General features: G+C 55.3%; 47 protein-coding genes and 1 pseudogene (1 of these 48 cut by a window edge). 23 read left to right on the plus strand and 25 right to left on the minus strand.

The window, feature by feature from the left end; translation table 11 throughout:
- Positions 1-168: 168 nt before the first annotated feature.
- A complete protein-coding gene (locus C1Y41_RS14325) occupies positions 169-3,897 on the plus strand; it encodes an FAD-dependent oxidoreductase (protein ID WP_104085684.1) in 3,729 nt (1,242 codons plus the stop codon).
- Positions 3,898-3,932: 35 nt separating this feature from the next.
- Here C1Y41_RS14325 and C1Y41_RS14330 read toward each other — a convergent pair whose 3' ends face one another.
- Complete coding sequence (locus C1Y41_RS14330; RefSeq protein WP_233207431.1) at positions 3,933-5,126, minus strand: glycoside hydrolase family 5 protein; 1,194 nt, start codon at positions 5,124-5,126, stop codon at positions 3,933-3,935.
- A gap of 103 nt (positions 5,127-5,229) precedes the next feature.
- Positions 5,230-6,117 (minus strand): MurR/RpiR family transcriptional regulator, encoded by an 888-nt coding sequence (locus tag C1Y41_RS14335; RefSeq protein WP_104085686.1) that lies wholly within the window; start codon positions 6,115-6,117, stop codon positions 5,230-5,232.
- 364 nt (positions 6,118-6,481) lie between these two features.
- Here C1Y41_RS14335 and C1Y41_RS14340 point away from each other — a divergent pair, with 364 nt between their 5' ends.
- Positions 6,482-8,605 carry a TonB-dependent siderophore receptor gene (locus C1Y41_RS14340; RefSeq protein ID WP_104085825.1) on the plus strand — a complete coding sequence of 708 codons (2,124 nt, stop codon included), beginning with the start codon at positions 6,482-6,484 and terminating at the stop codon, positions 8,603-8,605.
- Entirely contained in the window at positions 8,595-9,722 is a 1,128-nt protein-coding gene (locus tag C1Y41_RS14345; protein ID WP_233207432.1) for an ABC transporter substrate-binding protein, read from the plus strand. The genes C1Y41_RS14340 and C1Y41_RS14345 overlap by 11 nt, the downstream gene beginning before the upstream one ends.
- Before the next feature lie 2 nt (positions 9,723-9,724).
- Here C1Y41_RS14345 and C1Y41_RS14350 read toward each other — a convergent pair whose 3' ends face one another.
- From C1Y41_RS14350 to fdhF, 4 genes are read right to left on the minus strand one after another with little or no spacing between them, the layout of a single operon-like run.
- Positions 9,725-10,672, minus strand: a complete 948-nt coding sequence (locus C1Y41_RS14350; RefSeq protein ID WP_158249872.1) for a cytochrome d ubiquinol oxidase subunit II — start codon at positions 10,670-10,672, stop codon at positions 9,725-9,727.
- A 7-nt stretch (positions 10,673-10,679) separates the two neighbouring features.
- A complete protein-coding gene (locus tag C1Y41_RS14355) occupies positions 10,680-12,047 on the minus strand; it encodes a cytochrome ubiquinol oxidase subunit I (protein WP_071668299.1) in 1,368 nt (455 codons plus the stop codon).
- Positions 12,040-12,525 (minus strand): DUF1641 domain-containing protein, encoded by a 486-nt coding sequence (locus C1Y41_RS14360; RefSeq protein WP_040113859.1) that lies wholly within the window; start codon positions 12,523-12,525, stop codon positions 12,040-12,042. Before C1Y41_RS14360 ends, C1Y41_RS14355 begins: the two co-directional genes overlap by 8 nt.
- Positions 12,525-15,497, minus strand: coding sequence for a formate dehydrogenase subunit alpha (gene fdhF, locus C1Y41_RS14365; protein WP_094110888.1), 2,973 nt, complete (start codon positions 15,495-15,497; stop codon positions 12,525-12,527). The genes C1Y41_RS14360 and fdhF overlap by 1 nt, the downstream gene beginning before the upstream one ends.
- Before the next feature lie 303 nt (positions 15,498-15,800).
- Between fdhF and C1Y41_RS14370 the strand changes: the two genes are divergently transcribed.
- Both C1Y41_RS14370 and C1Y41_RS14375 read left to right on the plus strand, forming a co-directional pair.
- On the plus strand, positions 15,801-16,694 hold the full coding sequence (locus C1Y41_RS14370; protein ID WP_040113858.1) for an SDR family oxidoreductase: 894 nt from the start codon (positions 15,801-15,803) through the stop codon (positions 16,692-16,694).
- A 76-nt stretch (positions 16,695-16,770) separates the two neighbouring features.
- The gene (locus tag C1Y41_RS14375; RefSeq protein WP_071668298.1) at positions 16,771-18,585 is read left to right on the plus strand and encodes a glycoside hydrolase family 15 protein; all 1,815 of its coding nucleotides are present in this window, start codon (positions 16,771-16,773) and stop codon (positions 18,583-18,585) included.
- A 55-nt stretch (positions 18,586-18,640) separates the two neighbouring features.
- On the opposite strand, the gene C1Y41_RS14380 is transcribed toward C1Y41_RS14375, so the two are convergent.
- On the minus strand, positions 18,641-19,273 hold the full coding sequence (locus C1Y41_RS14380; RefSeq protein ID WP_040113851.1) for a serine-tRNA(Ala) deacylase AlaX: 633 nt from the start codon (positions 19,271-19,273) through the stop codon (positions 18,641-18,643).
- 113 nt (positions 19,274-19,386) lie between these two features.
- Entirely contained in the window at positions 19,387-20,094 is a 708-nt protein-coding gene (locus C1Y41_RS14385) for an OBAP family protein (RefSeq protein WP_104085688.1), read from the minus strand.
- A 236-nt stretch (positions 20,095-20,330) separates the two neighbouring features.
- Here C1Y41_RS14385 and C1Y41_RS14390 point away from each other — a divergent pair, with 236 nt between their 5' ends.
- The 3 genes from C1Y41_RS14390 (at position 20,331) to C1Y41_RS14400 (ending at position 24,451) form a co-directional block, all read left to right on the plus strand.
- A complete protein-coding gene (locus C1Y41_RS14390; protein WP_104085689.1) occupies positions 20,331-21,221 on the plus strand; it encodes an oxidoreductase in 891 nt (296 codons plus the stop codon).
- Between the two features lie 378 nt (positions 21,222-21,599).
- A complete protein-coding gene (proP, locus tag C1Y41_RS14395) occupies positions 21,600-23,033 on the plus strand; it encodes a glycine betaine/L-proline transporter ProP (RefSeq protein WP_071668296.1) in 1,434 nt (477 codons plus the stop codon).
- A gap of 140 nt (positions 23,034-23,173) precedes the next feature.
- Positions 23,174-24,451, plus strand: coding sequence for an MFS transporter (locus C1Y41_RS14400; RefSeq protein WP_104085690.1), 1,278 nt, complete (start codon positions 23,174-23,176; stop codon positions 24,449-24,451).
- A gap of 115 nt (positions 24,452-24,566) precedes the next feature.
- On the opposite strand, the gene C1Y41_RS14405 is transcribed toward C1Y41_RS14400, so the two are convergent.
- Complete coding sequence (locus C1Y41_RS14405) at positions 24,567-24,776, minus strand: CsbD family protein (RefSeq protein WP_040113843.1); 210 nt, start codon at positions 24,774-24,776, stop codon at positions 24,567-24,569.
- 325 nt (positions 24,777-25,101) lie between these two features.
- On the opposite strand from C1Y41_RS14405, the gene treZ reads away from it, so the two are divergent.
- The 5 genes from treZ to C1Y41_RS14430 all read left to right on the plus strand — a co-directional run bounded on the left by treZ (position 25,102) and on the right by C1Y41_RS14430 (position 34,150).
- Positions 25,102-26,886, plus strand: a complete 1,785-nt coding sequence (treZ, locus tag C1Y41_RS14410) for a malto-oligosyltrehalose trehalohydrolase (RefSeq protein WP_104085691.1) — start codon at positions 25,102-25,104, stop codon at positions 26,884-26,886.
- A complete protein-coding gene (gene treY / locus C1Y41_RS14415; protein ID WP_104085692.1) occupies positions 26,883-29,378 on the plus strand; it encodes a malto-oligosyltrehalose synthase in 2,496 nt (831 codons plus the stop codon). Before treZ ends, treY begins: the two co-directional genes overlap by 4 nt.
- 60 nt (positions 29,379-29,438) lie before the next feature.
- Positions 29,439-31,514, plus strand: a complete 2,076-nt coding sequence (glgX, locus tag C1Y41_RS14420; protein WP_104085693.1) for a glycogen debranching protein GlgX — start codon at positions 29,439-29,441, stop codon at positions 31,512-31,514.
- A 176-nt stretch (positions 31,515-31,690) separates the two neighbouring features.
- Positions 31,691-33,298, plus strand: coding sequence for a methyl-accepting chemotaxis protein (locus C1Y41_RS14425; RefSeq protein ID WP_104085694.1), 1,608 nt, complete (start codon positions 31,691-31,693; stop codon positions 33,296-33,298).
- Positions 33,299-33,805: 507 nt separating this feature from the next.
- Positions 33,806-34,150 carry a hypothetical protein gene (locus C1Y41_RS14430; RefSeq protein WP_071668292.1) on the plus strand — a complete coding sequence of 115 codons (345 nt, stop codon included), beginning with the start codon at positions 33,806-33,808 and terminating at the stop codon, positions 34,148-34,150.
- Positions 34,151-34,184: 34 nt separating this feature from the next.
- On the opposite strand, the gene C1Y41_RS14435 is transcribed toward C1Y41_RS14430, so the two are convergent.
- Complete coding sequence (locus C1Y41_RS14435; protein ID WP_071668291.1) at positions 34,185-34,391, minus strand: type II toxin-antitoxin system MqsA family antitoxin; 207 nt, start codon at positions 34,389-34,391, stop codon at positions 34,185-34,187.
- Positions 34,392-34,708: 317 nt separating this feature from the next.
- Between C1Y41_RS14435 and C1Y41_RS14440 the strand changes: the two genes are divergently transcribed.
- Positions 34,709-35,317 (plus strand): NAD(P)-dependent oxidoreductase, encoded by a 609-nt coding sequence (locus C1Y41_RS14440; protein WP_104085695.1) that lies wholly within the window; start codon positions 34,709-34,711, stop codon positions 35,315-35,317.
- A 23-nt stretch (positions 35,318-35,340) separates the two neighbouring features.
- On the opposite strand, the gene C1Y41_RS14445 is transcribed toward C1Y41_RS14440, so the two are convergent.
- The gene (locus C1Y41_RS14445) at positions 35,341-36,222 is read right to left on the minus strand and encodes a LysR family transcriptional regulator (protein WP_104085696.1); all 882 of its coding nucleotides are present in this window, start codon (positions 36,220-36,222) and stop codon (positions 35,341-35,343) included.
- Between the two features lie 137 nt (positions 36,223-36,359).
- Between C1Y41_RS14445 and C1Y41_RS14450 the strand changes: the two genes are divergently transcribed.
- Positions 36,360-36,836, plus strand: coding sequence for a glutathione peroxidase (locus C1Y41_RS14450; RefSeq protein WP_104085697.1), 477 nt, complete (start codon positions 36,360-36,362; stop codon positions 36,834-36,836).
- 106 nt (positions 36,837-36,942) lie between these two features.
- Here C1Y41_RS14450 and fhuE read toward each other — a convergent pair whose 3' ends face one another.
- Both fhuE and C1Y41_RS14460 read right to left on the minus strand, forming a co-directional pair.
- Positions 36,943-39,138, minus strand: a complete 2,196-nt coding sequence (gene fhuE, locus C1Y41_RS14455) for a ferric-rhodotorulic acid/ferric-coprogen receptor FhuE (RefSeq protein WP_369826814.1) — start codon at positions 39,136-39,138, stop codon at positions 36,943-36,945.
- A gap of 330 nt (positions 39,139-39,468) precedes the next feature.
- On the minus strand, positions 39,469-40,209 hold the full coding sequence (locus C1Y41_RS14460; protein WP_104085698.1) for a sulfite exporter TauE/SafE family protein: 741 nt from the start codon (positions 40,207-40,209) through the stop codon (positions 39,469-39,471).
- A gap of 112 nt (positions 40,210-40,321) precedes the next feature.
- Between C1Y41_RS14460 and C1Y41_RS14465 the strand changes: the two genes are divergently transcribed.
- On the plus strand, positions 40,322-41,212 hold the full coding sequence (locus tag C1Y41_RS14465; RefSeq protein ID WP_104085699.1) for a LysR family transcriptional regulator: 891 nt from the start codon (positions 40,322-40,324) through the stop codon (positions 41,210-41,212).
- A gap of 19 nt (positions 41,213-41,231) precedes the next feature.
- On the plus strand, positions 41,232-41,693 hold the full coding sequence (locus tag C1Y41_RS14470; RefSeq protein WP_233207433.1) for a hypothetical protein: 462 nt from the start codon (positions 41,232-41,234) through the stop codon (positions 41,691-41,693).
- Positions 41,694-41,927: 234 nt separating this feature from the next.
- Here the strand turns inward: C1Y41_RS14470 and C1Y41_RS14475 are convergent, their stop codons facing one another.
- Positions 41,928-42,308, minus strand: a complete 381-nt coding sequence (locus C1Y41_RS14475; protein ID WP_104085700.1) for a helix-turn-helix domain-containing protein — start codon at positions 42,306-42,308, stop codon at positions 41,928-41,930.
- 211 nt (positions 42,309-42,519) lie between these two features.
- Between C1Y41_RS14475 and C1Y41_RS14480 the strand changes: the two genes are divergently transcribed.
- Positions 42,520-42,945 carry an ester cyclase gene (locus C1Y41_RS14480; RefSeq protein WP_369826822.1) on the plus strand — a complete coding sequence of 142 codons (426 nt, stop codon included), beginning with the start codon at positions 42,520-42,522 and terminating at the stop codon, positions 42,943-42,945.
- A 120-nt stretch (positions 42,946-43,065) separates the two neighbouring features.
- Here the strand turns inward: C1Y41_RS14480 and C1Y41_RS14485 are convergent, their stop codons facing one another.
- Entirely contained in the window at positions 43,066-44,298 is a 1,233-nt protein-coding gene (locus C1Y41_RS14485) for an MFS transporter (protein ID WP_104085829.1), read from the minus strand.
- A 135-nt stretch (positions 44,299-44,433) separates the two neighbouring features.
- Between C1Y41_RS14485 and C1Y41_RS14490 the strand changes: the two genes are divergently transcribed.
- Positions 44,434-45,207, plus strand: coding sequence for a helix-turn-helix domain-containing protein (locus tag C1Y41_RS14490; RefSeq protein WP_104085702.1), 774 nt, complete (start codon positions 44,434-44,436; stop codon positions 45,205-45,207).
- 37 nt (positions 45,208-45,244) lie between these two features.
- Here the strand turns inward: C1Y41_RS14490 and C1Y41_RS14495 are convergent, their stop codons facing one another.
- The gene (locus tag C1Y41_RS14495; RefSeq protein ID WP_104085703.1) at positions 45,245-46,174 is read right to left on the minus strand and encodes a LysR family transcriptional regulator; all 930 of its coding nucleotides are present in this window, start codon (positions 46,172-46,174) and stop codon (positions 45,245-45,247) included.
- A gap of 66 nt (positions 46,175-46,240) precedes the next feature.
- On the opposite strand from C1Y41_RS14495, the gene C1Y41_RS14500 reads away from it, so the two are divergent.
- Positions 46,241-46,858: a LysE family translocator gene (locus C1Y41_RS14500; RefSeq protein WP_104085704.1), complete on the plus strand. Its 618-nt coding sequence runs from the start codon at positions 46,241-46,243 to the stop codon at positions 46,856-46,858.
- A gap of 153 nt (positions 46,859-47,011) precedes the next feature.
- Here C1Y41_RS14500 and C1Y41_RS14505 read toward each other — a convergent pair whose 3' ends face one another.
- The 6 genes and pseudogenes from C1Y41_RS14505 to C1Y41_RS14525 all read right to left on the minus strand — a co-directional run bounded on the left by C1Y41_RS14505 (position 47,012) and on the right by C1Y41_RS14525 (position 52,079).
- Positions 47,012-47,266: an NIPSNAP family protein gene (locus C1Y41_RS14505; RefSeq protein ID WP_369826815.1), complete on the minus strand. Its 255-nt coding sequence runs from the start codon at positions 47,264-47,266 to the stop codon at positions 47,012-47,014.
- Positions 47,267-47,568: 302 nt separating this feature from the next.
- Positions 47,569-47,907: pseudogene (locus C1Y41_RS20235) on the minus strand (cupin domain-containing protein); the annotation flags it as partial.
- Positions 47,882-48,091, minus strand: a complete 210-nt coding sequence (locus tag C1Y41_RS20240; RefSeq protein WP_233207434.1) for a hypothetical protein — start codon at positions 48,089-48,091, stop codon at positions 47,882-47,884. The gene C1Y41_RS20240 and the pseudogene C1Y41_RS20235, both read right to left, overlap by 26 nt.
- A 574-nt stretch (positions 48,092-48,665) precedes the next feature.
- Positions 48,666-49,547, minus strand: coding sequence for a permease (locus C1Y41_RS14515; protein WP_104085705.1), 882 nt, complete (start codon positions 49,545-49,547; stop codon positions 48,666-48,668).
- On the minus strand, positions 49,544-50,992 hold the full coding sequence (locus C1Y41_RS14520) for an FAD/NAD(P)-binding protein (RefSeq protein ID WP_104085706.1): 1,449 nt from the start codon (positions 50,990-50,992) through the stop codon (positions 49,544-49,546). Before C1Y41_RS14520 ends, C1Y41_RS14515 begins: the two co-directional genes overlap by 4 nt.
- A gap of 241 nt (positions 50,993-51,233) precedes the next feature.
- Positions 51,234-52,079, minus strand: coding sequence for an MBL fold metallo-hydrolase (locus tag C1Y41_RS14525; RefSeq protein WP_104085707.1), 846 nt, complete (start codon positions 52,077-52,079; stop codon positions 51,234-51,236).
- 154 nt (positions 52,080-52,233) lie between these two features.
- Here C1Y41_RS14525 and C1Y41_RS14530 point away from each other — a divergent pair, with 154 nt between their 5' ends.
- Entirely contained in the window at positions 52,234-53,124 is an 891-nt protein-coding gene (locus C1Y41_RS14530) for a LysR substrate-binding domain-containing protein (RefSeq protein WP_104085708.1), read from the plus strand.
- Between the two features lie 189 nt (positions 53,125-53,313).
- Here C1Y41_RS14530 and arsC read toward each other — a convergent pair whose 3' ends face one another.
- The 3 genes from arsC to C1Y41_RS14545 form a co-directional block, all read right to left on the minus strand.
- Positions 53,314-53,742 carry a glutaredoxin-dependent arsenate reductase gene (gene arsC / locus C1Y41_RS14535; protein ID WP_104085709.1) on the minus strand — a complete coding sequence of 143 codons (429 nt, stop codon included), beginning with the start codon at positions 53,740-53,742 and terminating at the stop codon, positions 53,314-53,316.
- A 47-nt stretch (positions 53,743-53,789) separates the two neighbouring features.
- Complete coding sequence (locus tag C1Y41_RS14540) at positions 53,790-55,073, minus strand: arsenic transporter (RefSeq protein ID WP_104085710.1); 1,284 nt, start codon at positions 55,071-55,073, stop codon at positions 53,790-53,792.
- An 82-nt stretch (positions 55,074-55,155) separates the two neighbouring features.
- A complete protein-coding gene (locus C1Y41_RS14545; RefSeq protein WP_065647628.1) occupies positions 55,156-55,509 on the minus strand; it encodes a metalloregulator ArsR/SmtB family transcription factor in 354 nt (117 codons plus the stop codon).
- A gap of 482 nt (positions 55,510-55,991) precedes the next feature.
- On the opposite strand from C1Y41_RS14545, the gene C1Y41_RS14550 reads away from it, so the two are divergent.
- Positions 55,992-57,470, plus strand: a complete 1,479-nt coding sequence (locus C1Y41_RS14550; RefSeq protein ID WP_084798731.1) for a SulP family inorganic anion transporter — start codon at positions 55,992-55,994, stop codon at positions 57,468-57,470.
- A gap of 18 nt (positions 57,471-57,488) precedes the next feature.
- Positions 57,489-57,671, plus strand: partial view of a universal stress protein gene (locus C1Y41_RS14555; protein WP_104085711.1) — the 5' portion only. It continues 645 nt past the right edge of the window; the window shows 183 of its 828 coding nt (coding positions 1-183); the start codon lies at positions 57,489-57,491; the stop codon falls past the right edge of the window.

The following is a 57,671-nucleotide window of genomic DNA, read 5'->3' on the forward strand; positions in this document are numbered from 1 at the left end:
TTCCTCAAACAACCTTTATAAATTTTTACCGCTGTCCTGACGTTGTCGTGTAACCCGCTGGCAGCCTTTTTATTTATCCAGTCACAGCCCTGATAAATTTCAACTAAAGCTGGTCCTGTAATTTACTTTACAGGGCTGCTGTTTTGTCCTGTTTTCCAGGAGAATTAAATGTTGCCATTTTCCAGCTTCTGGCAGGCCGGTTTTGAGGGTGCCGATCATATTAATCCCGCCGGGATTGCACTTGATATGAATGTAATCAATGCACACGACGTGCATATTGCAACGGATTATGCCGCGCTCGCTGCATTTAATATTCGGTCAGTGCGTGAAAGCGTGGGCTGGCGGCTGGCTGAAGCCGATCCACAGCGTACCTTTGCCCGGCTGACCCGCTGCATGCAGTCGGCCAGCGAGCAGGGTATTCAGGTGAACTGGACGCTGAGCCACTATGGCTGGCCGGACGATCTCACCCTGTTCTCGCCTGAATTTGTGCCGCGTTTTGCGCGGTTCTGCCATCAGGTTGCGACCTGTCTGGCCGGATTTTACCGTGACGTGCCCCCGGTTTACTCACCGGTTAACGAGCTCTCTTTTTTCGCCTGGGGTATTTCAGTAGGACTCTTTGGTAACAACGCCGATAGCGATCCCGATGCCATTAAGCGGCAGCTGGTACGCGCTGCCCTGGCGGGCTGTGATGCCATTCTGGCCGTCGATCCGCGCGCACGTTTTTTGCACTGCGATCCCATTATTCATGTGGTGCCGGAGGATGAAAGCGAGCACGCACAACAGCACGCCGCCGCTCTGACGGCCGCGCAGTATCAGGCGTGGGATATGCTGGCAGGGCTGCGTGAACCGGAGCTGGGCGGGTCGCCGCGCTATCTGGATCTGATCGGAGCCAACTATTATCACGGTAACCAGTGGCTGGCGCAGACCGGCCAGCGGCTGGAGTGGCATCTGGATGATGCCCGGCGCATTCCGTTATCCGACATGCTTGCCCGTCTCTCGGCGCGCTATCAGCGCCCCCTGCTGCTGGCAGAAACCAGCCACGTCGGCAGCGGCCGCGCGGCCTGGATAACCCATATTACCGACCAGGTCGCGCAGGCGCAGCTGGCAGGCTGCGATATTCGCGGCATTTGCCTCTACCCGATTATCGATCGGCCTCTCTGGGAAGATATTACGCACTGGCCGCATAGCGGTCTGTGGGATAGCGATTCGCAAAACGTTCGCCTGCTTAACCACGCTTATGCTGCCGCGCTGCGGCAATCACAACGCGCACTCGCGCGTTTTCAGGGGTTTCTCACACCGGCCGCTGGGCCAAAGGAGTTCGTCATGAATCAATCTGTACTGGTGGTATTTAGTCATCTGCGCTGGGGATTTGTGTTTCAGCGGCCGCAGCATGTGCTCTCACGCCTTGCACAGCACCACCGGATTATTTTTATTGAAGAGCCGGTTTATCAGGCGGGTGAAGCGGGATTGCGCACCTCGCAGCCGGCGGCCAATGTCACCGTGGTCGAGCCGCATACGCCGATACACGCCCCCGGTTTTCATGACGACCAGATTGCGCTACTGCAGCCGCTGCTCAGCAACCTGCTGGAGCCTGGCATTGAACCGCTGGTCTGGTTCTACACCCCAATGGCGCTGCCGCTGCTTAGCGCGTTTAACAGCCGCGGGATCATTTATGACTGTATGGATGAACTCTCCGCGTTTGACCAGGCGCCGCGTCAGCTGCAGCAGCGCGAATCGGCTCTTCTGAGCCGCGCTGACCTGGTCTTTACCGGCGGACGCAGCCTGTATGAAGCGAAAAAAGATCGTCACTCGCGCGTTCACTGTTTTCCCAGCAGCGTGGATGCCGGGCACTTTGCACAGGCGCTCGACCGCAGCAACGGCCATCCGCTGCAGCAGTTTCTGCCTAAACCGCGCCTCGGTTACTACGGTGTGATTGATGAGCGCATGGATCTGCCGCTGGTCACCGCGCTGGCTGACGCGCACCCTGACTGGCAGATCATCATGGTGGGACCGGTGGTCAAGATCGATCCTGCGACGCTGCCGCAGCGTAAAAACCTGCACTGGTTCGGACAGCAGCCTTATGCCGCCCTGCCGCAGTTTCTGGCGGGCTGGGATGTCTGCCTGATGCCGTTTGCGCTCAATGCCTCCACGCGCTTTATCAGCCCGACAAAGGTTCTGGAGTACATGGCCGCGCAGCTGCCGATTGTCAGCACAGCGATCGCTGACGTAGCGCGCCAGTATGCTGACGTCGTGACAATAGCCGATTCGCAGGAAGCCTTTATTCAGGGCTGCGAACACGCTCTGCGCCAGACAGCTGAACGGCGTCATATGCAGGCTGAAGCGATGGCTGCCGTAGTCGCCGCGACGTCCTGGGATAATACGGTGGCGCAGATGCAGCAGCACCTCAGCGCCATTAAACGTCAGCCCGCCCGGCCTGCGACGCAGGCCGCTGCACCCGCTGAACGCACGCAGCCGGTCACGCTGCATCCGGTTGAATGTCTTATCCTCGGCGCAGGGCCTACCGGCCTGAGTGCCGGTTATCATTACGGTAAAGGGGCCGTCGTACTGGAGAAAAATGAGTCGCCAGGCGGCTGGTGCCGGTCAATCGAAGATAAGGGTTTTACCTTCGACTATGCCGGTCACATCATGTTCTCCAACGATCCCTACGTGCTGGAGCTCTACGATCTGCTGCTGGGTGAGAATCAGCACTGGCAGATGCGCGAAGCCTGGGTCTATAGCCACGATGTCTATACGCGCTACCCGTTCCAGTCAGCGCTGCACGGCCTGCCGGCGGAGGTGATTAGTGAATGTGTGCTGGGCGCGATTGAAGCGCGCTACGGCGCGGCAGAAAACGATACCGCCATACTGCCTGGCGCAGACGCATCGCGCGACTGCTGCGCCGACGGCGTGGTAGCGGATGAGGGCTGCATCACTGAACAGCGCGACAGTGAAGATTTTGAACATTTTATCTATCGCGTCTGGGGCAAAGGCATCGCCCGTCATTTTGCCGTTCCCTATAACCGTAAACTATGGAAAACGCCGCTGGCCAGCATGGAGACCTCGTGGCTGGGCGGTCGCGTACCCCTGCCGGATCTGGCGCAGATCGTCAGCGGTGCGCTTGCGCCGCTGGAGAAACCGGTCGGGCCCAACGCGCGCTTCGGCTATCCGCTGCGCGGCGGCTTTCAGGCGCTGATGAACGGTTTCCTGCCTCACCTTAGCTGTACGCTGGAGACCGGAACGGCGGTAGCCGAGATTCAGCCGCAGTCGCGCAGCGTCACGCTCAGCGACGGCAGGCATCTGCAGTATGACCAGCTCATCAGCACGCTGCCCTTACCGGAACTGGTGCGCCTGATGGGCGCCCGCGCGCCGCAGGCGGTACAGCAGGCGGCTTCTCAGCTGCGTCATACCTCTGTGTGCTGCGTTAATCTTGGTATCGGACGTCCGGCGATCAGTGAAAAGCACTGGATTTACTATCCGGGAGACACGCTGTTCCATCGCATCTTTCTGCAGGGTAATGCCAGCCCGCACTGTAATCCTCCGGGCGGATTCGGTCTGACCTGTGAAATCACCTGGCGTGACGATCAACCGCTGCCCTGTGAGGGTGAAGCGCTGATCCAGCGCTGTATCGATGACTGTATCCGGGTAGGCATTATCAATGAGGATGATGAGATCCTCACCAGTAGTATCGTAAACATGCCGTACGCCTATGTCGTTTACGATCATGCGCGCAGTGCCAACGTGGCGCTGATCCGTAGCTGGCTGGCCACGCAAAGTATCCATCTGGCCGGGCGCTACAGCGAATGGGAGTATTACAATTCGGATCACGCTTTCCTGGCGGGCAAGCGGGTAGCAGAGAGCGTGAAAGATCTGCTCAGCAATCGCAAAACTATCGCCTGAGGCGGGGCGTGCCGGGCCGCATGGCCCGGCACGCCTTACTGACCGGCGAGCCGCTTGCGTATCGGCTCAAACTCTTTTGTGGCGCTGCGCGGCAGGGGATCGGGCAGATTTTTCTCTGCCGCCTGCCAGTAGCGCCACGGCACTTTCTGACGACCCAGTTCATAATCCATGCCGTCCCAGCTATCTTCACGAAAGCTATAAAATGCCCAGTGCGCGTCATGGCTGTCCAGCACCGTCAGCACATCTTCCAGGTACCGGGTACAACCGGCCAGCGTGCGCACGCAGCCAAACTCGCTAACCACCAGCTGCCGCTTATCGATCCCGTTACGCGCAGCCCATTCAAAAGGGCGTGCCAGATAGTCCGCGACACGCGCCGCATCCCACTGCTGCATATCCTCGCCGAAAGGTACGTAACCCGGATAGGGCCAGGGCTTTTCACGCCGTGCGTTGGGTGCGCTGGTCGCAGCATAGGGTTCATACATGTGCACGCTGTAAAGTATGCGCGTGTCGTGCAGCGCCTCAGGCCAGTAGTCAAACGCATCGGCGGAGGCATACCAGCCGCTGTCGACCATTATCGGTGTAACGGCATCTGCTTCACGAATAGCGGCTATCAGCGCGGCATAAAACGCCGGCAGATCGCGGCTTCCGCCACGCTGCTGCTGATACCAGCGCGCCATCGCCTCGCTGCTGGCGTGCTCTGCCAGTCCGCCATTTTTTTCCGGCGCGGGCTCATTGATCAGGTTATAGGCGGCGATAGCGGGATGATGGTGCAGAGCAGCAGCCAGATCGTGCCAGTAGCGCACGCTGGCTTCCCACCAGGCTTTATCCTGCCAGAGCCGATCGTCAAATTTTCCCCCGTTATTCTGCGCCCAGCGCATGCCGGGCAGAGAGAGAGGCGTAATAACCACGCGCAGGCCCGCTGCCCAGGCGCGGTCGAGGGTGTGGATAAGCGTCTGCAGATCGCCGGCGTCCAGCCCGCGATACTCATCTGCGTTACCCAGCAAAAAATCGCGTTGCTGCGTGGGCCACTTATCCCAGGAGAGCCGTACCCAGCTGGCACCGTAGTCATGCAGAGCCGTAAAATATTTGCTGTCAGGCGGCAGCCGGTTAAAACTGTTGGCCCCGTGCCGCGATGCTGACCAGAACGCCATGGCGTCTGCCGCCAGGCTAACCGGGCTGGTCAGAACGAGTGTTATAAACAGGGTAATAGTTGTCAGAAATGCACGCACAAGAACTCCTTCTTTTGCCTGCATTTATAGCGATAAAACCGCACCGGCAGGTGTTATTTTTCGTGAATTTTGCGCGCGCCGGATATTCACGATCGGTTCATACTTAGCGTTTAGTACCGGACTTAAGCGATCGGTTTAGCTCCTGAATCCGCTTCATGGTTTTCACCGTGCGTCCGGCATTGACTGAGGCAACCGACAGGATAAGCATTTCAAGACAGACCAGCACGGTCCCGTGCAGCGGCATGCGTCCTCCTTCCCCGCCGCGTGGTACATTGATCACGATATCAGCCTCGCGCGCAAAGGCAGACTCCATCGCATGCGTCAGCAGAATGACAGGAATGCCCAGCTTTCTCGCCTCCTTTAACGCCGTGACCCCTTCACGATGCGCCGATTTCTGCGCCATCATCACCAGTACATCACCACGCTGCAGGCTCAGCAACTGCTCTGCCAGCGCAATGCCGGTGCGGTTCAGGGTTGTGGCGGGCAGCCCGATACGGCTGAACATACGGGCGCTGTAGTCCGCAAGAATACCTGACGCGTTGATGCCAAAGAGGGCGACCTGACGCGCTTCGCTTAGCAACGCCACCGCCTGTGCCACCGCCTGACGGTTTTCGGGCTGTGCCAGCGCGTGACACGCCTGCTGGTGTCCCAGCAGCACAAAATCGATGCTGGCATTAATATCGCAGGCCAGTTCGCTAACGGTCGCGCTCATCTTTGCCGCAGAGTTAATGGCCGGCCCCGCCCACTCCGCCAGCGTGAGTTTAAGATCGCGCAGGCCCGTAAAGCCCAGCGCCTGTACGGCACGGATCACCGTCGCATCAGACGTTCCCGTTGCGGCGGCAATATCGATAGCCGTCGCTTCCGCCACGCTCTCACGATGCGCATCAATATAGCGGGCGACCGTCTGCAGCCGGGGGGAGAGACTGGCGATACGAGCCCGGCAGCGGTCGCCAAAAATGTCTGTCCGGACACCCTTTTTTTTCAGCGCCATGGGCTGAGGCTCCTGACATTACCCGCTGTGAAAGGCGGATATGTTGTAGTGGCTGGTCTCGTGATAATGAGATGCGCCCTATTCACTTTACTCACAGAACGAGAAACCTCTTCGCATTTTAGTGATTAATATATTGATTTATAACATCAATATTTAAATATACCGTCATTAGACGGATTCCGGATAAATGTAGTATTACCTGCATTATATCCGTTTACTACTACATTCTTTCATGTTTGAATGATTCTCAATTACATTCAAGCCTGCATTGTGGCCGCTGAAAGATTATTCTCCCTGCCCGCGCGCGGCAGGTTTTGCCGATGGCTTTATGACGGAACACTCCGTCTTTACCAGGTTTGCTGACATGCTTATTTCCTCTACTTTTGTGCCAAAGGCGTTACGCCCTGCGTTATATGTTGCGCTGCAGGGGCTTATCCCTGTCTCCGTTACGGCCAATGCCGCAGAGCAGGAAACCACGCTCACGGTTCAGGCTGATAGTGAAACCGCGTCCGGTTATAGCGCCGGCAGCAGCACCGTCAGCAGCAAACTGCCCGTTGCGCGGCTTGATGAGATCCAGTCAGTCAGCATCGTAACGCCGCAACAGCTGGAGGATTACCAGGTCAGTCGCCTGACGGAGGCGATGCGCTTTGTCAGCGGCGTAAGCGAAGGTAATACGCTGGCAGGCACGGAAGATGGCTTTGTGCGCCGCGGGTTTGGCGGCAACAGCGACGGTTCGATCTATCGCGATGGCATACGCAGCAGTCAGGGCCTCAATGTCAACGCAGCAACGGAGCGGGTTGAAGTACTGAAAGGATCCGCTTCACTGCTCTACGGCATCCAGAATCCGGGCGGCGTCATCAATATCATCAGCAAAAAACCGCTTTATGAATGGCGTACCGCGCTGAGCGGCCGGACCGCCAGCAGCGGCGGCGGCAGCGGTACGTTCGATATCACCGGACCACTGGATAACGGTTTTGCTTTCCGGCTGGTCGCAGAGCAGCAGAACCAGGATTACTGGCGCAATTTTGGTCGTGATAAACACCGGCTCATCGCACCCTCGCTGCAGTGGTATGGCGAGAAAGCCAGCTTTCTGCTGAGTTACGAAGATTACCAGTATGATATTCCTTACGATCGCGGTACGGCGTTTATCCATAACCGCCCGGTTGATATCGGCTACAAAGATCGGCTGGATGATAAAGCTGGCCACGCCTGGGGCCATAATAAAACGCTGAATACCCACTACGACTGGCAGTTTAGTGACGACTGGAGCACGCGTGTGACGCTGGGCTGGAACCAGCGCCAGTATGATAATAATGAAGTGCGCGTTACCGCCATCGATCCGGACAGCGGGGTTGTGACGCGTCGCGCTGACGCCAATCGCGGTTTTAATCATCAGACAAAATATATCGCCTGGGATCTGACCGGTACGCAGCAGCTTGCCGGCATGACGCACACGCTGGTGGCGGGTACCGATTATGAGATGAATCAGACCTTGCGGGCGCGGCAGTATCAGGGCAAAGCAAATCGCGGGTTTACGCTTGCCGAACCGCATTACGATCTGCTTGCGCCGGTCACGGATGCCACTACCGAGCGCCGCGCAAATGCGCGGCTGCTGAACCGCATTCACAGCCGCTCGCTTTACGCCAAAGATAGCGTAGCGATTAACGATCGCTGGACCCTGGTGGCAGGCGGCCGCTATCAGCATTATGAACAGCGCGCCTCAAAGGGAGCCGACCCAATCGTGCCGACGCTGGAGAGCAGCGGCAACAAATTTTTGCCGCAGGCAGGCGCGATCTACAAACTGACACCGGATATCTCGCTCTACACCAGCGTCAGCAAATCGTTCACCCCCTCAACCGAGGTGGATGATGCGGGACGGGTGGGCAAACCTGAACAGGGCACCAGCTGGGAAGCGGGCAGCAAGTGGCAAATCACGCCGACGCTGTTTGCCAGCCTGGCGCTTTACCGCATTGATGAGCGCGATATGTCACTCAGCATCAATGGCACCACGCGCACTATCAACCGGGCGCGATCCACAGGCGCTGAAGCGGAGCTTAACGGGGAAGTGGCTGCCGGCTGGGAGATCAGCGCCAGTTACAGCTATGATATAGCGGAGATCGCTGACGATGGCGTAAACAGGGCCAATAACGGCAACCGGCTGCAGAACGCTCCCCGTCACGCCGGTGCACTTTGGCTCACCCACACGCTGGCGCTGCCCGGCATTCCGGGTGATTTCCGCATTGGGGGGGGTGCCCGCTATGTCGGTTCACGCGCGGGCGATCCGGAGAACAGCTTTACCCTGCCTGACTATACGGTAGCCGACACCTTTATTGCCTGGAACAGTACCCTTTCCGGGCATAAAACCCGGCTTCAGCTGAACCTGAATAATCTGTTTGATAAACACTACTACACCTCCAGCGGTGGCAACCTGCGCGTACGCGAAGGCGAGACCCGCAATCTGGTGGCGGAGGCGAGCATTGCGTTCTGATTCACTCTTTTTCGCCAGCCTGCTGCTGTTAGCCGGGCTGCTGCTCAGCCCGCTGGCGCAGGCAAAAACGCTCACCGATATTGACGGTCATTTGGTGACAATACCCGATCGCCCGCAGCGCATTGTGCTTGGCGAAAGCCGTATGCTCTATACGCTGGCGCTGCTGGCGCCTGAAAATCCGCTGCAGCACATTGTGGGCTGGCCACGCGATCTGCAGAAATATGATGCGCAGATGTGGCGCAGCTTTGCGCGGCGTTTTCCGCAAATAGAGACGGTTCCGTCACTTGGCAGCGGTGGCCCGGCGGCGATCAACCCGGAACAGGTTATTGCGCTGCGCCCCGACGTCGTCATTTTACCCAGTCTGGCACGCTATGATGATGCTGACGCGCGTCTGCTTGCGGTACTGCAGGCGGCACACATTCCGGTCGTGAAGATCGACCTGCGCGTTCAGCTGCTGAAGAATACCCGGCGCAGCGTGGAGATCCTGGGTGATGTCATTAATCAGCAGGCGCGGGCAGCCGCATTTAACCGGTTTTACGCCGCCCATATGCGGGTCATTGAGGAGCGGCTTGCTGATTTTCACGGTGCGCGCCCTGAAGTGCTGCTGCACCTGCATCTGGGACGCCGCAATGAGTGCTGCGTGACGGCAATCAACGGCAGTCTGGGCGAGCTTCTGCGCCTGGCCGGAGGCGACAACATCGCCGCCCGTACCCGGCAGGGTGTGTTTGCCCGCCTGAGTGAAGAGAGCGTGATTGCCGCGCAGCCTGACTACTACTTTGCTACCGGTTTTAGCGACAATCAGAGCAGTGGCCGGCTGAAGCTCGGACCGGAGATCGCGCCTGATGTTGCACTGCAGAGTTTTCAGCAGCTGACCGGACAGCAGAAAGGGCTGCGCGGGCTGAAGGCGCTGCATAATGGTCAGGCGGGCGCGCTGTGGATGAATTTTTATCTCAGCCCGTGGCACGTCGTTGCAGCAGAATTTATGGCTAAAACGCTCTATCCGCAGCGTTTCGCTGACGTCGATCCTCAGCAGACGCTGGAAACACTGTTTCGCGATTTTTTACGCATGCCGCTGCAGGGAACCTGGTTTATGCGTATACCCGCTGACCAGCCGTAAACTCAGCGCTGAGGGCGGCGTTTGAATACCCAAAAGGACCAGCTGTGGTAGGCCAGCGTCAGCGGCAGGAAAATCAGCATGCCGGTCAGCACCACGCCCTGCGTCACCGGCGACGAGGCCTCTTCCTGAATACGCAGCTGAAACGGCAGCAGCCACGGATAGAGGCCGAACGCCAGGGCGATGACCACTGCGCCGATAAGCAGCAGCGTTGTCATCAGCAGCGCCACCATCGCTTCGCGCCAGAGTAATATGGCCTGAAGCACAATCAGCAGCGGGATCGCAATCAGAATAAGCTGGCCAGGCGCGCGCTGCCAGCTCAGCTGCCATAGCGTCGGCTCCAGCAGTAACACGCCTGTCAGACATATCACCGCGCAGGTCCATGCCAGCACGGCAAGTGACCGGGCGCGTTCTCCCGCCGCCTCACCCAGACGCCAGCAGATCCAGCAGCAGCCCAGCAGCAGATCGACTGCCACCACGCCGGCGCCACACAGCAGCGGTGCCAGCGAGAGATCGATAATAATTCCGGCAGGCGGACGCGAAACCAGGATCAGGCCGCTTATCCAGCCGGGCAAAAAGGCTGCGGCCAGCGAACTGGCTATCATCAGACGGTCAAGCCAGACACGCCATGCCCTACTCACCTGCGCACGATAAGCCAGCGCCAGCGCGCGCAGAAACAGCGCCAGCAGCAGCAGAAATACCGGCACCATCAGCGTCTGCAGCAGCAGACTATAGAGCGCAGGAAAAAGCGCCAGCATTCCCCCGGCCATCAGCACCAGCCAGGTCTCGTTAGCATCCCATAGCGGCAGCAGGCTGTGTGCCATCCACTGCCGCTGCTGTGGCGTGTCGAAAGCGTAAAACAGCATGCCCACGCCAAGATCGGTGCCATCCAGCGCCAGATACATCAGCAGTGAAAAAATCAGCACGGCGGCAGAGAGATCGGCAAGCATCATCAGCTCCTCAGGCCGGTGTTTCAACGTGCTCGGCTGCCACGTCGGCATCGTCAGGCAGCGGTGCGTTGATTTGACGCACTAAATAGAGCAGGCCAGCCGCAAAACCCAGCGTATAGACCAGCACGATAGCGATAAAAATGACCAATGTACTGCTGAGCGACAGCGGCGAAAGGCTGTCAGCAGTACGTAACACGCCATAAACCGTCCAGGGCTGGCGTCCCATTTCCGTGACCACCCAGCCAGCCAGCAGCGCCAAAAACCCGGCAGGCGACATCAGCGTCAGCAGACGCAACAGGCGCGGTGAATGGTATAAACGACCGCGCCAGCGCTGCAGGTTGGCCGCCAGGCTAACCACCAGCATCAGTACGCCGCATCCCACCATCAGGCGAAACGCAAAAAACACCGGTAACACGGGCGGCAACGCCTCTGCCGGAAACTCGCTCAGACTTTTAATATGCCCGCTGAGGTTGTGACGCAGGTAGAGGGAGCCGATCGCCGGGATCGCCAGTTCAGCGTGGTTGCGCTGCGCCTGCTGATCCGGAATGGCAAACAGCCGCAGCGGCTCTCCCTGACCCGGCGGCGGAGCGTGCCAGCTCCCCTCGATGGCAGCCAGCTTAGCCGGTTGCCAGGTGCGCGTATTTTCACCATGCAGATCGCCCACTACAATCTGCGCCGGTACCGCCAGTAGCGTTACCGTCAGCGCGCTGCGCAGCATCAGACGACTGGCCGCTTCATCCGGCTGACGGCACAAGCGCCACGCGGCTACGCCGCCCAGCAGGAAGCTGACGCTTATTGCCGAGGCGAGCAGCATATGAGCCAGACGCCAGCCAAAGGAGGGAGCAGCAAGCAGCGTCCACGCGCTGTCGGGCAGCAGACGGCCATCATCGGTCAGATGAAAATCAACCGGCGTCTGCATCCAGGAGTTAGCCGCAAGGATCCAGAACGCGCTCAGCACGGCGCCCAGCGCCACAAAACAGGTCACGGTGAAATGGACGCCAGGCTTAACCCGATCAAAACCAAACAGCATCACGCCGGTCAGCGCGGACTCCAGAAAAAAGGCGATAAGCACTTCGTACAGCATCAGCGGGCCTATCACCCCGCCCGCGCGTGACGCCAGCCCGGACCAGTGCGTGCCGAACTGAAATTCCATAACGACGCCAGAGACGGTGCCGATAGCCACCGTCAGGGCAAAAATTTTGATCCAGAACTGCAGCGCCTGCCGCGCTTCAGGGCGCTTCCCCCATAGCCAGCGCGCTTCAAACCAGACCAGGAAAGGCGCCAGGCCCAGCGTCAGCGCTGCCAGCGTAATGTGCATGCCCATGGTCAGCGCAAACTGACCACGGGCAATCAGCAGCACCCACTCCTGACTATTCACGGGTCGGCTTACCGCTGTAGCGGGTAATCGGGGTCTCCTCCTCTTTCTGCATCTCGCGCGAAAAAACTTCCAGCGCCGACAGCAGCGGACGCACACCCTGCCACAGGTCTTCATCATTAAGCAGTTTCATTACCCCTCTGATGCCGGGCGCAGCTTTCTCCTGCTGAACAGACTCGCTCGCTGGCTTCATCGCGACCAGCGCATCGCGCAGCGCCAGCAGTACATGATTAAACCGCTCGGGCGGAATAGTGCTCAGCATCATAAACAGCAGCGAAATGTTCTGGATGGCGTTCTGAGTACCGGGGCGATTCAGCCCGCCGGCAAGAATTTTACCAATGTCGTTGTTCGCTTTAACCACGTCATTGGCGAGACGCAGAAAGCCGTGCTGATGCAGATTCTCCAGCAGCGTATTGAGTGACTCCTGCGCGGTGGGTTCAGTGCGCGCAGGTTCAGGCTGGTAGTCCAGCGGTTCGGCCATTAGCTTTTCTCCGGGTGCGAAACATGTTCAGGGGGCAAACGGTACTCCGGCTGCTGCCATTTCACCTCAACCGGCAGGTGATCCAGCGGCGTGCGCTGACCGTGACGGAAGTTATGCAACGGCAGCGGATGCGGCTGAGGCTGACGCGCCAGTTTACGCAGGCTGACGGCAATCTCTTTGTAAGCCGGCGTGTTCACATCCGGGTCGTGGTGGTTACCGGTCAGACCATTGACGCCGGGTTTGCCATAGTGAATCGGGATAAACAGCACGTTCCCTGCGGCACGATCGGTCACCACCACCGGCACCTCCAGCGCGCCGCGCCGCGAGCGGATTTCAACCCAGTCACCCTCCTGCAGCTGACGCGCTTCCGCCAGCTGCGGCGAGATCTCCACAAACCAGTTGGGTGACAGCGACATGATGCGTCCGCCCTGCCCGGTCTGGTTTGTGGACTGGAAATGCTCCAGCATGCGGCCATTATTCAGCAGCAGATCGTACTCTGCGTCCGGCTGCTCTTCTGGCGGCTGCCACTCAAGCGCATAGAGACGCGCTTTACCATCCGGAAACGCAAATGCGTCGGTATAGAGCAGCGGCGTACTGCTGCCATCTGCTTTCACCGGCCAGAGCTGTGACTGCCAGCCTACCAGCTGTTCATAGCTCACACCGGCAAACAGATCCGCAATGCCCGCCGCCTCCGCCATGATGGCGCCGGGGTTTGGATAGCGCCAGTGATGCCCGAGACGCGCGGCGAGATCGGTCAGAATCTGCCAGTCAGGCCGGCTCTCACCCAGTGGAGCAAACGCCGGGGAGAAGTGCTGTATACGGCGCTCGGTATTGACGAATGTGCCCTCTTTTTCCAGGCTCGGACAGCCGGGCAGCACCACGTCGGCGTAGCGCGCGGTTTTGCTCATGAAAATGTCCTGCACCACCATAAAATCGAGCTGGCTGAACGCTTCATCCACTTTGGTGGAGTTAGCGTCTGAAAAGGCGGTATCTTCGCCGATGATGTACATTGCGCGCAGCTGCTTATCGTGGGCGTGCTCAATCATCAGGAAGTTATCCAGCCCCTCTTCATCAGAGAGCGCTTCCGGCGCAACCTGCCAGGCACGCGCCCACTTCTCGCGAACCGCATCATCCGTTACGCTTTCATAGCCGGGGTAAACATTGCTCAGGCAGCCAAAGTCGCTGGCCCCCTGCACGTTGTTATGGCCGCGCATCGGATAGCCACCGGTGCCGGGGCGACCATAGTTGCCGGTCACCAGCAGCAGGTTAGAGAGTGCCGTGCTGGCATCGGCACCGTGGCTGTGCTGCGTGATACCCATCGCCCAGAGAATACAGGCGCTGTTTGCCTGGCCGATCATCTCCGCTGCCTCGGTGAGCGCCTCCACGCTCAGACCGGTTACTTCACTCGCCATCTCAAGCGTAAACGGCGCGAGCGAGGCGCGGTAGGCGTCAACATCATTAACGCGTTCAGCCAGAAACGCGTCGTCTGCATAGTGATGATCGAACATATATTTCGCCATCGCAGAGGCCCAGACCATATCGGTACCGGGCCGGATACGCAGATAGCAGTCGGCGCGCTCCGCCATTTCATGCTTACGCGGATCCACGACCAGCAGTTTCTGCCCGTGATGTTTATGGCTCTGTTTGATGTGCGAGGCGAATACCGGATGGTTTTCTGCAAGATTACTGCCCACGGTGATAATCAGATCGGTCTGCTGCAGATCGCGCAGCGTGCCGGCATCGCCGCCATAACCCACGGTGCGGAACAGCCCCTGGGTAGCCGGGTTCTGACAATAGCGTGAAGAGTTATCGACATTGTTGGTACCAAAAATCAGGCGCGCGATCTTTTGCGTCAGATAGGCCTCTTCATTACTGGCTTTACTGGAGCCAATAAATCCAATTGCTGCGCCGCCGTGCTGATGCGCTACGGCACGCAGCCCTTCCGCCACCCGGTTCAGCGCCTCTTCCCAGCTGGCAGGCCGGAATGCTCCGTTTTCCCGGATAAGCGGCGTGGTCAGGCGATTCGGGCTGTTAACAAAATCCCAGCCAAACTTGCCTTTTACGCAGGTGGAGATGCCGTTTACCGGCGCCTCAGCGACCGGCTGCACCTTCAGGATATGGCGATCGCGCGTCCAGACCTCAAAGCTGCAGCCAACGCCGCAGTAGGTGCAGACCGTTTTGGTTTTTTTAATTTCTGTTTTGCGCAAAGCATCATCAATCAGTGAGATGCCGGTTATCGGCTCCATGCCGATGCTCTTCTCCATTTTTTTAATGGCATCAATAAACGGCCGCTTTAAATCCTCATCCATGCGGGTAAACGGACCGGCATCGGGCTGCATGGTTTTTTCTAAAAGCGCGTTACACGGGCAAACCGTGACGCAGTGACCGCAGCTGACGCAGCTCGATCCGGCAATCTCCGTCCCGCCATCCCACAATACGCGCGGATGTTCTGCGCTGTAGTCAATTGAGAGTGTCTCATTGACTTCTATGTTCTGACACGCCTCAACGCAGCGTCCGCAGAGAATGCACTGGTCGGGATCGTAGGTATAAAACGGATTACTGTGATCTTTCGTGTAGGGTTTACGTTCATAGGGATAGAACTGAATCGGCATGTGCATATCGGCTACCGCATTATGCAGCGTACAGTCGCCGGTATTGTGCTCACACACCGTGCAGTAAAGTTCATGGCGATTCAGAATACGGTCCATACCTTCCTGCTGTGCAGCAGCCAGGTCGGCGCCTTCACTGACCACCTGCAAGCCTTCATAAGTCCGCAGGGTACAGCCACGCACCTGCTCTCCGTCAGCCCTGACCCAGCAGACATCGCAGCTTTGCAGCGGCGGCAACGCCGGGTGATAGCAGACGTGCGGCAGTTTTTTTCCCTGCTGCTGCAGAAAATCGATCAGCGGTTGATCCGCTGCGCCACTCAACCGTTCCCCGTTATAAATAATGGTACAGAGTGCTTCGCTCATTTTCGCCTCGTTGACGACAGTGCTCATTATGTTTATCCCGGTAAAACGCCGGGAATTTATTAAAGTTATTCAATGAGCTTAGAGCTAATTTTCTGCTCTGCAATGTTGCCGACTCGCTTATTTTCTAAATGTGGACTAAGAGGGGATAAATAATCATTACGTTAGTGAAATTGTAAGGAAAAATAACTTCCCGCACTGCATGGATATTGCACAAATAAAATTCATTCGTAATTTTTTTACGTGACAAATATCACATCTCTGCCAGGCTTATTTTCTACACGTTCACTGTACAAGGAGCCCGTTATGAATTCGTTCACTAACAAAACGCTAATCGCTAATGAATATCCGCAGCCGCCGTTTAACACGCCGTCGCAGGATTTCCCCGGCTTAGCCAGTAAAATGGATCCGCGTCCCGATCACGGTGAAACAAGCTATCGCGGTTCAGGCCGCCTGACCGGACGTAAAGCGCTAATCACCGGCGGCGATTCAGGTATCGGCCGCGCCGTGGCTATCGCTTACGCTCGTGAAGGCGCAGACGTTGCCATCAACTATCTGCCTGCTGAAGAGTCAGATGCGCAGGAAGTGGTTAAGCTGATTGAAGCTGAAGGACGTAAAGCCGTCGCTATTCCGGGTGATATCCGTTCCGAATCGTTTTGCCAGCAGCTGGTTAAAGAAGCCGCTGAAAAACTCGATGGCCTGGATATTCTGGTTAATAATGCCGGACGTCAGCAGTTTAATGAATCTATTCGCACGCTCTCGACGGAAGATTTTGACGCAACGTTTAAGACCAACGTCTATGCGATGTTCTGGATCACTAAAGCCGCGCTGGAATATCTGCCAGAGGGCGCCTCTATTATAAATACCTCTTCCGTTCAGGCTTATGAGCCAAGCGCTATTCTGCTGGATTATGCGCAGACCAAAGCCTCAATTGCCGCCTTTACTAAAGCGCTGGCTAAACAGCTGGCGGAACAGAAGATCCGCGTTAACGCTGTGGCACCGGGCCCATACTGGACGCCACTGCAGGCGTGCGGTGGTCAGCCGGAAGAGAAACTGCAGCAGTTTGGTTCCGGTGCACCGATGGGCCGTCCGGGCCAGCCGGTGGAAATCGCGCCGCTCTATGTCACCTTTGCTGAAAACCTGAACGGCTTTACTTCCGGCCAGGTATGGTGCTCAGACGGCGGTACCGGCACGCTGTAATAGCACATTCTGCCCGATATCAGCGTGGCTGCCCCTGTGGCAGCCACGCTGTCGTTTCAGCTGACAGGGAAGCATGATGAATAACCAGATTTTGCAGTCGCCGATGCGCGAGAAAGGGTTTGCGCGCCTTGGAGATTACGCTGCCATTGGGGAAGGCCGTTCCGTTGCGCTTATCGCACCGGATGGGGCTATTGACTGGTGGTGTGCACCTAATCTCGACTCCGCCCCGCTGTTTGACCGCCTGCTCGATCCGGAGATTGGCGGGTTTTTCCAGATTGTACCCGCAGCCCCCTTCCGCACCGAACGCGCTTATCGCGCTGACAGTAACGTGCTGGAAACCACCTTTATCACCGCAGAGGGTTCAGTCCTGCTGACTGAATCATTAAACAGCACGCTGGCCGGTCGTCTGCCGTGGAGTGAGCTGGCGCGGCGCGTTGAAGGGATCGAGGGCCACGTTGAGCTGACGCTGACGTTACGCTTTGGTACGCTGGCTGAGACCTGCTCGCCGTGGCGGGACTGCACTGAACAGGGCGATGTTTATCATATTGCCGATCTGATGGCGATGCTGCGCACCAGTGACGCGTGGCATATTACGCAGCGGGACGATGAACGTATCGCTGCCACGCTCAAAACCTCGCCCGGCAGTCACGCGCTGGTTGCTCTGCTGGTCACCGAGCGCGAACCGCTGGCGGTGCCGGATTTAAGCGCTATCGATACCCGTATTGAAACCAGCCACACCGCCTGGTGCGACTGGACGCGCAGCCTGAGTTATCAGGGGCGCTATGAAAAGCACGTGCGGCGTTCAGCGCTGTCGCTGAAATTTCTCTGGTACTCTCCTACCGGCGCGCTGGCGGCGGCGGCCACAACTTCCCTGCCGGAAGGTATCGGCGGCGAAAAAAATTATGACTATCGCTATGCGTGGGTACGCGACGCCTGCCTGATTATTAAATCGTTTGTGTTTCTGGGCGCGCTGGAAGATTGTAAGGCTGCTTTCTCATGGCTGTCGAAAACGATTATTCGTCACGGCACCGCGCTGCGCGCCTGTTATACGCTCGAAGGGGATGAAGTCCCGGCTGAATCTTATCCGCCGCTGCGGGGGTACCACCATTCACAGCCGGTACGCATCGGCAATAATGCGCGCGATCAGCTCCAGCTCAGTATGTATGGCGACATGCTCGCCACCGCCGATTTGTTTATACAGGCTGGTCACATTCTCGATCTCTCTACCTCGCGCATGCTGGGTGAGCTGGCGAATCATTGCGCTGATTCATGGCGTCAGCAGGATTGCGGGATCTGGGAGCTGCCCGATCAGCATCACTATACGCATTCCAAGATGGCCTGCTGGCTGGCGCTGGATCGCGCCGTGGCGCTGGCAGAGGCGAAACATATTGAGCCGACCTGGCTTGAGCGCTGGCAGCGCGAACGCGATCGCATCAGCGAGTGGGTGGAGGCGCACTGCTGGAGCGAGGCCAGACAGGCTTATCTCTTCTACCCGGACAGCGAAGATAAACTGGATGCGGCGCTGGCGCTGATGCACCGTTACGGCAACCAGGTGAATCCTGAGCGCATGCGCGCGACCTATCGCGCTATCCGTCAGGATCTGGGACACAACAGCGCAATGGTTTATCGCTACTCCGGTGTGGAACAGGAGGAGAGTACCTTTATTGCCTGCTCTTTCTGGCTGGTGGAAGCGCTGGCCGCGCTGGGTGATATTCCACAGGCAGAGCAGGCGATGGAAGAGATCCTCGACAAACTTTGTCAGCGTGGCAACGTTGAAACCTTTAATGAGATGTTCGATGTCCGCACCGATGAGTGGCGCGGTAACATGCCGCAGGGGCTGAGCCATCTGGCGCTGATTTGCGCGGCGCAGTCGCTGACGGATCACGGCTGAGAAAAGGCTAACGCCGCAGGCATGAGGGCGGGAACGGAGTCCCCCCTGATGCCGCTTAGTGGCTCAGGCTATACTGTACCGTGAGCTCACCCTTCTTTTCTTTTACTTTGCCAATCACAATGTCACCGATCTCCCCGGTGCTGAGCACATGCGTGCCGCCGCAGGCATAGGGGGTCAGTTCACCCCAGCTCACCATACGTTTTCCCGCCTCTTCACCCAGCACGCGGGGATAGTTGCCCGCCACCAGCGCTGCAGCCCGCTGCATCAGCGCCTCTGCCGTAACCGGCTGAGTCTGATCCAGCGCGGTAAAAACAATGCGACCTTCCCCTGGCCGATGGTTGGCTTTATATCCACGCCAGCCAAATGACTCTCCGGCATAAGCGATCAAATGACCCGCGGAGTGGTAACGCGAGTGCAGCTCGCGCAGCTCGCCATCCACCACCAGCTCCACCTCGCCTGGTTCAACCGGCCGATCGGTATAGTGTGCGACATCGTCGCCCTCCTGCAGCGCCTGCAGCATCGCCGCGCCGGCAAGGGTTCCGCGATCGGAGGGCTGTCCGCCACCCTGCGGATGAAACAGCGTTTCACTGAGTATGAGACGAAAGCGGCCATCATCCTGCGGTTCACAGCGTAATACCCGGGTGGTAAGCGTCAGCTGGTCGCTGGTGAAATAACGTTTGAGCGTCATAATACGTCTGGTTCCTTACGGCAGAGAAAAACGATCTCTCTTTTTAACCTGGTTCGGGGGCGGCAGGCGAAAAAAATCCGCAGGGCGAACGCTGCGGATAGATTTTGTGGCGATCAGTGCGCCTGATGTACGCGCTGGCAGTTATCAGCGCCTGCGGCCACCGGATGCGCGTCGAGATCGGCGCGCGCCGCACGAATTTTCTGCGTGTCGACGCCAAAGCGCTGGTCACGATCGCGCAGCAGCGCCGGGTTCATCTCTCCGTCGGCGGTAAAGCCCATCATCAGCGCTGGCTCGCCCAGCGGCAGGGTTTTGTCGCGGTCAGTATGCCAGGTGTGCCAGGTTTTTCCGTAGGTATTGACGATTTTGCCCATCAGCGCATGTTCAGCGGCGTCCGGGATGCCCGGCGCAATCAGAGAGCCTGATTTCACTTCATAGCGGTGGCTGTGCCAGTACTTCTTCTCGCCCGCCGGAAGCTGCTTAAACAGCCGCTCGCTGATGATATATTCAACGCCCATCAGCTTGGCATCTTTTTTATTGCCGTCGAAGATCACTGCCTGCATCACATCATCGTTGAGAATGGTGACATAGTGATGCGCTTCCATCTGTCCCTTTTTATCACCACAGTAGTAGTGGAATCCATCCAGATAGGTGTTAATGGCATCAATCGGCGGGCGCGACTGCAGTGCGGCCGCGCCGCTCTCCAGCAGCGCGGTTTTACCCGCCACGGGCGCACCGGGAGCGTTGACCGGTGACGCACTGTTATTCGCGCCGCATCCTGACAGCAACAATACGGTGAATCCACTCAATATAAGATTACGCATAGAGCATCCTTTTATTCTTTGAGTCATAAACATAGTTAATATGAATCAGGATGCCAGCGCAGCGGTGGAAACAATTACGTTACTGATTGTCCGATAAAAAAAGGCGACCGCCATAGAGAATTATTCAGAAACCTGTTTTATTACGCTTCAGGCGGCTAACTGCGCGAACGTGAATAATACTTAGCACTTCCCTCTTCTGTTATCAGCAGAATATCAGCCTGAACCGGAGTCTTTATATGTCAGATTACTCCTCTGTCGCACTGCTCGGCCCTGGCGCTATCGGCACCACCGTTGCAGCTGCCCTGTATGAAGCCGGGCGCCCGCCGCTGCTCTGTGGCCGTACGCCCCATGCATGCCTGAGGCTGCGTCATGACGACGGCGAAATCCGGGTGCCGGGTCCGGTGCTGACCGATCCTGTCGCTATCCGTCATGCGGTTACGCTACTGTTTGTTGCGGTCAAAACCACTCAGGTGGCGCAGTGTGCAGGCTGGCTGCGGGCATTATGCAATGAGAATACCGTGGTGTGCGCGCTGCAAAACGGCATTGAACAGCAGACGCAGCTGCAGCCGCTGGTGAATGGCGCGCAAATTATTCCTTCGGTGGTCTGGTTTCCGGCTCAGCGCGAAGCGGACGCCTCTGTCTGGCTGCGCGCCCGGCCGCGGCTGACGCTGCCCGATACGCCAGGCGCAGCACGCATCGTTGCTGCTCTGGCGGGCACGCGCTGCAGCACCGATCTCAGCGCTGATTTTCACTCTGTGGCATGGCGCAAGCTGTTACAGAATGCGGTAGCGGGCCTGATGGTGCTGGCAAATCGCCGGGCAGGCATGTTTAACCGGAGAGATATTGCTGAACTGGCGCTGGCTTATCTCAGTGAAGCACTTAACGTGGCGCGCGCCTGCGGGGCAACTCTAAGTGACAACGTCACAAACGAAATAGTGGCAGGGTTGCAGAGCGCACCAGCCGATCTGAGCACCTCTATTCTCGCTGACCGGCAGGCGGGTCGACCGCTGGAGTGGCAGTGCCGCAACGGGGTTATACAGCGGTTTGGCCGGGAAAAAGGCGTTCCCACTCCGCTGAGTGACGTAATTGTGCCGCTGCTGGCGGCAGCAAGCGAAGGGCCAGGATAATTATCCTGACATTAGCTGACAGCAATTGATGCAGCTGTCAATCAATGACGTTTTTTTGCCCACCGGTATATCACAGAGTAATACCTCTGGTTTACGATATTTCTGCCCAGACAGGCTCGGTGACCAGCATAATATCGCGTCTTATCTCTCTGTAATCTCAATTAACGCGATAACCTGTTATCCCGCCGTCGCGCTTTTTGACGGTTCTTTACTTCAGCGCTACGCTTATTGCCAGTGATATACATCACAAAGTTGCGTAAAGAAAAATTATCTCCTAAGGTGTTCGCCTTTCGGCCTCTTATAGCTTTCTTTTCCACCCTGCAATAACCGGCTGCGAAAGCTATAAGATCGCTTTTATTTCATTGTCAAAGGAAGCCTATGAGCACTGAAACAGTAAATAAACCCGATCTGACCGTTGATGATATTACCGTCATCGACAATAAACTTTTAAAACGCGCCGTCGGCGCAGCTGCTCTTGGTAATACCATGGAGTGGTTCGATTTTGGCGTATACAGCTATCTGGCCGTGATTATTGGTCAGGTCTTCTTCCCCGATGCCAGTAATACCGCGCAGCTTATCGCTTCATTTGGTACCTTTGCCGCCGCGTTCCTCGTGCGTCCGATTGGCGGTATGGTGTTCGGACCGCTGGGCGATCGCTTTGGCCGTCAGAAAGTCCTCGCTTTTACCATGGTAATGATGTCCATCGGCACCTTCTGTATTGGTCTTATCCCGAGCTATGCCAGTATCGGCATTGCGGCGCCGATTCTGCTGCTGGTAGCCCGTCTGGTTCAGGGCTTCTCAACCGGCGGCGAATATGGCGGTGCAGCAACCTTTATTGCCGAGTATTCAACCGATAAGCGCCGCGGTTTTATGGGCAGCTTCCTGGAATTTGGCACGCTGGCGGGCTATCTGCTGGGTGCCAGCCTGGTAACCGGGATGATTGCGTACCTGCCGCATGATGAGATGATGTCGTGGGGCTGGCGTATTCCGTTCTTTCTCGCGGCACCACTCGGTCTGTTTGGTCTCTATATTCGCCTGAAGCTGGAAGAGACGCCGGCATTTAAAGACCATATGGATCAGCGTGAAGAGATGGAGCATAACAAGCCGCCGCTGACGCTGTGGCAGATGCTGCGTACCCAGAGCAAACCGCTGCTGAAGTGTATCGGGCTGGTGCTGCTGTTCAACGTCTCCAACTATATGCTGACCGCATATATGCCAAGCTACCTTACCGGGATCCTCGGCCTGAGCGAACTCTCCGGCCTGCTGCTGGTGATGGTGGTGATGTTTATCATGATGCCACTGACGCTGATGTGGGGCTACTTTACCGATCGTCTCGGCCGCAAGCCGGTTATCGGCTTTGGCGCGCTGGGCCTGATTGTGCTGGCTATCCCTGCGTTTATGCTGCTGGGTACCGGTAATATGTACTGGGTTTTTGCCGGACTGGCGATTCTTGGTCTGCTGCATACCTGCTTCAGCGGCACCATGCCTGCCACCCTGCCGGCACTGTTTGTCACCGATATCCGTTATAGCGCGCTGGCGATTGGCTTCAACCTTTCGGTCTCACTGTTTGGTGGCACCACGCCGTTAATCACAGCCTGGCTGGTGGATACCACGCACAACAAAATGATGCCTGCTTACTACATGATGGGCGCCGGAGTTATTGGCCTGCTGACGGTGCTGACGCTGAGCGAAACGGCGCGTAAACCACTGAAGGGGTCATCGCCTGCGGTCGCCACCCGTGCGGAAGCGCATCGCCTGATTGATAAACTGCGCCGGCAGCGCAAACACAAAAAGCAGCAAAAACCTGCCTGATACGCTGTCACGCTGGCCACCTTCGGGTGGCCTTTTTTTTGCCTGCAATTGCGTGCGCCTCACAGACACCGCATTGAAATCTATGCCTTAATGCCGCTTTACAGCTCTCTTCTCTACGCTTCTGTCTATAAGGATAGGCTATGCCTGCTCAGATGATGCCAGCGCATCGACGTATTATCGTCGCCGGTTCGGTTGGCAATTTTATCGAGTGGTATGAATTTGCCGTTTATGGCTTTATGGCCCCGATTATTGCCAGTCACTTTTTCCAGCTGCCGGATGAGCGTGCCGGCACCAGTATCATCCTGACCTGGGCCGCCTTCGCCGTGGCGTTCTTTTTCCGTCCGCTCGGCGCGATTATTTTTGGCCGGCTGGGCGATCGTCACGGACGTAAACCGGTGCTTATCGGCGTATTGATCATGATGACGCTGGTGACGGCTGCTATCGGGCTGGTGCCGGACTATGCGGCTATCGGTCTTGCCGCGCCGTTAATGCTGACGCTGTTGCGTATTCTGCAGGGCCTGTTTGCCGGTGGCGAGTATGGCGGCGCGGTGTCGCTGATGACGGAAGCCGCCCCGCCAGGCAAACGGGGCCTGTATGGTGCGTGGCAGTCGCTAACGGTGGCGTGCGGCCTGCTGGCCGGTGCGGCGACCGTCGCGCTGATCCCGCTGCTTATCGGTGAAGAGGCGATGTTCGCCTGGGGATGGCGACTGCCGTTTTTGCTGGCGCTGCCGCTGGGAGGCGCTGCACTCTGGCTGCGGGCCGGGCTGGATGAGTCGCCGCAGTTTAACGCTGCGCGGCAGGCTCCGGCGCCGGAACGCGCTTCTTTCACCGCCACATTGCGCGCCATTGCGCTTGCCATCAGCCGCCTGATGGTCTGGTCAGCGGCGGGCTACACCTATCTGGTGATTATGCCAACCTATCTGCAAACCACGCTGCATACCGGCTTTAATCAGGCGCTGCTGATTGCCGTGATCTCAAACCTCGGTTTTGCCGCCACTATTCTGCCCGCCGGCTGGCTGAGCGATCGCATCGGCAGGCGTACCATTATGCTGGTTGCCACCTTTATGCTGCTGATCTTCGCCCTTCCGCTGCTTGGGGTGTTGCAAAATCCTGCTTCCGGACTGTTAACGAAAGCGCTGGTGGTCTTTGTGGCTGGTGCGCTGGTCGGCATGCTGGCAGGCCCGGGCCCCGCCATGCTGGCAGAGATGTTTCCCACGCGGGTGCGGTACACCGGCCTGGGTTTCGCCTATGCCCTCTCAAACGCGTTATTTTCCGGCTGCGCCGGGCTGATTATTTCAGGGCTGATCAAACAAACCGGAAATCCGGATATTCCGGCATGGTACGTGATGATTACCGCACTGATTAGTTTTGTCGCGCTGCTGAGTTTAAATAAAGACGACCATAAGCGGCCATTATAATAACAACTGATGAGTGCCAGCGCAGAAATAGCAGCGGGAGAGGAATAAACGTAGCGGGAAAAGACGATGTGCTGAAACAAAATATCCCGGCACGAACGTGCCGGGAAGCTGAGACTTACCAGTGATACTTATTGCTATCTTCCCAGTCTTTCAGCTCTTTTTCTGCCTGGTCTTTACCGTAGCCGTAGCGTTCCTGAATGCGGCCCACCAGCTGATCGCGTTTGCCGTCGGCAACATCCATATCGTCGTCAGTCAGCTGACCCCATTTCTCTTTCACTTTTCCTTTGAACTGCTTCCAGTTTCCACTGATGCGATCTTCGTTCATAAGTGCTCTCCTGTTTGACGGTGAAAGCCGTCTGGCTTTATTGGCGCATCGCTTACATGCGTAACCATAACCGTAGCCTATGACGGCAAAAAATAAATGTTTTGCCGCACAAATCGGAAAATTTACTTCTGCAACGACTTTACGGCGCGCCCGGACTTATATTTCCAAATATAGGCTATGATTTTCAGGGTACTCAGCACTTTACCTGAGACCTTTCTTCATTACCGGGGTGATTAGCCTTTTATTTCATAGAGTAAATGATTTCGGAAATGCGAATCGCTTGATGTCGTCCATTGCCCCGCGCGGGGCTTAACGAGGCAATAGAATGGAATCCACAACGTTGGAAAAATCCTGGGGTGCTGAAATCCTGGCTGACGGCACCGTGCGTTTTCGTCTCTGGGCACCGGGTCAGCAGCAGGTAGCCCTGCGCCTGAACGGTACCGATTATCCTATGCAGGCGGAAAAAGATGGCTGGTTTACCCTGTCACAGTCAGGGGTGACGCCAGGTGCAGAATATCACTACGTGCTGGCCGATGGCAGCGTGGTGCCTGACCCGGCTTCGCGGGCGCAAAAAGCAGAGGTTAACGGTCCGTCACTGGTCATCGATCCGCAAAGCTACCGCTGGCAGCAGACCGAGTGGCGCGGACGTCCATGGCAGGAGACGGTGGTGTATGAGCTGCATATCGGAACCTTTACGCCTGAAGGGACCTTTCATGCAGCTATTGAAAAACTGCCGCAGCTGGCTGAGCTGGGTATCACCATGATTGAGGTGCTGCCGGTGTCGCAGTTTGGCGGTAATCGCGGCTGGGGCTATGACGGCGTCCTGCTCTATGCGCCACACACCGCTTACGGCAGCCCGGATGATTTCAAAGCGTTTGTTGACGCGGCGCATGCGCTTAACCTCTCCGTAGTGCTGGACATTGTGCTGAATCACTTCGGTCCTGAAGGCAACTATCTGCCGCTGCTGGCCCCGCAGTTTTTCCATGAAGAGCGCCAGACCCCCTGGGGGGCCGGTATCGCCTACGATGTGGATGCGGCCCGCCGCTACATCTCTGAGGCGCCGCTCTACTGGCTGAAAGAGTATCGCCTCGACGGCCTGCGTTTTGACGCTATCGATCAGATTGAAGACAGCTCAGATAAACATGTGCTGATTGAAATTGCAGAGCGCATTCGTCATGAAATCCCGGACCGTCCGGCACACCTCACCACGGAAGATTCACGAAACGTGATCTTCCTGCATCCGCGCGATGAACAGGGCAATACTCCGCTCTTCAGCGGAGAGTGGAACGACGATTTCCATAACGCTATTCATGTGCTGGCAACCGGTGAAACTCACGCCTACTACCAGGATTTTGCCGATGCGCCGGAGAAAAAAGTCGCGCGTATTCTGACCGAGGGATTTGCCTATCAGGGTGAGGTCTCGGCCCAGAGCGGTGAGACGCGCGGCGTACCGAGTGCAGGCCAGCCCCCGGTGGCGTTTGTTGATTTTATTCAGAATCACGATCAGGTGGGCAACCGGGCACAGGGCGATCGCCTGATCACGCTGGCCGGAGAGGCGCGTACCAAAGTGCTCTACTCGGCTCTGCTGCTGTCACCGCATATCCCGCTGCTGTTTATGGGCGAAGAATATGGTGAAACTAATCCGTTTCTGTTTTTTACCGACTTTCACGGCGATCTGGCGAAAGCGGTGCGTGAAGGACGTGCACGCGAGTTTACCGGCCATGCCGGACATGACGATGAGGTGCCGGATCCCAACGCGGAAGAGACATTCCGGCGTTCAAAGCTCGACTGGGCGAAGACGACCAGCTGCGAGGGCAAAGCCTGGCTGGCGCTGACGCGCACGCTGCTGTCGCTGCGTCAGCAGCATCTGGTTCCGCTGCTGGCGACGGCCGGGGGTCACAGCGGTCAGGTACTGGCGACCGGTGATGGCTACGTCGCCGTGCAGTGGCGCTTCCCGCAGGGCACGCTCTCTATGGCTTTTAATCTGGGCAATAGTGCTCAGGCACTTCCTGATATGCCAGGCGAAACGCTGTTTGCCTGGCCGCAGGAGCAATATGAACTCGCGCAGAACGCCATTATTGTCCGTCTGGCACCAGGAGCAGCAGCATGACTATCCCGACCTCCACTTATCGCATTCAGTTTCGCAACGGCATGACCTTTGATCGTGCCACGGAACTGGTGCCTTACCTGCAGAAGCTGGGCATCAGCCATCTGTATGCTTCACCCATTTTTACCGCGACGAAAGAGTCAACGCACGGCTACGACGTCACCGATGCCAACGAAATCGATCCGGCTATCGGCGGCAGAGCGGGCTTTGATCGACTGAGCGCAGCGCTGCAGGCCGCCGGCATGGAGCTGATCCTGGATATTGTGCCTAACCATATGGCGGCTTCACTGGAGAATGCCTGGTGGCGTGATGTGATTGAGCATGGACAGGAGAGCCAGTATGCGCGCTATTTTGATATCGACTGGTCGCGCAGACTGACGCTGCCGTTTCTCGGTGACGATTTCGATCGCGCAGTGGAAAAAGGTGAGATCACGATTAAAGCCGATCCGCAGAGCGGTAAACCGGCGCTGGCGTATTTCGACAGCTACTATCCGCTGACGCCTGCGAGCTGGCAGGGACGTGAAGCAGAACTGCTGGCGCTGACGGACCCCGCCGCCATTACTCAGCTGCACGAGGAGCAGCCGTGGCAGCTTATGAACTGGCGTGAAGCGCGTAGCGCCCTCTCCTATCGCCGCTTTTTTGAGATCACCGGGCTGGCAGGCGTACGCGTCGAAGATCCGGTGGTCTTTGAGGATTCGCACCGTCTTATCCTGTCGCTGGTGCGCAGCGGCGCGGTCAGCGGCCTGCGTGTCGATCACGTTGATGGCCTCGCCGATCCGCTGGGTTATCTGCAGCAGCTCCGCACGGCGGCCGGTGAAGGGTGTTACATCACCGTAGAGAAAATTCTGGCCAACGGTGAACAGCTGCCGGAAGAGTGGCCCGTCTCCGGTACAACCGGCTATGAGTTTATTGCGGCGCTCTCGCATGTGCTGATTGACGATACAAAAATCGACACGCTGCGTCTCGCCTATGAGTCAGCCACGCGTGAGCGTAATGATGTGGAAGCGGGTCTGCGCGCGGCGCGTGAGCTGATGGTGGATCGTAATTTTGCCGGCGAATTCAGCCGACTGCTCTCGCTGGCAACCGATGCTGCCGGACTGGAGCACCGCAATTTTGGTGAGGCGGAGCTGCATGTGGCGCTGCGCGAGCTGCTGATTGCCTTTCCGGTCTATCGCACTTATGGTCAGGCAGCGGGTATGCCGCTGGCGGGCGAGGAGCGTCTGCTCAGCGTGCTTGAGAGCGTAAAACATAGCGCGTCCCCTGCTGCTCTGAGCTTCCTGCAGGCATTGCTGCTGGGTGCAGTCAGTGAAGAGGGTGAAGTGCTGGCAGCGGAGTTCCGCGCCCGTTTCCAGCAGCTGACCGGACCGCTGATGGCGAAATCGGTTGAAGATACGCTGTTTTTCCGCAATCACGTGGCGCTTGCGATTAATGAAGTGGGTGCAGAGCCGCTGCCGCACGCGTTCTCACTGGCACATTTTCATCAGGAGATGCAGACCCGTCTTCAGGACCAGCCTGACGCTATCTCCAGCACTTCCACGCACGATACCAAACGCGGAGAGGATGCGCGCGCGCGGCTCTATACCCTGAGCGAAGCGCCGGATGAGTGGGCAGAGAACGTGACGCGCTGGCAGCAGCTTAATCAGGAGCGCGTACAGGAGCTGGCGGATGGCCCCGCGCCGGAACCCGCCGTTGAGTGGATGCTCTATCAGGCGCTGGCTGGCGTCTGGCCCGCTACGCTGCAGCCGGACGATCGCACCGGACTGGACGCGCTGTGCGAACGCTTTATTCCGTTTGTGGAAAAGGCGCTGCGCGAAGCGAAGCTGCGTACCGACTGGGCAGAGAGTAACGAAGCCTATGAAAATGCGGTACTGGATTACGTGCGTCATCTGTTCTCTGCGGAGAACGTGGCGTTTCTCACTGATTTTTCCCAGGCGCTGCAGCCGTTTATTCGCGCCGGACTGGTGAACAGCTTTACCCAGACGGTGATCAAACTTACCGCACCCGGCGTGCCTGATATCTATCAGGGCTGTGAAGCGCTCGATTTCAGCCTGGTCGATCCGGACAACCGCCGCGAACCCGATTTTGCAACTCTGGTCAGCCAGCTTGATGCTGACGCCTTCCCTGACTTTACCAGTCAGCAGGGCTGGCTGAGCGGCAGCCTGAAACAGCAGATGGTTATGCGCCTGCTTCACCTGCGCCGCGACCACGCTGCGCTCTTTCGTTTTGGCGACTATGAAGCGCTGCAGGCCAGCGGTGAACATGCAGAAAAAGTGGTGGCCTATGCCCGTCAGTCTGAAACGGGTGCACTGATTGTAATTGCTCCGCGCCTGATCTTTGCTGATGCCCAGTGGGCAGACGTCTCGGTTGCGCTGAGCGAAACGCTGTCGCACCGCAAGTGGCTGAACGTCCTGAATGGAGAAACCTACGCTATCACCGACAGTATCGCGCTGGAAAACCTGAATTACAGCGCACCGCTGGTCCTGCTCAGCAGCTAACCCTGACTGATGGAACTGAAGTTATGCCTGCATATCTGTTCACTGAATGGAGAGGATTAAATGTCAAACGGTAAGCCTGTTGAGATTACGGCTGGTACAGGGTATCAGCTCGGCGCTAACTTTGATGGGGAAGGCGTTAACTTCGCCCTTTTCTCCGCACACGCTGAGCGGGTTGAACTCTGCCTGTATGATCCGAGCGGTCAGCATGAGATTGCCCGCTTTGATCTGCCGGAATATACGCATGAAGTATGGCACGGCTATGTGCCCGGCCTGCAGCCGGGTGCGCTGTATGGCTATCGCGTGCACGGACCTTATGATCCGGAAAACGGTCATCGCTTTAACCCGAATAAACTGCTGATCGACCCGTATGCGCGGGAACTGCAGGGCGATATCGACTGGAACGAAGCGCATTTTGCTTACGAACTGTTGCATGAAGATAAAGATCTGACGTTTGACAGCCGCGACAGCGGTCCGTTTACGCCTAAATGCCGGGTGGTAAACCCGAATGAGTTTGACTGGCAGGATCAGAACCGGCCTTCCATTCCCTGGTCTCAGACGCTGATCTATGAAACCCACGTTAAGGGCTTCACACAGCTCAACCCGCTAATCCCGGAAAACATGCGCGGCACCTACGATGGCATGGGTAATAAAGCCACGGTGGATTACATCAAAAGCCTGGGTATCACGTCAGTAGAACTGCTGCCGGTACACTGGTTCCCGGACGATCAGCATCTGCTGGACAGAGGCCTGAAAAACTTCTGGGGCTACAATTCGCTGGCGTTTTTTGCACCCGCTACACGTTATTTTGGTCCGCGCGGCATTCAGGGCTTTCGCGATATGGTGCGCAGCTTCCATGATGCCGGCATCGAAGTGATCCTCGATGTGGTCTACAACCATACCGCTGAAGGTAACGAGCTTGGCCCGACGCTCTCCTTTAAGGGTATCGATAACTTCTCTTACTATCGCACCCTGCCGGACCAGCATCGTTACTATATCAATGACACCGGTACCGGAAACACGGTAAATACCTCGCATCCGCGGGTACTGCAGCTGGTGACTGATTCGCTGCGCTACTGGGCAGAATCGATGCATATTGATGGCTTCCGCTTCGATCTCGGCACCATCCTCGGCCGTGAGCCGGAGGGCTTCGATCAGCGCGGCGGTTTCTTTGACGCGGTAACGCAGGATCCGGTGCTGTCTAAACTCAAGCTGATTGGTGAGCCGTGGGATATCGGCCCTGGCGGCTATCAGGTTGGTGGCTTCCCGCCGGGCTGGGCGGAGTGGAACGATAAATATCGCGATACGGTGCGTGAATACTGGAAAGGTGACAACGTCTCGACGGACTTCGCCGCGCGCCTGCTCGGTTCCGGCGATCTCTACGATCAGCGCGGTCGTCGTCCGTGGGCCAGCGTCAACTTTATTACCGCCCATGACGGGTTCACGCTGAATGACCTGGTTTCCTACAACGAGAAACACAACGACGATAACGGCGAGGATAACAACGACGGTCATAACGATAACCGCTCATATAACTACGGTGCTGAAGGCGCAACCGAAGATGAGGGAATTATTGCCGTGCGCGAACGTCAGAAACGCAACTTCCTCGCCACGCTGCTCTTCTCCCACGGTACGCCGATGCTGCTTGCAGGCGATGAGTTTGGTCGCAGCCAGATGGGCAATAACAATGGCTACTGTCAGGATAGTGATATCTCCTGGCTCCACTGGGAAAACCTGCCGCCGTCGGCTGACGCGCTGCGTGAATTTACCAAACGCGTCATTGCCCTGCGTGCTAAACAGCCGCTGCTGCGCCGCGAAAGCTGGCGCGACGGCATGGACATAAAATGGTTTAACGCCGGCGGTGGTTTCCAGCAGTCGGAGCAGTGGGAAGAAGGCTCCACGCTGGGCGTCTATATTGGCCGTCCCGATCTGCAGCCGGAAGAAGGCATCTGGCACGACGTGCTGATGCTGTTTAACCCGTTTGAAGGCAATGTGCCGTTCCGCATTCCGCAGTTTGGTGAAGGCGGCTGGGTGCTGGAGCTGACCACGTCAGAGACCGCCAATGAGGGCCTGGTCATCACTCAGGAGCAGGATTTCGAACTGGAAGGGCGCAGCCTGGCGCTGTTCCGCCGTCCGTAACCCATTCCCCCGCGGAGCCGATCGCCGGCTCCGCATTTTTACCCGCCTGATGCACTAACTGTTAACGCCGTCACGAAAAAATCCTTAACTATTTTATCCTGCTGCCGATGAACCTCCATCGACCCTGCTTTTTGTGTGCCTTTGCGCCGGGGTGTAACGCTATTAAGGATAATAATATGACCATCTCGCAACGCCTGCTGCTCACGTTTTCTATGCTGTTCGGCGCGATTATTCTACAGGCTCTTCTGGCTATCTCCCTGCTCTCAGGCTTTCAGGAGCGCTTTGAATTCGTACAGGACAATGCCATCCCTTCAATAAAAGATCTCAGTGAGCTGGTGGATCAGAGCAATCAGCTGGCGCTGCTGCTCTATAAGCATCAGTCTCAGCCTGATGAGCGCGCGCTCCCGGTAGTGGAAAGCAGCATTCATCAACAGCTCGGGCTGCTGAAAACGCATACCGATTATTATCTCGCGCATGAGATATCGAGCGAGGAGGATAAGCGCCTTACTGAAGTCGCCTACGCCAGCCTGCAACGCGTTAACGACCACCTTCCGGCATTTCTCAGCGCCTCCCGTCAGCATCAAAACGCGGTCAGTCTGGCGTTGATTGAAGGCGAACAGGGGATCGGCGCCGCTATCCGGGAGCTTATCCGCGGCTATCAGCAGCAGCTGGAACTGAACATCACTATCAGCAATACGCTGCGCGCTGCCAACCGCGCAACATTCCATAATGTCCTGTGGGCCACCATCGCCGGCGTGGTCGCGACGGTCGTTGTTTTTGGTATCTTCGCGACCCTGACAGTGCTGCGCATTCGTCGCAGCCTGAGCCACGCCGGTCAGGTCATGCTGCGCGCCAGTGATAATCTCGATCTGACTCTGAATGCTGACGCTACGCGCCGCGATGAGGTGGGTAATATGGCTCAGGCATTCAACACGCTGATAGGTAACGTGGCCACCTCGCTGTCGGCGGTGCAGCACGCGTCCCGTTCGGTCAGCGGAGCAGCGGCAGAAATCAGCGCCGGTAATCAGGATCTCTCGGCACGTTCAGAAGAGCAGGCGGCTTCGCTGGAGCAGACCGCTGCCAGCATGACCGAGCTGGGCGAAACCGTACGCCAGACGGCTGATAATACCCGTCAGGCCAGCAGTCTGGCAGAACATGCCAGTACGCTGTCGGAACAGAGTAGCCAGTCACTCACTACCCTGCTCACCACCATGGGTGATATCCGCAGCAGCTCACGCAGCGTCACCGAGATTGTCTCGCTGATAGAAGGGATCGCTTTTCAGACCAATATTCTGGCGCTGAACGCTGCTGTCGAAGCCGCTCGCGCCGGCGAACACGGCAAAGGCTTTGCCGTTGTTGCCGGTGAAGTGCGGAACCTGTCGCAGCGTTCAACGTCTGCGGCACGGGAAATTAAAGTGCTGATTGAAAACGCACATCGCCTGACTGAAGCCGGGGCCGCACAGGCCAGCCACGTCAGCCAGAATATGCAGATAATGAATGATGCCATTCATCAGGTCAGCGCTCTGATGGGCGAGATTGCCGCCGCCGCCGTTGAGCAGAGTCAGGGCATAATGCAGGTTCAGCAGGCCGTCAATCAGATGGATGACGTAACGCAGCAGAACGCCGCGCTGGTGGAGCAGGCTTCTGCCGCCTCGCAGTCCCTGCAGGATCAGGCAGAGATGCTCAGCCAGCTGGCGGCGAAATTTATTCTCACCGCCGAGCCTGAAACCGACACGGCAGCGACCGGCGACTCAGCCGCAGCACCGGCATTCGCCTTTTCATAATACGGGAGCAAACCGGCGCAACCGTTTCTGCAGCGATCGGATGCGCGCCCTGTTCATCTCCTCTGGCGCCTGCCCGCGACGACGGGCAATGGCGGCAGAGCGATGCGGTTACGTCACTTCTGCGTTGATATCTGAAACGTTCAGAAACGCGCCGCAATAAAAGTCACGATCGTTTCGGGCAAAGAATAATCTTAAAGTTAGCTTAAGACTAAGACTGTAATCTGTTGAGTGCGCACTGCACATGCGATGCACGCGCGTACGAAGATGGTAATTTCTGGAATAATTTGCCCGCCCTGCGCGGGTTTTTTTAAGTCAAATTTGCACTAATCCCCGATAAAGCCACCACGCTTCGCTTTTTATCAGTACCACTCTAATATGAAGGCGGCGATAACGTTTGTGATCATCACGCCTGCACGCTTTTTTTGCCTGCAAAAACAGTACCTTTACGCACCGGAGAGATAGCCTATGCTGGCTGCACAATAAAATTCCACGTTAGAGGGATCTGTTATGTTTGCTGCGTCCGTACCCTGCACCAAAGAAGTCATGCCGTTGTATCATGAGATCATTGATACCGTTAATCTGAACGGCGTACGCTGCCACATCATCTATAACAGCGTGGCACCCAGCGTCAGCGTAATAGTGGCGGAGGTAAGCGAAATGCAGCATCGGGTGCTGGCTGTGCTAGAGCTGGAGCGCGTGAATGGGATTAATACTCTGCTGCGCATCAAATCATTTAGTACGGCGTCTGAACAGAAGCTGGCTGGCACTATCGTAATTGAACCCTGCGGCCTGGCTGCAGCCCTCTATAAAGCGCTGACAATAAAAAAGCATATTACGCTGACAGGATTGTAAGGCATGAAGCGCCCGCAGCGTGCGGGCTCTTCTGTCACTTTGTATCAGCTGCCGCAGCTTCCAGCGCATTAACCTTTTCCAGATATGAATCAGCCTCAGCCTTATCCATAATCACCTGGGCGCAGGCCATGCAATGGCTGCCTTTAACATCGGGTACGATGTCATCAGGATTACCTGTATTGAGCGGTACATCTCGCGTGTCGTAAACAAAAGCTTCTGAGCCACATGCCGGACATTTCATGCTATTTCTCCCTTTTTAAACCGGTGAAACAATCATAGCTGACAGACCTCAACCCGGCTGGCAACGGCTGACCAAATTATGCGGCGTCAGCATCACTATCCTGAGACATCGTCACCAGATTCGATAATTTCAGATATTTCACACTCTCGTTTAATCGCCCGCAACGCCCTGCCCCGGCTTAAGCATAAACAGGTGATTCGCTCATTTTATGCAACAGTTTGTCTCCTGGAGTGCTGTTTATCACTTTGCAGCGTACAGATAGAGTGTGTGTTATCAGCAACGGCCTCAGAGGCCCGATAAAACTCAGGAGCAGCAAAATGAAAATTGCATTGATTGGCGCATCCGGACAGGCGGGTTCCCGCATTCTTCACGAACTGACTGCACGCGGCCATACCGTAACGGCTATTGCGCGCAATGCGGATAAGATTTCGCCAGCTGAAGGCGTTATTCCGGCCGCGGGTGATATCAACGATCCGCAGGCGCTGGCAGAGGTGCTGGCCGGGCACGATGCCGTGATCAGCTCAGTACACTTCAGCGCCAGCGATCCCGATAAACTGATCGACGCGGTAAAAGCGTCAGGTGTAAAACGCTATTACGTTGTTGGCGGCGCAGGCAGCCTGGAAGTTGCGCCAGGCGTAAAAGTGATCGATACCCCCACCTTCCCGGAAATGTACAAAACGGAAGCTGAGGCGGGCGTGCGCTTTCTGGAAAAACTGCGTGCACAGCATGACCTTACCTGGACCTTTCTTTCGCCATCCGCCCTGTTCACGGCGGGCGAACGCACCGGTAAATTTCGCCTGGGGAAAGATACGCTGCTGGCCAATGAGCAGGGTAGCAGCATTTCGTTTGAAGATTACGCCATTGCGATGGCTGATGAGATTGAAACCCCGGCGCACGCTAACCAGCGCTTTACCGTGGGTTATTAATGGTCGAAGCGCAGAGACGCACCTCAGGGCAGCCTGAGGTGCCTGACCAGATAGTCGATCAATACGCGCTGCGCCTGCGGCATCTTTTTCTGCGTGAGATAGACTGCACTGACCGCCAGCCGATCGGGTTCATATTCCGGCAGCAGCCTGACTAACCTGCCCGCTGCAATCTCCTCCTGCACGGCAAACAGCGGGAGCACAGCCATTCCGCCCCCCATTTTTACCGCTTTCAGCAAAATCGCTGCTTCATTGGTGCTGATACTGCCTGTTACGGGCAGGTCGATGACTTCATTTTCATGATGAAACCGCCACGCATGACCAAAACAGCTATAGGTCAGACAGTTATGATCCTGCAGCTCGCGCAGGCTGCCGGGGGTGCCCTGTTTATCCAGATAGGCTTTGCTGGCGCACAGCACTGAGGAGCAGTATCCAAGGTGACGCGCGTAAAGCGCCGGGGCGAGTGTGGCGGCGATGCGGATAGCCAGATCGATCCCCTCTTCTGCCAGATCAAGCGACCTGCCTGTAACCTGCAGATTAACCTCTATTTCCGGGTAGATTTGCAGAAAATCGATCAGCATGCCCGTCAGGCAGCACTCGGCCAGCAGGGCGTCAGCGGTGACTTTCAGTTTACCTCTCGGTACGGCAGTGATCCCCGGCCCCATCGCGGTAAGTCCGTCGACGAGCGTCCTGATCTCCTGACACAGCAGCAGTGCCTGCTCGCCGGCGACGGTCAGGCTGAGTTTGCGTGTCGTGCGGTGCAGCAGACGCGAACCTGTCCACTCCTCCATCAGCGCAATGTAGCGTGATGCCATAGCCCGCGACAGGCCCAGATGCTCTGCCGCCGCCGTTATGCTGCCTCGCTTTGCCGTCTCTGCAAAGACGATAAGCGCTGTGATCCTGTCCATTCACTCACCTTGTGCAACAATGCACCTGAAGTATGCCTGTTTTACTGTTGCGGCGTCTGATTATCATTAACAGCGGTAAACCCTGCAGGATGTTGATGATACCATCGCAGAATCTGTTGAGATCTGAGGCCACCCGCATGACCGTTTTTTACCAATTCTCCGCAACCCGCCTGCAGGGTGAGCCGGTTTCAATGTCTGACTACGCCGGTAAGCTGGTTCTGGTGGTGAATACCGCCAGCCACTGCGGGTTTACGCGCCAGTATGCGGGCCTTGAAGCGCTCTGGCAGAAGTACGCGGCACAGGGGCTGGTGATACTCGGTTTCCCCTGCAACCAGTTTGGCAAGCAGGAGCCCGGCACTGCCAGTGAGATTGCGCAGACGTGCCATATTAACTACGGGGTAAGCTTCCCGATGTTCGAAAAAACCGAGGTTAACGGAGCCGCAGCACATCCGCTGTTTGATTATCTTAAGACGGAATTACCTGGCCTCGCGGGCAGGCGAATCAAGTGGAACTTTACGAAGTTTCTCGTCGGACGCGACGGCCAGCCGTTAAGACGTTTTGCCCCCATCACCTCACCGGAAAAGATGGAGCCGGCGATCGTTGCAGCTTTGTGATTTAACGCGGCGGGTGCGCAGGATCTCATCTGCGGCAGGCGAAACGCATGACGTCTGAGACAGGCGTGATGATGCGAAAAGCTGGCCCCGGCAGGGCCAGCCGAAATCAGAAGCTGTAATTAAAGCTGACTGAATAATTTGCCGGCTCGTTGAACGCCACACCGCCCGCCGGGTTGGTGTTGTATTCACGATCGAACAGGTTTTTAACGTTACCCTGCACAGAGAGTTCGCGGGTAACCTGATAGCGTGCAAACAGGTTGACCAGCGGATAGCTTCCCTGATAGACACGCTCAGTCTCGCCGGCAGGATTAATCGCTTCCTTATAGGTACGATTCTGCCAGTTAATTCCCCCGCCGACGGTCAGGTCAGACAGCATTGGCAGAGTGTAGCTGGTGAACAGTTTCAGGCTTGTCTGCGGCATATAAGGATTAGTGCGATCGCCATCCGCATCCTTAGCCACATAGCGTGTGGCACCAAACGTTAACTTCAGGTTGTCTGTGACCGCACCATTGATCTCAAAGTCCACGCCGCGGCTGACCACGCCTTTGGACGATTTATAGGCGTTTTCACTACTATTGTTTACGTATCTGTTGCTCTGTACCTGTCCGAGATTCTCCTGCTCAATACGGAACACCGACAGGCTCGCCGTAATATCGCCGTTATCCCAGTCGCCTTTGATGCCCGCTTCGTAATCCTTACCCGTAACGGGCTTCAGGTAATTTCCCTGCTGGTCACGATACGTCTGCGGCTGGAAAATGGAGGTATAGCTGGCGAAAGCAGAGTAATTTTCATTGATGTCATAAACCAGGCCGCCGTAAGGCGTGATGTTATTCTTTTCCGTATCCGCCAGGGTGCCGTGCGCGCTGTACTGAGTGTAGCGTGCGCCTGCGATCAGCGAGAGCGGATCGGTCAGCGAGAATCGCGCTGCAGCATAGCCCGCCTTCTGCCGGATGGTATCTTCAGAAGAGAGCGCCCATGCTGGCCAGTCGGGCTCAGCCACATCGCCACTCCAGCTGTTCCAGTCACCAATTTCCGCAGGGGAGAGAATGGACGTTGAGTAGAGATAGCGGTTGCGCTGGCGGCTGTAATCCACCCCTGCCACCAGCTGATGTTGACGACCAAACATTTCAAACGGCCCGGTTGCATAAGCGTCTACCGCCGTCTGGGTGCGAAGCCCCTTATACCATCCCGCATAACCGTAACCATTGCTGTTAAATATACCGGTGGTCTGGTCCGGATATCCCGTCATGTAGAGCAGCTTGCTGTCAAAATCGGATTCGGTATGCGTGCCGTTCACCCGCACCTGCCAGCCGTTATCAAAGTTCGTCGTCAGGTTTGCAAAGACCTTACGGGACAGAATGTTGTAGTGGGTCCAGTTGGCAGAAGGGTTATCTGACCGATCGTAGTGAATTTTGCTGCCGTTGCTGTACCAGAGAGGCAGGCCGCCCCAGGTCGGGCCATCAGTATTGCGTGACTGATAGTCATACCCCAGTTCCAGAGTGGTGTTGTCGGTGAGATCTGCCGCCACGGTGGCATACAGAAACTTCTTACGCTTATGGTAGCGGTCAACCCAGCTATCCTGATCCTGATACCCTGTCACCACGCGGCCGCGCAGCGTGCCGGAATCATTCAGCGGTCCGGAGAGGTCGGCTACATAGCGCTGATTGTCCCAGCTCCCGTAACTTGCGGAGAGATCGCCGGCAAAGGTTTTGCTGTCAGCTTTCTTGCGGATCATGTTTATGGCAGCCCCCGGATTGCCGGTGCCGGTCATTAATCCGGTGGAGCCGCGTACGATATCGATGCGCTCATAGATCGCGGTGTCGCTATCGGTTTCACCAAAGTTCCACGCGCCGGTCTGCGTGGAAGGAATATCGTCGTAGGTGTAGTTGTTGATGTAGAAGCCACGGGAATAAAAATCCACGCGCTCGGAGTCATTCTGCGACGCCGAAATACCGGTCACGTTCGCCAGCGCATCGCCCAGGTTTTGCAGGTTCTGATCTTTAATACGCTGCCGGGTCAGCACGCTGACCGACTGCGGTATATCACGCTGAGTCAGATTCAGTTTGGTTCCGGCGCGCGTGGCCGGAACGGTATAAGCGCGTGCGGGATCAGATGTGCTGTCATCACTGGTATCAGCGGTGACCACCAGCGACTGCTCGTTGCGAAGATCGCTCTCTGCTGCAAACGCGCTTTGAAGAGTCACGGCTTCGATAATAGCGAGCGTTAATAGTGAATAACAAAACGTTTTGGTCATGCCTGGCATGGCAATGGCGCGAATAGTAGAAATCTCTTTGAAAGACAATTAAATACCTCATTTATTATAGTTAATGCTTTTGACTTACCAGCCTTATATGCCATTCAGAAAGTGCATATATATGCCAGACACAGGTCATGCACTCGCTATAGTAAATGCAAATGATATTGATTGTCATTTAGTTTATTATCAAAACTCGCCCTCTTCTGCTGCAATGCGCGCATGCTGATGTGCAACTGCAATGACAAACCGGTGACGTTTAAAAATGGATAGCTATCAGAGCCGTTTACCTTAAGTCCCTGCCGGGTGAATGTGACGAGGATGCTGCAAATAGCCGGCGCGTTGTCATCATATTGATGGGGTCTGCTTTGTGGTAAATCAGAACAGGGAACGGGAGATAAGCTCTGCTCCCAACACCATCAGGAGCAGGAGAAAACAGCGTCTGAAAAGCCGCGCGCTGATATGCATCCGCAGTTGCTGTCCCAGCCACATACCCGCCAGCGCAGGTAATACGGACGTCAATGAGAGTGAGAGCTGCTCCGTTGTAAAGGAGTTGTGCAAATAAAGCCCTGCAGAGAGCCCTATCGTCGAAACGGTGAATGAGAGGCCCAGCGCCTGGATAAGCTCATCTTTACTAAAGTGAAGCGACTGAAGAAATGGCACGGCCGGCATAATAAATACGCCTGTTGCGCCGGTAATCACGCCGGTTATGCCACCAATAATGGGTGACAGCCATTTCTCCGTGGTCAGTGAAACCGCAAAAGCAGGTGAAGCCAGTGCAAAGAGAGCATAGATAATTAACATCCCGCCCAGACCACAGGCTGACCAGATGGGATCAACGCTGACAAGCAGCGAAGAAGCTGCGATTGTGCCCGTTAAACTAAGCAGCATCATCAGCCACAGACGGCGGATAATCGGCAGCGCTGAAGGGCCGGTAAAGAGCTGCAGCACATTGGTGACAAAAGAAGGAATAACCAGCAGAGCCGCTGCGGCTGGCGGAGACATAAGCAGGCCAAGTAATCCCATAGCCACCGTTGGTAAGCCCATTCCGGTTACGCCTTTAACAAAGCCGGCGAGTATAAAAATGATAAAAAAAGTGAGATAAAGTTGTTCGCTCATAAAACCGCCCCGCCTGATGATTGCAGTGATTCAACCATCCCGGCGATCGGTGGACAATCTGGTTTAAGCGCATCATGCTTCGGATAATCCGAAGGCTGAAAATGAGGTCACTATGAAGCTGGATTTTTCTGACCTGAAACTTGTCGTCTCCATTGCTGATGCAGGCAGTATTACCCAGGGGGCGCGGCATGCCTGCCTGGCAATCGGCTCAGCCAGTGAAAGACTCAGATCCATAGAAGCCGATATCGGGGCAAAGCTGTTTACCCGCCATCCGAGAGGGATCATTCTTACTGAGGCTGGCGAAATCCTGATCTGTCATGCACGTGAGCTACTCTTCCGCCAGGAGAAGCTGAAAGCTGAGCTGGGCGCTTACATTACTGGCGTAACCGGAAAAATAGGGTTGTATGCCAACACCTCAGCCATGACCGGGTTTCTGCCCGGCAGGCTTGCGCGATGGCTGGCAGAATATCCGGATGTGACTATTGAGCTGGGAGAGCGGAGCAGCGCAGATACCATTAACAGCATACATAATGGCACCGCTGAAGCAGGCCTCGTCTCAGATGCGGTTGATGCGCGCAACCTCACGCTTGAACCCGTAGCAGATGACAATCTTGTTCTGATTGTTCCATCCTCTCACGCGCTTGGTTCGAGAGAGCATGTCTGTCTCGCCGACGTCTATGATGAGGCTTTTATTGGTTTATACCCCGGAAATGCGTTGCAGGATCATATCAGCGGACATGCCAGAGCGTCTGGCCACTCACTGAACTATCGCATCAGAATGAGCGATTTTGAGGGAATGTGCGAAATGGTCAGTAACGGTATCGGCGCAGGGGTTCTTCCTTTATTGACTGCTGAACGTTTCAGTAGCAAATTCCTTTACCGCATAGTACCCCTCACCGACCCGTGGGCGCAGCGGCGGATCTGCATTTGTTATAAAACGCTGCAATCGCTTAGTCCCGGCATGGCCAGACTGCTCGCTTTTCTCAGGATAAGGGAGGTGTAATTCTCTTGTCAGGCCGTTTTTGAATTTTGCCGTAAGCTTTAAACAGTTTTTAATTCAGCCTGCCAGCATTAAAAGCATGCGGCAGGCCAAACGCTTTTTATTATCAGAGGTACTGATGAAAACGCTGGTTCTGTCTCTGCTCTTGATTCCATTCATATCGGATGCTGCCCTGACCGCACCTGATTATCCTGGCTGCAATGTCAACGTACAGCGTCAGATTACAGGCGAAACGGGAGGATCAATGTCCGACCCGCTGCAGGCTCATATCTCTGTACGCGCTAATATCCTGCAGGCAGATATCGGTACTGCCCGCAAAGCGCGTGTTCTGACTCAGTTGCGCGCCGATAAACTCTGGCAGCGTGTTGAGGTCGTGCGGCGTGATACTGACAGGTTAGTACAGAAACAAGGTTTTCTGAGTGCAGCTGAGCGTGCAAGTTACGATCGTGAACTGGATGATGTGGCCGCAGTGCTCTGTAGATAAATTGCCGGCTGCTTGTCTGAGGAACAGTAACAGGCAAAGTCATACGCGCGTTCAACAGCCAGGAGCCGTTACAACAACAGGGCATGACAGCGGCCGGAAATGACGCTCCATCGGGCGCTCAGGATTCATGCGGCAGACCTTCCCTGCCAGCATTGTGTTGCCAGGGTTTCCTCCCGACACAGATCCTGTTCAGCATACAGATATACCTGAGGTCGCAAACAGGTATGCCTCGTGCTATACCTCACGCTGCCGGTGCATTTTTCGGGATCGGCAGATAGTGGCGTGGTTTTGTTCTGCCCAGTAAATAAGCTGTTGCATCGGTACCAGAAAAGATCTTCCGAGGTTCGTCAGCGCATACTCAACGCGGGGAGGAATTTCTGCATATACTGTCCGGCTGATATAACCATCTGTTTCGAGACGTTTTAGCGTTCGGGAAAGCATTTGCCGTGAAATATCTTCAATTTCCCGATTCAGCTCATTAAACCGTATTGTACGTTCTGCCAGCGCTTCGAGAATAAGTAAACTCCACTGATCCCCTATCTGATCCAGCACATCGCGTATCGGACAGAGCTGCCCGTATTGAGTGATGATTTCATCATCATTTTCATTTCCCATTTTTTGATATTGCCTCGTATTTGTCAGTCACTTTTCTGTGACCAGGTAAGAAAATTGTGACCTCTTGTTGAGGGCCAGAAAGCAAGGTAACCTGAATTTGTTCTACGGTCTATTTTTGTGACCACCTTTATATATCAATTCATCCAGAAGAGTTTTTGACAGGAGATCAATAATGAACAAACGTATTCAGGCCGTGGTATTTATTACCGGAATGCTTATGGCCGGTTCTGCCCTGTCGGCTCAGACAGAAGCCGAACGTACAGATGAAGAAGCAAACCGCAGGCTGGTAATAGATTTTTATGATCGGTTTTTTAATCGTCATGAGACCAGGGAAGCAGCCAAAGTCGTGGCTGATAATTACCGTCAGCACAACCCGGAAGTCCCGGACGGGAAAGCACCGTTCGTCGACTATTTTACCGGTTTTTTCAGGGACAATCCGCAGTCGCATGCACGCATTGTACGCAGCGCTGTCGATGGCGACCTGGTATGGTTGCAGGTTCATTCGGTCAATAACAATCACGATCGCGGTCAGGCTGTGCTTGACATATTTCGGGTCAGCGAAGGAAAAATAGTAGAGCACTGGGATATTATTCAGAATGTACCGGAGCAGTCGGCCAACGGTAATACAATGTTTTAATTCTACGGCGGGTTAATTCAGCGCTTCCTCTTTTGATATATCTTCGGGCTTTTCTGACAAACCCGAAGATACACCTTGCCGCAACCACGTTATGTGTTAAACGATATACCGGGATTATGTTTACCGGCGTTGTTTTGTATCTGGCATAAACAGCGTAGCGAAGCCCAGCAGCGGCAGAAAAGCGCACAGGCCATAAACCCACTCAATACCGTATATATCTGCCATCTTGCCAAGACCGGCGGCGGCGAGCCCGCTGACGCCAAACATGGTACCAAACATGATCCCGGCGACCATCCCTGCACGACCCGGGACAATTTCCTGAGCGTAAACCACCAGCGCAGAGAAAGCTGAAGAGAGGATCAGGCCGATAAAGATGGTGAACACAATGGTCCAGACCAGGCCAACGTGTGGCAGTAACAGTGAAAACGGAATAACGCCTAAGAACGAGATCCAGACCACCGCCTTACGACCGATGCGATCGCCTATAGGTCCGCCGGCAAACGTCCCGACCGCCACTGCCGCCAGAAACGCAAACAGGCAGAACTGCGCGTGCTCCAGCGGCATGCTGAAGCGGTGGACGAGATAAAACGTAAAATAGTTACTCAGCGAAGCGATATAGGTAAATTTCGCGAACATCAGAACGCTGACCACAGCCAGCGCCTGAAAAACTTTTGCTCTGGAAAACGTCTGCAGTGGGGTGCTGCCGTGGCGCTTCATGTGCGCCTGACCGTGGCGGGCAGACCACTGGCTAAGCCGGGTCAGAATTACAATCGCGACCAGCGCACACAGCATTAGCCAGGCAACAGAGAGCTGGCCATGAGGAATAATCAGCAGTGCGGCCAGCAGAGGGCCAAACGCCGATCCCGCATTTCCGCCAACCTGAAAAGCGGACTGCGCGGTGCCAAACCGCCCTCCCGACGCCATGCGGGCGATGCGCGAGGCTTCCGGATGAAAGACGGACGATCCAACGCCAATCAGCGCAGCGGCAACTAAAATGACTAAAAAATTGCCGGCAACCGCGAGCAGCCCGATCCCCAGCAAGGTGACGCCCATGCCCGCAGGCAGCAGAAAGGGTCTGGGGTGTTTATCCGTGTAAAGCCCGACCCAGGGCTGAAGCAGGGACGCCGTTATCTGATAGACGAGAGAAATCAGGCCAATCTGCGCGTAGGTAAGCGTAAAGTTCGCCTTAAGCATGGGATAGATTGAAGGCAGTACGGCCTGAATCATATCATTACAGCCGTGCGCGAGCGCGGTAGCGCCTACGATACTGACCAGGAACCCCTGAGCGGGACTGGCTGTTTCCGCGGCAGGGGTCGCCGGAGAATGTTCAGATTCTGTAGAGTGTGAAGCCATAGTCATGTCTCTTTGCGGGTGAAGGTAAGTCAGTTTTAGTTGTCTGTTTTTTACTACAGTTTGCCGTAATAGCGGCGTTTAGCCAGCCCGGATGCTGTCAGACGGATAATCATAAATGCAGGGCTTTAATCTGAAATGCCAAACAATATAGATAAAAAGCCAAGACACGATGAGACAATCGGGTGGTCTGCGCTTGCCAAACGCTACCAGCGTGGAGATACCGATCCGCCTCATTACCACGTTGAGGGACAGCTGCTGTATGCAACTCAGGGAGTGATGCTGGTTGAGACGGGCGATAAACACTGGGTAATTCCCCCGCAGCGGGCGCTCTGGCTCCCGGCGCTTCAGGAGCATAGCTACAGCCTGCTTTCACATACCGAACTCCGCACGCTCTATTTCAGCCGCAGCCTTATTGATGCATGCAGCCGCTTTACCAAAAGTGACGCCGTCCACGTCATCACAGCGACGCCTCTGGTTAAAGAGCTGATAGCCGGACTGTTCAGCACCGGCTACCAGGCTGGCAGCCAGCGGACAATGGCGCTGTTGTTAATGGAGATCCTCAGTGAAGCAGAGCATCAAATGACCGAGCTGCCCATGCCGCAGGACGAGCGCCTGTCCCGGGTCGCCACCGAGCTGCTGGTAAACCAGCGCTGGGCAACGTCAATGAGCGACATGGCGGATCTGGCGACGATGTCAGAGCGTACCTTCTCCCGGCTTTTTATCCGTGATACCGGGTTCAGCTTCAGAAACTGGAAGCAGCGGGCGCGGATCTGCGTCTCGCTGGATCTGCTCTCAGCGGGTACGCCTGTTAAACAGGTCGCTTATCAACTCGGATTCTCCTGCCCGGCTGCGTTTACGGCAGCCTTTCGTTCAGTGCTGGGCGTCACTCCGCACGGTTTTTTGACCTGAATGATGTCCTGGCCTGACGCAGGTCGGGTGCCAGCGCTTAAGGGAGAACCAGAGTGCGCAGCCACGCAAGCAAGTCTGCCTGCAGGCTATCAGGCTCAAACGGTTCAGGTGACAGCAGGTAATAGCGGGAACCATCCTCAATAAACCCCTGCGGAGCCGCGAGGACACCGCTTTCGAGATCGTCACAGACCTGATACCAGGAACCAATCGCTACGCCAAGCCCTGCAACAGCGGCCTGCAGGCTGAAGTAAAAGTGGTCGAACGTTTGTCCTTCCGTCGCTGCGGCGGGCATTTCTTTGGCACGGGCCCATTCCTGCCATGCATCAGGGCGGGTGCGGGTGTGCAACCGCTTTGCGTCCCGGGCAGGCAGAAGACCTGCATCTGTGGCGTTAAACCACCGGCTGATCCTGTCAGGGCGGCATACCGGCCCGACCTTTTCCTCAAACAGTAACTCAGCATGATAATTTTCTGGCCAGGCAAAATCATTACGGCGAATAGCCAGGTCGGGGCCGCCGGTGAAGGAGACAGGTCCGCCACCGGCCGCAAGGTGGATCTCTTTACCAGCGTGCATTGCCTGAAAGGCTGGCCAGCGCGGCAATAACCAGCGCATCAGTAACGTCGGCTCACAGGACAGCACCCATCGCTGCTGCTGACGTGCGTCTGAGCGGAGCGAATCGACAGTCTGCCGTATGATATCGAACCCCTCATTTGCCGCACGGGCCAGCGTGCGTCCGGCATCAGTTAGATAGACGCGCTGGCTACGTCGTTCGAAGAGCAGTACGCCCAGATCCTCTTCCAGCAGACGCACAGCCCGGCTGACCGCGCCGTGCGTAATGTGAAGCTCAACCGCCGCTCTGCTGAAATTTTCCAAACGTGCAGCCGCTTCAAAGCTACGGAGCGCAATGAGCGACGGCAATCTTGGTGTAGATAGTGGTGAATCAAACTCACCATTTTTGTCAGAAAACATCGTTATCTGCCCCGCATAAAGAGACGGTAGAGTCTGATTAATAGACTTATTTAACTGGAGATAATTATGACTGAACTGCTAGCTGTAATCACCATCACTATTCTTGCCGTAATCAGCCCGGGTCCCGATTTTGCCATGGTTTCACGCAATAGTCTGATGCTATCCCGTCGGGCAGGCGTGTTCACGGCAATGGGGATCGGGCTGGGCGTACTCATTCACATCTCCTACACACTGCTCGGTCTGGGCCTGTTGATTCAGCAGTCACTCTTGTTATTCAACGCTATCAAACTGGCAGGTGCGGTTTACCTCATCTGGCTGGGCTTAAAAATGGTCCGCACAAAATCCGGTAGTGCAGTCACTGATAATCGGGTCGCTGCCCTGTCCGATCTGGCCGCACTCCGCATCGGTTTTCTGACGAACGCGCTCAATCCTAAAACGACCATTTTTGTTGTTAGCCTGTTTATGCAGCTGGTTAAGCCGGAAACGCCGCTGGCAGTGCAGATTGGCTATGGCCTTTTTATCGCCATAACGCATATCATCTGGTTCAGCCTTGTAGCACTTTGTTTTTCTATAGGAAAGGTGCGCGAACGCTTAATTAATATGCGTCACTGGATAGACAGAACGTTTGGCGCGCTTCTGATGATGTTTGGTGCCCTGCTGGCTGCAGCCAGCCGTATGCGTTAAATATGCTGCGTGCCGGCAAAGCACACCTTTACCGGCAGCAACGATTGTTGCCTTCCGTGTATAACCTGTATCAGGCTGGTCTCCGTCCGCCTTGTATCAGAAGCGGACGGAGACCAGGTAAAGTGATTTATCTGGCTCTGCGCCAGGGTATTTTCAGTGACTTAAAATAATCAGCTGACGCTGTTTACCAGACAGTAATGACTTCATGAAACTGCGTTCATAGCTAAGGATGAACGTTTTCTGATTAGCTTCATCGAACAATTCAGCACATCCAGCCTTGCTCAAAATGGCTACTCTGTACTCTTCGTACTGCGCCAGACTCTCAAAGCTAAATAAACAGTCGGCTATGTTGTTTGCACCTTCCGATGGAAGGCAGTATCCATGATGAGTGCCCCATCGATTCAACAATTTCTATCCATTTTGAAGCGTAATTCCCGAAATCGGCCAATTGATAGGGGTCAATAATATATCTGACGTGACAAGTGATCATTCTCTTCCCTTAACTGTGCTAACCTATTTTTTGTATCTTACTCAAAGCGACTACCGCAATAACTTGAGCAAATTCTTATTTACCTGTTCTGAATGTCCGCGCCTCGCGCATAACAGACCAAATCTATATGTCAGCCCGCCCTGTGCCAGGAGCGGACTATTCAGTTTTGTCTCAACCGATCGGCGTCTGTAACTGTAATTCAGGCACAACCTTTTTCTGGCTACTTTATCACCGGGGTCTTTTTCAGAGACAGATTGTTCATAAACTCATCATCCAGGTGCAAATGTTGCCGGACACGTTCAGACGGCGTATTGGCCAGATACTGGTTAAGCGAAATATCGGCGTAATAATCGCTTTTAAGCAGCTCAGGAAAATGCAGCGTCCCTTTACCGGTATTTTCAATGTAGTGCCCCATCGCAAAAAGAATATAGCCAGCATCTCCGGCGCGGTAGTCAAAACTCTTTGCCTGACCCGAAGAGGCAAATACCCCCATCCGCCCTTCGCCTTCGAGGTAGTATTGCCATTCATCATTATTAGGATGCCAGTGCAGCTCGCGTATACGTTCCGCTATCAGCCTCAGGCGGATTTACGATATCCGGATTCTCTGCTTCGCGGATAGGATCGTGTGGGCCAGGATCCCGCCCGCCGCTGCGGGTACCGGCAGGAAACGTCCTGACACTATTGTCATGCACCATCAACTGACCTGCCGCAAGCGCGACCGTACCGCCCGCTGCATAAGCCATAAAATGTCTTCTTATAAATGTTTTTCTCAGTCATCCCCTCTTCAGAAAGACATGTATCAATAGTCGTCTTTTTTACGCCATAAAGTTATAAATGCGCTTTGAAAACAGAGAGCAAAATTTTTGTAAAAAAGCAGACAGCAAAACGATGCCGCAACCTGCCAGAACCAAAGAATGCACCTGAGAAAATAACTTCTGTTTAATTGTCTTACATTTAAAAAGCAGATATCATTTTAATAATCGCACAAACAAACAAAGACCACCCCTTGCCCCTCAATTATGCTGACCACCCGTAACAAAAGAAAATATCCTTACTAATTGTGGTATTCAGCAGCATTTGGTTAATTAAGTTGAGTGGAATCCCCGCTCGCGTTATTTATAGAACCCATACAAAAGAGCGACATGTAGTTCCTGAATGGCTTTAAAGGCCGCTTTCATTGTACATAATAAGTACAAGTGGGAGGTAAAAGAGGGATGAAGCACACTTAGCCAGTAAGATGGCTGGCAGGAAGCAGAAACCGGCTACGATAAGCAGGTATCGATAAGCCTGGCATCCTGTCCTGACAACCCCTCATCGTTAATTTATTGCTGCGCTCCAGGCGTTGAAACCCAGAATAGCCGCCGCGTAGAGACTTATCGCAATAATGCTTACACAAGTCCCGTATGTGATAGGTTTTGCTGAATTGCCAGTTCCCAGGTAGTGCGTTTCCAGCACGATAATATTTGCTGCGGGTGGCAGCAGGCAAAACAGATATAACGTTGCCGGATTATCAGCTATGAGCCTGAAGTTAAGTAATATTGCGAGGATAAACAGTAACGATATCAGCACGGCCATTACGATCGACCTGAGCAGAAACGGCCTGACCTCCTGCAAAACATCGCTGAACGAGAACCTGATTTTTGACAGCCAGAGCCCGAGCACGGCCATACCCAGAAAACTCATCATAAATTTCGCTACGCTATAGAGGTCTGCTCCCCAGCGGTTAACGTCGTGACTTAAGGGAATCAGCGCAGCGCCAATAAATAGCGCCAGCACCGGAGGAGTCTGAGCCAATTGCAGTAGGTTAAACCGGTTCCCTGATAGCATACCGGCCCCCACTGAATTTCCTACGATTGAACTGCCGACGTAGGCTGCAATGATTATGGTCGCTGCGTCATTACCAAACAGTGCGTTGGCAACAGGCAGCCCCAGCCAACCAATATTGAGGTAGCTGAAACAAAGACTTCTTACCGGATCGCGCAAAATTCGCTGGCAAGTAAAGAGCATAAACAGCATAGATACTGCCGCTGCAATGATAATGGTACTCATGCTATCAAATCGGGTAGATATATTAAAAATGATCACAACGGGGATAGCAACACGCGTCAGAATCCACGACGCCGCCGTTTTGAAATCCAGTGCAGTTTGTCCTACAAGCCAGCCGGCTAATAGATAAATCAGGGGAAAGAAAATAGTCACAATGCTTCCTTTGCGTCTGCTGAGCTGAATTCTATAGCCCACTGTTTAGCCCAGGTCTCCGCACAGCGTGCGTTGAACCAAAAGGCATTGGTTGAAAACAAACTTCCTTTATTGAGCGGCCCGATGTTAAACAAGCCAGAGACCTTACGGTTGTTTACCCTGCAATGAAAAGTCAGCGGGTCGATATTAATGCCGCCGCAGGGATGTTCTTCAATTAATGACTGGCTAAGCAGGTCATTCAACAATGGCTGTGTTGTTTGACCAATATCAAGCCTGCCTCCTGTTGCATCCCAAAAATGACGGAATGAAAGCGTTTCTGACCGGGTTTGCAATACATAATGGCTGTCAGTATGTTCCGGAGCAGCAAGCGCCTGATGAAACCTTACCCTCCCATGAGCAGAAGCCTCGATCAGTTCACCAAACACCTCCTGAGGTACCGGATGGCGCCAGGCGGCCCACACCGCACCGTACATTTTCATAAATCGCAGCTTTTGTTCGGATGTGAATGCGTTCCAGAGCTTGTGCATATACGGCCGTGTTGAAACCAGAACATCCTGCCAGGGCAGATCACCATTCTCCGCACGCGTAAGCAGCATGCGGAAATACCCGGTCTGCCGCTCCTCACGTAACAGGTTCATAGCAGGCCGGAATTCCCCTTTTTCTCTTAGAAGGTGAAACTCTTTGCGGAGGAGGCGGGAAAACACGTTCAGCATGTCTTCACTTTCCGCAGTAGCAGACATGATATTACGCCAGGTCAGGTGAACGGGTATGTAGCGAGCACTGCTTGTCAGGCAGGTCGGAACATAGCCGCTGCGTGAAAAGAGATGGATTTTTACCTGACTTTTGCCGAACGCATAGCGAAACGCATCAACAGCCGTGAGACCGCTACCGGCGATGATTAGCGGCGCAGAAGAAGACTGATCAAAGTGCGTATAATGCGAAATAAAACCTGGCTTTCCAGCGAACGCCGGAAAGGCGCTTTCAGATAATGCCCCCAGGCACATCACAACGTTACGAGCGAAGAGTGTGTTACCGTTGTCATCGCACAGGGAGAACAATTCTCCCTGCTTCCTGATGCTCACCACGCTGTGGTGGAATTCATCAATTTTCAGTATCCCGGCCTGCTTAACGTCACGGTAAGTCTGGCGGATAAAATCTGAGTATCTGAGGCGCGATGGCCAGCGTTCACGGGAGTTAAAAGTGGTATGTAACCAGTGACCAAACAGTTCCGGTTCAGTTGATGTCACCGACATCAATCCCGGCGGGGTATTGACCTTATGCATGGCATCAGCATCACCAAAGGCTTTTCCTTTTGCAAAGCTGGCTGGGGGATTGAAAACGGCAATTCGCGGTTGAGCCGTTCTGATGTTATAAATTTCATCCTGTAGCTGGCTGAGTAAGCATGTTCCTGTCGCCCCCAACCCTACAATTGCAACGTCATACATGACTAATACGTCCTGTTAATCATTTGAAGTGCTTATATAACAACAAACCCTGGCTAAGGTAAATAAATCTCATTTAATGTAAAGTTACGCAAAAACAACATTTAACTTTATGATTTTAATGATAATAAAATCAGCATAGAAAGTATCGACTGTAATAATCTGCTATTTCGGAGTTTCGCATTGCACCCATTATTGATAACTTTTGCTTCTTTTATGAGCGCCTCCGTACAAACCTATACTTTTATTCCTGATGTAACCTGCAAAGCAGATACCCATCTCCAGACCGCTGGAAACAGCAGAATCCTGTCTGGTTCAGATGCATACCGGCAATAATCAGTTTGTCATCCACGGCCTGTTGCAGCGCTTTTTTCCTTGTCTCTTCAGCCTGTAGAGGATCAACATCAAACATGATTGAAACAGCAGGAACTGCTGACTGAATATAGGGAAAATGAACGACATCTCCCCATATTAACACCGCTTTTTTATCGGAATGAATATGAAATCCGGTGTGTCCTGGGGTATGGCCTGGCAGCCATACAGGGCGAATGCCCTGCACAACTTCATTTTCATCAAGCAGGCGTATCTTCCCGGCATAGGCGGCCAGGACTTTTCGGAACAGTGCAAAATTATGTTTGCCGCGCTCACTGGCTCTCTGTAATTTTTCATTATCCTGCCAGTGCGCAATTTCAAGGGGATGAATATAGAGATCGGCTTTTTTATATACCGGCTCTCCGTTTTCATGCAGCAGACCGCCGATATGATCGGGATGACCGTGCGTCAGTAATACCCTGTCTACGTCATCAGGCAGAATGCCGAGCATCGTCAGCTTCTCCTTAAGCCTCCCACCCACGTTGTTTTGCCCGCCAGCGCCCGCATCTACCAGAATAGTGTGTCCATATCCACGGATGAGATAACCGTTAATATGGATATCACCCTGTCTCTCAATCCCGGCAGCGCACTGGATACTTGCAGCCTTTGCGACGTCAATACCTGAAAGAAGATCAAGCGTGGCCGCCATAGTGCCATCGCTCAGCGCAATAACCTGATAACCGCCAACCTGACAGGTCGGGAAACTATCACCGTGCATACATACCTCATAATAGTGCTGGCAGGCACCCGCTTGCCTGATATGTTTTCATCATGCTAAGCAACTGTTTTCCCAATTTAAATCGAAATTAATTCACTGATTAATGATATTTTGTCACTGTAAAGAATTTTGTATCAATAATCAGGCCGTATTAATGCTAAGAAAAATTCCCAGCAGTCGAGCCATGCTTGCCTTTGAAGCCGCAGCAAGGCATGGAAATTTTGCGCGGGCAGCGCAGGAGTTATCACTTACCGAAGGCGCAATCAGTCGACAAATAGCCCGCCTTGAGTCCATGTTAAACTGCAGATTGTTTGATCGCAGCGGAAGTCGCGTTACGCTCAATTCAGTTGGCGCCCGCTATGCAGATCAAATACGCGAATCGCTTGACCGGCTGGAAAGAGATACGCAATCGGTCATAGGTGTGCCAGAAGGCGGTAAGACTCTGGAGATTGCTGCCCTGCCAACGTTTTCATGCCGCTGGCTAATCCCGCGTCTGAAAAGCTTTTATACCCTGTATCCGGAAATTAGTGTGAACATCGCCGCCAGAACAGATCCTTTTATTCTCGCTGGCAGTGGTTTTGACGCGGTAATACATTTCGATCATCCGGCATGGGCAGGTATGCATATGCAGTTTCTTTTTCAGGAAACGCTGCTGCCTGTATGCCATCCGGCACTTCTGAAGAACAAAAAAGAGAGCGTGCCGCTTAATGAGCTGCCTCGCATTCACCGTCTTCAGAATCCGCAGGCATGGCAGTACTATGTGCAGGAAACCGGAATTGAACTTGATAACCCGGCGCAGGGAGTCCGCTATGATCTGCACGAAATGTCTATCGCCGCAGCGCTGTCAGTACAGGGCGTTGCACTGGTGCCGCGGATATATGTCGAAAAAGAGTTAACTAACGGCGAGCTTATTGCTCCCTGGCCTGAGTCTGCTTCACTCAGCAAAAAGTTTCATTTAATAAAACCGGCTTCAACAGGCATAAATGAAACGGCGCTGCATGCTTTTGAGCAATGGCTGATGACGGAAATTAATCCGAAAGCATAACGTCGCCGTTATTGATAAAACCAACTTCTGACGCTGATAACGCTCCGGACACGTCTCCGACCGTTGCAGAACTGCGCGTGCGGGTGCTCTGGTCGGAAGCAAGATGAAGGCACAGACTGACCCCTTCCCGCCGTCGTTTAAGGCCAGCTGTTTTTGCCTCTCCCGCTCTGTTGGCGGAATGCCAGGGTGTCAGTGGCCAATACGGTTTCCATGCTCATCGATAATCTGTTCACCATCTTCTTTCATCAATGCCCCTTTCTGTGGATCAGGCAGAATATCCAGAACGGCTTCAGACGGACGACAGAGCGCTGTACCGAGCGGCGTTACCACCACCGGACGGTTAATGAGAATGGGGTGAGCCAGCATAGCATCCAGCAGTTCGTCATCGCTGAACCGATCCTCTGCCAGACCCAGCTGCTCAAACGGATCCGTATTTTTGCGCAGCAGTGCGCGCACGCTGATTCCCATATCTGCAATCAGCGTCTGCAGCTCAGCGCGTGTCGGCGGCGTCTCCAGATATAAAATCACTGCTGGCTCCACGCCACTATTGCGGATAAGCGCCAGGGTGTTACGGGACGTGCCGCAGGCCGGGTTGTGGTAAATAGTAATGTCAGTCATCAGTCATACTCCATACAGGCGCTGCATGCACGCAGCCCGGATCACGTTTAAACAGACAGGCGCAGGGCCAGCGCGGCCAGCGTCACAAAAAGCACCGGCAGGGTCATCACGATGCCAACACGAAAGTAATAGCCCCAGCTAACAGTGATATTTTTTTGCGCCAGAACGTGCAGCCACAGCAGGGTTGCCAGGCTGCCAATCGGGGTAATTTTCGGGCCGAGGTCGCAGCCAATGATGTTCGCGTAAATCATTGCCTCTTTTACCGTGCCCTGAGCGGTACTGCCGTCAATAGAGAGCGCCCCGACCAGCACGGTGGGCATGTTGTTCATGACCGATGACAGAAATGCCGTCAGAAAGCCCGTACCCAGCGTTGCCCCCCAGACGCCGTGCTCTGCAAAGCGGTTCAGAATGGCTGAGAGATCATCCGTCAGGCCGGCATTACGCAGACCATATACCACCAGATACATGCCCAGCGAGAAGATAACGATTTGCCAGGGTGCACCTTTCAGCACCTTACGGGTATCGATAACGTGTCCTTTGCGTGCAACCAGCCAGAGAATGAAGGCCGCCGCTGCCGCAACCAGGCTGACCGGTACGCCAAGCGGCTCCAGCGCAAAAAAACCGGCCAGCAGCAGAATCAGCACCAGCCAGCCGGTTTTGAAGGTCCGCCTGTCACGGATAGCGTCACGGGGCATTTTTAGCTTTGTCAGGTCATAACCTGCCGGAATATCTTTGCGGAAAAACAGGTGCAGCATTACCAGCGTAGCCACTACGGAAGCCATATTCACCGGCACCATAACGGACGCATATTCGCTAAAGCCCAGCGTAAAGAAATCCGCCGTTACGATGTTGACCAGGTTCGATACGATGAGCGGCAGGCTGGACGTGTCCGCGATAAACCCAGCCGCCATCACAAATGCCAGCGTGGCACCTGGGCTGAAGCCCAGCGCCAGCAGCATGGCGATGACAATCGGCGTGAGGATAAGCGCCGCGCCGTCATTGGCGAACAGCGCCGCCACCGCCGCGCCCAGCAGAACAATATACGTGAACAGCAGCCTGCCTCTGCCGCCTCCCCAGCGGGAAACATGCAGTGCCGCCCACTCAAAAAAGCCGGATGCATCCAGCAGCAGGCTGATGATGATAACCGCGATAAACGTGGCCGTGGCGTTCCAGACAATCTGCCAGACCGCCGGAATATCCCCGATATGCACCACGCCCGTCAGCAGCGCCAGCGCAGCCCCGATAACAGCACTCCAGCCAATACTGAGTCCTTTCGGCTGCCAGATAACCAGCACCAGCGTCAGAACAAAAATTGCACCTGCCAGAAACATAGTCCCTCCTTCACCTCACAGAATAAGCACAGCGCAACCAGAAACGTTAAATATGGAAAAGCATATATGTATAGGTAAATTTTTAAATGCAGACAGGTTTGCCATTGGTCGTAGCGTTGTCCCGCTCAGCCTGCCGGCTAAGATGCTGGATGTCATCCTGCTGACACAGATAAGCCTGTTCAATCACGGCTGCAGCCCAGGCGGGCATGTGAGGGGACAGCCGGTAATGGATCCATTTGCCGTCACGCCTGTCGATAAGCAGGCCGCTGTCTCTGAGTAGCGCAAGATGCCGGGATACTTTGGGCTGGCTCTCTTTCAGTATCAGCGTCAGCTCGCATACACAGAGCTCACCTTTTTCACGCAGAAGCAGGACAAGCTTTAAACGCGTTTCGTCAGACAGCCCCTTGAAAAGCTGAAGAGGAAAAAGCTGAGGCATGATAACTCCGGGTAGCTGGCGTAAAAAGCCAGTGTGACTTTACGCGCAAATGCCGTCAACACATATGCATAAATTCATATATAAATACCAGGCTGATTCCATGTATGTTTCTGCGGTGACATGCGCAGACATGGTTAATATACACGCTGGTACCGCTGTTCGCAGCCCTGTTCCGCTTGCTGAAACGTTGACCTCTCACCGTTTTTGTTTATAGTTTAGTGCCTGTCCTGAGAGGGGCAGGCTTCGCCGTCAGCGCCCCGCCCCGGGTTTCGCTGGCTTATTGCAGTCCTGAAGGCATCCTTTTGCCGTAAAGGAGAACTCAAAAATTATGCGTCTTACGCCACCCTGAGTCGTCACCCTTCCCTGTCGCACTGAGTAGTTTCAGTCGCGCACTCAAAAACATCCCGTCTGCGGATGTGCTTTTTCGTCCCTGAATTTTTTGCCCTCACGGGCTGACTGTATCTAAAATCTGAGAAATTACTATGCTGCTGTCCTCGACGCGTAAGGACTGGCTGGGCAACGTCCGTGGTGACGTGCTCGCCGGTATTGTCGTCGCGCTCGCGCTCATTCCTGAAGCGATCGCGTTTTCCATCATTGCCGGAGTCGACCCGCAGGTCGGCCTCTACTCGGCCTTCTGTATTCCCGTGGTTATGGCCATCTTTGGCGGACGTCCCGCCATGATTTCATCGGCTACCGGCGCCATGGCGCTGCTGATGATAACGCTGGTGAAAGATCACGGCCTGCAGTATCTGCTGGCGGCATCAGTGCTAACCGGCCTGCTGCAGCTGGCTGCCGGCTACCTGAGGCTTGGTAGTCTGATGCGCTACGTGTCGCGCTCGGTCGTGACGGGCTTCGTCAACGCGCTGGCCATTCTGATTTTTATGGCACAGTTGCCGGAGCTGACCAACGTGACCTGGCACGTGTATGCGCTCACCGCCGCAGGCCTGGCAATCATCTACCTCTTTCCGTACCTCAATAAAACTATTCCCTCCCCGCTGGTCTGCATCGTGGTGCTGACCGCCATCTCCATGTGGCTGCATCTGGACGTGCGCACCGTGGGCGACATGGGCAAGCTGCCCGACAGCCTGCCGGTGTTCCTCATTCCGGACATTCCGCTGAACCTGGATACGCTGCTGATTATCCTGCCTTACTCCGCCGGCCTTGCCGTGGTGGGACTGCTGGAGTCGATGATGACCGCCACTATCGTGGACGACATGACCGACACCCCGAGCGATAAAAACCGCGAGTGCAAGGCGCAGGGCATCGCCAACGTCTGCACGGCGTTTATCGGCGGCATGGCGGGCTGCGCCATGATTGGTCAGTCGGTGATTAACGTAAAATCCGGCGGGCGCGGGCGTCTCTCCACCCTGACGGCCGGGCTGGTGCTGCTCTGTCTGATTATTTTCCTCCGCGATCAGGTGTCGCAGATCCCGATGGCGGCGCTGGTCGCGGTGATGATCATGGTCTCCATCGGCACCTTCTCCTGGCGATCCATCACCGACCTGCGCCGCCATCCGCTCTCGACCAGCGTGGTCATGCTGGCAACCGTGGTCGTGGTGGTGGCCACCGACAACCTGGCCTTCGGCGTGCTGACCGGGGTGCTGATTGCTTCGCTGAACTTTGCCACTAAGGTAGCGCGCTTTATGACGGTCAGATCGTCACGGGAGGGTGAGACACGGATCTATACCGTGACCGGCCAGGTATTTTTTGCCTCCGCCGATCGCTTTATGAGCCACTTTGACTTCAGGGAAGCGGCAGAGCGCGTGGTCATTGACGTCACGCACGCCCACTTCTGGGACATCACCGCCGTTAGCGCACTGGACAGGGCGGTAATTAAGTTCCGCCGCGAAGGCGCTGAGGTAGAAATACCGGGCATGAACGACGCCACCCGTACCCTCGTTGACCGCTTCGGCGTGCATGACAAGCCGGAAGAAGCGGAAAAACTGATGGGCGGTCACTAACTGACAGGAGTTACAGCTATGAACAATACCGTTGTGGCCTGCGTGGATGGTTCGCCGTCAACCGGGCCAGTCTGTGACTACGCGGCGTGGGCCGCCGCCGGCCTTTCCGCGCCGCTGGCCCTGCTGCACGTGCTGGAAAAAGACGGTCATCCGGCCGTCTCTGACCTGAGCGGCAGCATTGGCATCGACAGCAAAGAGCTG

It is taken from the genome of Pantoea sp. ICBG 1758, from assembly GCF_002928325.1.
GTDB lineage: Bacteria > Pseudomonadota > Gammaproteobacteria > Enterobacterales > Enterobacteriaceae > Pantoea > Pantoea eucrina.

Excerpts from the sequence above, each read along its gene's own strand:
- C1Y41_RS14325 (WP_104085684.1), top strand. The coding sequence starts at position 169 with ATGTTGCCATTTTCCAGCTTCTGGCAGGCCGGTTTTGAGGGTGCCGAT.
- C1Y41_RS14335 (WP_104085686.1), bottom strand. The coding sequence starts at position 6,117 with ATGGCGCTGAAAAAAAAGGGTGTCCGGACAGACATTTTTGGCGACCGC.
- C1Y41_RS14340 (WP_104085825.1), top strand. The coding sequence starts at position 6,482 with ATGCTTATTTCCTCTACTTTTGTGCCAAAGGCGTTACGCCCTGCGTTA.
- C1Y41_RS14350 (WP_158249872.1), bottom strand. The coding sequence starts at position 10,672 with ATGATGCTTGCCGATCTCTCTGCCGCCGTGCTGATTTTTTCACTGCTG.
- C1Y41_RS14360 (WP_040113859.1), bottom strand. The coding sequence starts at position 12,525 with ATGGCCGAACCGCTGGACTACCAGCCTGAACCTGCGCGCACTGAACCC.
- fdhF (WP_094110888.1), bottom strand. The coding sequence starts at position 15,497 with ATGAGCGAAGCACTCTGTACCATTATTTATAACGGGGAACGGTTGAGT.
- C1Y41_RS14370 (WP_040113858.1), top strand. The coding sequence starts at position 15,801 with ATGAATTCGTTCACTAACAAAACGCTAATCGCTAATGAATATCCGCAG.
- C1Y41_RS14375 (WP_071668298.1), top strand. The coding sequence starts at position 16,771 with ATGAATAACCAGATTTTGCAGTCGCCGATGCGCGAGAAAGGGTTTGCG.
- C1Y41_RS14380 (WP_040113851.1), bottom strand. The coding sequence starts at position 19,273 with ATGACGCTCAAACGTTATTTCACCAGCGACCAGCTGACGCTTACCACC.
- C1Y41_RS14385 (WP_104085688.1), bottom strand. The coding sequence starts at position 20,094 with ATGCGTAATCTTATATTGAGTGGATTCACCGTATTGTTGCTGTCAGGA.
- C1Y41_RS14390 (WP_104085689.1), top strand. The coding sequence starts at position 20,331 with ATGTCAGATTACTCCTCTGTCGCACTGCTCGGCCCTGGCGCTATCGGC.
- proP (WP_071668296.1), top strand. The coding sequence starts at position 21,600 with ATGAGCACTGAAACAGTAAATAAACCCGATCTGACCGTTGATGATATT.
- C1Y41_RS14400 (WP_104085690.1), top strand. The coding sequence starts at position 23,174 with ATGCCTGCTCAGATGATGCCAGCGCATCGACGTATTATCGTCGCCGGT.
- C1Y41_RS14405 (WP_040113843.1), bottom strand. The coding sequence starts at position 24,776 with ATGAACGAAGATCGCATCAGTGGAAACTGGAAGCAGTTCAAAGGAAAA.
- treZ (WP_104085691.1), top strand. The coding sequence starts at position 25,102 with ATGGAATCCACAACGTTGGAAAAATCCTGGGGTGCTGAAATCCTGGCT.
- treY (WP_104085692.1), top strand. The coding sequence starts at position 26,883 with ATGACTATCCCGACCTCCACTTATCGCATTCAGTTTCGCAACGGCATG.
- glgX (WP_104085693.1), top strand. The coding sequence starts at position 29,439 with ATGTCAAACGGTAAGCCTGTTGAGATTACGGCTGGTACAGGGTATCAG.
- C1Y41_RS14425 (WP_104085694.1), top strand. The coding sequence starts at position 31,691 with ATGACCATCTCGCAACGCCTGCTGCTCACGTTTTCTATGCTGTTCGGC.
- C1Y41_RS14430 (WP_071668292.1), top strand. The coding sequence starts at position 33,806 with ATGTTTGCTGCGTCCGTACCCTGCACCAAAGAAGTCATGCCGTTGTAT.
- C1Y41_RS14435 (WP_071668291.1), bottom strand. The coding sequence starts at position 34,391 with ATGAAATGTCCGGCATGTGGCTCAGAAGCTTTTGTTTACGACACGCGA.
- C1Y41_RS14440 (WP_104085695.1), top strand. The coding sequence starts at position 34,709 with ATGAAAATTGCATTGATTGGCGCATCCGGACAGGCGGGTTCCCGCATT.
- C1Y41_RS14445 (WP_104085696.1), bottom strand. The coding sequence starts at position 36,222 with ATGGACAGGATCACAGCGCTTATCGTCTTTGCAGAGACGGCAAAGCGA.
- C1Y41_RS14450 (WP_104085697.1), top strand. The coding sequence starts at position 36,360 with ATGACCGTTTTTTACCAATTCTCCGCAACCCGCCTGCAGGGTGAGCCG.
- C1Y41_RS14460 (WP_104085698.1), bottom strand. The coding sequence starts at position 40,209 with ATGAGCGAACAACTTTATCTCACTTTTTTTATCATTTTTATACTCGCC.
- C1Y41_RS14465 (WP_104085699.1), top strand. The coding sequence starts at position 40,322 with ATGAAGCTGGATTTTTCTGACCTGAAACTTGTCGTCTCCATTGCTGAT.
- C1Y41_RS14475 (WP_104085700.1), bottom strand. The coding sequence starts at position 42,308 with ATGGGAAATGAAAATGATGATGAAATCATCACTCAATACGGGCAGCTC.
- C1Y41_RS14480 (WP_369826822.1), top strand. The coding sequence starts at position 42,520 with ATGCTTATGGCCGGTTCTGCCCTGTCGGCTCAGACAGAAGCCGAACGT.
- C1Y41_RS14485 (WP_104085829.1), bottom strand. The coding sequence starts at position 44,298 with ATGGCTTCACACTCTACAGAATCTGAACATTCTCCGGCGACCCCTGCC.
- C1Y41_RS14490 (WP_104085702.1), top strand. The coding sequence starts at position 44,434 with ATGCCAAACAATATAGATAAAAAGCCAAGACACGATGAGACAATCGGG.
- C1Y41_RS14495 (WP_104085703.1), bottom strand. The coding sequence starts at position 46,174 with ATGTTTTCTGACAAAAATGGTGAGTTTGATTCACCACTATCTACACCA.
- C1Y41_RS14500 (WP_104085704.1), top strand. The coding sequence starts at position 46,241 with ATGACTGAACTGCTAGCTGTAATCACCATCACTATTCTTGCCGTAATC.
- C1Y41_RS20240 (WP_233207434.1), bottom strand. The coding sequence starts at position 48,091 with ATGGCTTATGCAGCGGGCGGTACGGTCGCGCTTGCGGCAGGTCAGTTG.
- C1Y41_RS14520 (WP_104085706.1), bottom strand. The coding sequence starts at position 50,992 with ATGTATGACGTTGCAATTGTAGGGTTGGGGGCGACAGGAACATGCTTA.
- C1Y41_RS14525 (WP_104085707.1), bottom strand. The coding sequence starts at position 52,079 with ATGCACGGTGATAGTTTCCCGACCTGTCAGGTTGGCGGTTATCAGGTT.
- C1Y41_RS14530 (WP_104085708.1), top strand. The coding sequence starts at position 52,234 with ATGCTAAGAAAAATTCCCAGCAGTCGAGCCATGCTTGCCTTTGAAGCC.
- arsC (WP_104085709.1), bottom strand. The coding sequence starts at position 53,742 with ATGACTGACATTACTATTTACCACAACCCGGCCTGCGGCACGTCCCGT.
- C1Y41_RS14540 (WP_104085710.1), bottom strand. The coding sequence starts at position 55,073 with ATGTTTCTGGCAGGTGCAATTTTTGTTCTGACGCTGGTGCTGGTTATC.
- C1Y41_RS14545 (WP_065647628.1), bottom strand. The coding sequence starts at position 55,509 with ATGCCTCAGCTTTTTCCTCTTCAGCTTTTCAAGGGGCTGTCTGACGAA.
- C1Y41_RS14550 (WP_084798731.1), top strand. The coding sequence starts at position 55,992 with ATGCTGCTGTCCTCGACGCGTAAGGACTGGCTGGGCAACGTCCGTGGT.